The 57671-nt window shown below is 69.0% G+C and carries 48 protein-coding genes and 1 pseudogene (2 of these 49 only partly in view); 17 read left to right on the top strand and 32 right to left on the bottom strand.

The features are described 5' to 3' along the window. From ACIRB4_RS28585 to ACIRB4_RS28520, 14 genes are all read right to left on the bottom strand, one after another. On the bottom strand, window positions 1-507 hold the 5' portion of the coding sequence (locus ACIRB4_RS28585) for a hypothetical protein (RefSeq protein WP_403295123.1). It extends 276 nt beyond the left edge of the window; 507 of the gene's 783 nt are visible here — the first part of the coding sequence; the start codon lies at window positions 505-507; its stop codon lies beyond the left edge, outside the window. 391 nt (window positions 508-898) lie between these two features. After that, window positions 899-2692, bottom strand: a complete 1794-nt coding sequence (locus ACIRB4_RS28580) for a type IV secretory system conjugative DNA transfer family protein (protein WP_403295122.1) — start codon at window positions 2690-2692, stop codon at window positions 899-901. A gap of 46 nt (window positions 2693-2738) precedes the next feature. Next, window positions 2739-3491 carry a DUF317 domain-containing protein gene (locus ACIRB4_RS28575; RefSeq protein WP_403295120.1) on the bottom strand — a complete coding sequence of 251 codons (753 nt, stop codon included), beginning with the start codon at window positions 3489-3491 and terminating at the stop codon, window positions 2739-2741. Continuing rightward, window positions 3488-4018, bottom strand: a complete 531-nt coding sequence (locus tag ACIRB4_RS28570) for a hypothetical protein (protein ID WP_403295119.1) — start codon at window positions 4016-4018, stop codon at window positions 3488-3490. The genes ACIRB4_RS28575 and ACIRB4_RS28570 overlap by 4 nt, the downstream gene beginning before the upstream one ends. Before the next feature lie 90 nt (window positions 4019-4108). After that, complete coding sequence (locus ACIRB4_RS28565) at window positions 4109-4933, bottom strand: DUF317 domain-containing protein (RefSeq protein ID WP_403295118.1); 825 nt, start codon at window positions 4931-4933, stop codon at window positions 4109-4111. A gap of 28 nt (window positions 4934-4961) precedes the next feature. Further along, window positions 4962-5762 carry a DUF317 domain-containing protein gene (locus ACIRB4_RS28560; protein ID WP_403295116.1) on the bottom strand — a complete coding sequence of 267 codons (801 nt, stop codon included), beginning with the start codon at window positions 5760-5762 and terminating at the stop codon, window positions 4962-4964. Then, window positions 5759-6142: a hypothetical protein gene (locus ACIRB4_RS28555; RefSeq protein WP_390388292.1), complete on the bottom strand. Its 384-nt coding sequence runs from the start codon at window positions 6140-6142 to the stop codon at window positions 5759-5761. The genes ACIRB4_RS28560 and ACIRB4_RS28555 overlap by 4 nt, the downstream gene beginning before the upstream one ends. A 201-nt stretch (window positions 6143-6343) precedes the next feature. Then, window positions 6344-6790 carry a hypothetical protein gene (locus ACIRB4_RS28550; protein WP_403295115.1) on the bottom strand — a complete coding sequence of 149 codons (447 nt, stop codon included), beginning with the start codon at window positions 6788-6790 and terminating at the stop codon, window positions 6344-6346. A 23-nt stretch (window positions 6791-6813) separates the two neighbouring features. Continuing rightward, window positions 6814-7428 carry a hypothetical protein gene (locus ACIRB4_RS28545; RefSeq protein WP_403295114.1) on the bottom strand — a complete coding sequence of 205 codons (615 nt, stop codon included), beginning with the start codon at window positions 7426-7428 and terminating at the stop codon, window positions 6814-6816. A 23-nt stretch (window positions 7429-7451) separates the two neighbouring features. Next, window positions 7452-8210 carry a hypothetical protein gene (locus ACIRB4_RS28540; protein WP_403295159.1) on the bottom strand — a complete coding sequence of 253 codons (759 nt, stop codon included), beginning with the start codon at window positions 8208-8210 and terminating at the stop codon, window positions 7452-7454. Between the two features lie 23 nt (window positions 8211-8233). Further along, entirely contained in the window at window positions 8234-8923 is a 690-nt protein-coding gene (locus tag ACIRB4_RS28535) for a hypothetical protein (RefSeq protein WP_403295113.1), read from the bottom strand. A 13-nt stretch (window positions 8924-8936) separates the two neighbouring features. Further along, entirely contained in the window at window positions 8937-9359 is a 423-nt protein-coding gene (locus tag ACIRB4_RS28530; protein WP_403295111.1) for a hypothetical protein, read from the bottom strand. Between the two features lie 417 nt (window positions 9360-9776). After that, window positions 9777-10202: a hypothetical protein gene (locus tag ACIRB4_RS28525; RefSeq protein WP_403295109.1), complete on the bottom strand. Its 426-nt coding sequence runs from the start codon at window positions 10200-10202 to the stop codon at window positions 9777-9779. Between the two features lie 99 nt (window positions 10203-10301). Further along, entirely contained in the window at window positions 10302-10799 is a 498-nt protein-coding gene (locus ACIRB4_RS28520; RefSeq protein ID WP_403295107.1) for a hypothetical protein, read from the bottom strand. A 245-nt stretch (window positions 10800-11044) separates the two neighbouring features. On the opposite strand from ACIRB4_RS28520, the gene ACIRB4_RS28515 reads away from it, so the two are divergent. Both ACIRB4_RS28515 and ACIRB4_RS28510 read left to right on the top strand, forming a co-directional pair. After that, window positions 11045-11224: a hypothetical protein gene (locus tag ACIRB4_RS28515; RefSeq protein WP_403295105.1), complete on the top strand. Its 180-nt coding sequence runs from the start codon at window positions 11045-11047 to the stop codon at window positions 11222-11224. 190 nt (window positions 11225-11414) lie between these two features. Continuing rightward, window positions 11415-12056, top strand: a complete 642-nt coding sequence (locus ACIRB4_RS28510) for a hypothetical protein (RefSeq protein WP_403295103.1) — start codon at window positions 11415-11417, stop codon at window positions 12054-12056. Here ACIRB4_RS28510 and ACIRB4_RS28505 read toward each other — a convergent pair. The 4 genes from ACIRB4_RS28505 to ACIRB4_RS28490 form a co-directional block, all read right to left on the bottom strand. Further along, window positions 12053-12247, bottom strand: a complete 195-nt coding sequence (locus tag ACIRB4_RS28505; RefSeq protein ID WP_403295101.1) for a hypothetical protein — start codon at window positions 12245-12247, stop codon at window positions 12053-12055. The two genes, ACIRB4_RS28510 and ACIRB4_RS28505, sit on opposite strands and share 4 nt — an antisense overlap. 29 nt (window positions 12248-12276) lie before the next feature. Further along, window positions 12277-13431: a hypothetical protein gene (locus ACIRB4_RS28500; RefSeq protein WP_403295099.1), complete on the bottom strand. Its 1155-nt coding sequence runs from the start codon at window positions 13429-13431 to the stop codon at window positions 12277-12279. Beyond that, entirely contained in the window at window positions 13428-13886 is a 459-nt protein-coding gene (locus tag ACIRB4_RS28495) for a hypothetical protein (RefSeq protein ID WP_403295097.1), read from the bottom strand. Before ACIRB4_RS28495 ends, ACIRB4_RS28500 begins: the two co-directional genes overlap by 4 nt. A gap of 334 nt (window positions 13887-14220) precedes the next feature. Then, window positions 14221-15029, bottom strand: a protein-coding gene (locus ACIRB4_RS28490) for an IS5 family transposase (RefSeq protein ID WP_403295095.1) whose coding sequence is annotated in 2 segments (ribosomal slippage) — window positions 14221-14690 and window positions 14690-15029 — 810 coding nt in all. Because the reading frame shifts where the segments join, the coding sequence is not laid out codon by codon here. 871 nt (window positions 15030-15900) lie between these two features. On the opposite strand from ACIRB4_RS28490, the gene ACIRB4_RS28485 reads away from it, so the two are divergent. After that, window positions 15901-16041, top strand: coding sequence for a hypothetical protein (locus ACIRB4_RS28485; RefSeq protein WP_403295094.1), 141 nt, complete (start codon window positions 15901-15903; stop codon window positions 16039-16041). 644 nt (window positions 16042-16685) lie between these two features. On the opposite strand, the gene ACIRB4_RS28480 is transcribed toward ACIRB4_RS28485, so the two are convergent. Then, window positions 16686-17249, bottom strand: coding sequence for a hypothetical protein (locus ACIRB4_RS28480; protein ID WP_403295092.1), 564 nt, complete (start codon window positions 17247-17249; stop codon window positions 16686-16688). Window positions 17250-17269: 20 nt separating this feature from the next. After that, entirely contained in the window at window positions 17270-18178 is a 909-nt protein-coding gene (locus ACIRB4_RS28475; protein WP_403295090.1) for a hypothetical protein, read from the bottom strand. A 292-nt stretch (window positions 18179-18470) separates the two neighbouring features. Here ACIRB4_RS28475 and ACIRB4_RS28470 point away from each other — a divergent pair, with 292 nt between their 5' ends. Beyond that, a complete protein-coding gene (locus ACIRB4_RS28470) occupies window positions 18471-18842 on the top strand; it encodes a hypothetical protein (protein WP_403295088.1) in 372 nt (123 codons plus the stop codon). Beyond that, window positions 18839-19825 (top strand): glycosyltransferase, encoded by a 987-nt coding sequence (locus ACIRB4_RS28465; RefSeq protein WP_403295087.1) that lies wholly within the window; start codon window positions 18839-18841, stop codon window positions 19823-19825. Before ACIRB4_RS28470 ends, ACIRB4_RS28465 begins: the two co-directional genes overlap by 4 nt. A gap of 7 nt (window positions 19826-19832) precedes the next feature. Here ACIRB4_RS28465 and gltX read toward each other — a convergent pair whose 3' ends face one another. Continuing rightward, a complete protein-coding gene (gene gltX / locus ACIRB4_RS28460; RefSeq protein WP_403295157.1) occupies window positions 19833-21209 on the bottom strand; it encodes a glutamate--tRNA ligase in 1377 nt (458 codons plus the stop codon). Window positions 21210-21567: 358 nt separating this feature from the next. On the opposite strand from gltX, the pseudogene ACIRB4_RS28455 reads away from it, so the two are divergent. Then, window positions 21568-21877: pseudogene (locus ACIRB4_RS28455) on the top strand (XRE family transcriptional regulator); the annotation flags it as partial. After that, a complete protein-coding gene (locus tag ACIRB4_RS28450; RefSeq protein WP_403295086.1) occupies window positions 21864-22331 on the top strand; it encodes an NUDIX hydrolase in 468 nt (155 codons plus the stop codon). The pseudogene ACIRB4_RS28455 and the gene ACIRB4_RS28450, both read left to right, overlap by 14 nt. Here the strand turns inward: ACIRB4_RS28450 and ACIRB4_RS28445 are convergent. Beyond that, on the bottom strand, window positions 22319-22879 hold the full coding sequence (locus ACIRB4_RS28445; RefSeq protein WP_403295084.1) for an HD domain-containing protein: 561 nt from the start codon (window positions 22877-22879) through the stop codon (window positions 22319-22321). The genes ACIRB4_RS28450 and ACIRB4_RS28445 overlap by 13 nt on opposite strands. A 299-nt stretch (window positions 22880-23178) precedes the next feature. On the opposite strand from ACIRB4_RS28445, the gene pglW reads away from it, so the two are divergent. From pglW to ACIRB4_RS28415, 6 genes are all read left to right on the top strand, one after another. After that, window positions 23179-27852, top strand: a complete 4674-nt coding sequence (gene pglW / locus ACIRB4_RS28440) for a BREX system serine/threonine kinase PglW (protein WP_403295083.1) — start codon at window positions 23179-23181, stop codon at window positions 27850-27852. Between the two features lie 63 nt (window positions 27853-27915). Then, window positions 27916-31659, top strand: a complete 3744-nt coding sequence (pglX, locus tag ACIRB4_RS28435; RefSeq protein WP_403295082.1) for a BREX-2 system adenine-specific DNA-methyltransferase PglX — start codon at window positions 27916-27918, stop codon at window positions 31657-31659. 23 nt (window positions 31660-31682) lie between these two features. Continuing rightward, window positions 31683-35576, top strand: coding sequence for a phage resistance protein (locus ACIRB4_RS28430; RefSeq protein ID WP_403295081.1), 3894 nt, complete (start codon window positions 31683-31685; stop codon window positions 35574-35576). Next, window positions 35576-38494, top strand: a complete 2919-nt coding sequence (gene pglZ / locus ACIRB4_RS28425) for a BREX-2 system phosphatase PglZ (protein WP_403295080.1) — start codon at window positions 35576-35578, stop codon at window positions 38492-38494. Before ACIRB4_RS28430 ends, pglZ begins: the two co-directional genes overlap by 1 nt. Before the next feature lie 163 nt (window positions 38495-38657). Further along, window positions 38658-39968, top strand: a complete 1311-nt coding sequence (gene brxD / locus ACIRB4_RS28420; RefSeq protein WP_403295156.1) for a BREX system ATP-binding protein BrxD — start codon at window positions 38658-38660, stop codon at window positions 39966-39968. Between the two features lie 53 nt (window positions 39969-40021). Next, entirely contained in the window at window positions 40022-42181 is a 2160-nt protein-coding gene (locus ACIRB4_RS28415) for a DEAD/DEAH box helicase (RefSeq protein ID WP_403295079.1), read from the top strand. 162 nt (window positions 42182-42343) lie between these two features. Here the strand turns inward: ACIRB4_RS28415 and ACIRB4_RS28410 are convergent, their stop codons facing one another. Further along, entirely contained in the window at window positions 42344-42814 is a 471-nt protein-coding gene (locus ACIRB4_RS28410) for an NUDIX domain-containing protein (protein WP_403295078.1), read from the bottom strand. A 235-nt stretch (window positions 42815-43049) separates the two neighbouring features. Between ACIRB4_RS28410 and ACIRB4_RS28405 the strand changes: the two genes are divergently transcribed. Beyond that, window positions 43050-44270 (top strand): damage-control phosphatase ARMT1 family protein, encoded by a 1221-nt coding sequence (locus ACIRB4_RS28405; RefSeq protein ID WP_403295154.1) that lies wholly within the window; start codon window positions 43050-43052, stop codon window positions 44268-44270. Window positions 44271-44590: 320 nt separating this feature from the next. On the opposite strand, the gene ACIRB4_RS28400 is transcribed toward ACIRB4_RS28405, so the two are convergent. After that, a complete protein-coding gene (locus tag ACIRB4_RS28400) occupies window positions 44591-46480 on the bottom strand; it encodes a glycoside hydrolase family 15 protein (protein WP_403295076.1) in 1890 nt (629 codons plus the stop codon). Further along, window positions 46477-46674 carry a DUF5999 family protein gene (locus tag ACIRB4_RS28395; protein ID WP_403295075.1) on the bottom strand — a complete coding sequence of 66 codons (198 nt, stop codon included), beginning with the start codon at window positions 46672-46674 and terminating at the stop codon, window positions 46477-46479. The genes ACIRB4_RS28400 and ACIRB4_RS28395 overlap by 4 nt, the downstream gene beginning before the upstream one ends. 733 nt (window positions 46675-47407) lie before the next feature. Here ACIRB4_RS28395 and ACIRB4_RS28390 point away from each other — a divergent pair. From ACIRB4_RS28390 to ACIRB4_RS28380, 3 genes are all read left to right on the top strand, one after another. Next, window positions 47408-48418: an XRE family transcriptional regulator gene (locus ACIRB4_RS28390; protein ID WP_403295073.1), complete on the top strand. Its 1011-nt coding sequence runs from the start codon at window positions 47408-47410 to the stop codon at window positions 48416-48418. Window positions 48419-49664: 1246 nt separating this feature from the next. Continuing rightward, window positions 49665-49871, top strand: coding sequence for a helix-turn-helix domain-containing protein (locus tag ACIRB4_RS28385; protein WP_403295072.1), 207 nt, complete (start codon window positions 49665-49667; stop codon window positions 49869-49871). Window positions 49872-49963: 92 nt separating this feature from the next. Further along, a complete protein-coding gene (locus ACIRB4_RS28380) occupies window positions 49964-51025 on the top strand; it encodes a tyrosine-type recombinase/integrase (RefSeq protein ID WP_403295070.1) in 1062 nt (353 codons plus the stop codon). A gap of 91 nt (window positions 51026-51116) precedes the next feature. Here ACIRB4_RS28380 and ACIRB4_RS28375 read toward each other — a convergent pair whose 3' ends face one another. The 7 genes in view from ACIRB4_RS28375 to ACIRB4_RS28345 are tightly spaced (at most 43 nt apart) and all read right to left on the bottom strand, a layout consistent with a single transcriptional unit that may run on beyond the window. Continuing rightward, a complete protein-coding gene (locus ACIRB4_RS28375; protein WP_403295068.1) occupies window positions 51117-51911 on the bottom strand; it encodes a phosphotransferase family protein in 795 nt (264 codons plus the stop codon). A 4-nt stretch (window positions 51912-51915) separates the two neighbouring features. Further along, window positions 51916-52395: an NUDIX domain-containing protein gene (locus ACIRB4_RS28370; RefSeq protein WP_391822792.1), complete on the bottom strand. Its 480-nt coding sequence runs from the start codon at window positions 52393-52395 to the stop codon at window positions 51916-51918. Between the two features lie 43 nt (window positions 52396-52438). Beyond that, window positions 52439-54037, bottom strand: coding sequence for a hypothetical protein (locus ACIRB4_RS28365; RefSeq protein WP_403295067.1), 1599 nt, complete (start codon window positions 54035-54037; stop codon window positions 52439-52441). Beyond that, window positions 54034-55050 carry a glycosyltransferase family 4 protein gene (locus ACIRB4_RS28360; RefSeq protein ID WP_403295065.1) on the bottom strand — a complete coding sequence of 339 codons (1017 nt, stop codon included), beginning with the start codon at window positions 55048-55050 and terminating at the stop codon, window positions 54034-54036. The genes ACIRB4_RS28365 and ACIRB4_RS28360 overlap by 4 nt, the downstream gene beginning before the upstream one ends. A 6-nt stretch (window positions 55051-55056) precedes the next feature. Next, window positions 55057-55608: a hypothetical protein gene (locus tag ACIRB4_RS28355; protein WP_403295064.1), complete on the bottom strand. Its 552-nt coding sequence runs from the start codon at window positions 55606-55608 to the stop codon at window positions 55057-55059. Beyond that, window positions 55605-56690, bottom strand: a complete 1086-nt coding sequence (locus ACIRB4_RS28350) for an ATP-binding protein (RefSeq protein ID WP_403295063.1) — start codon at window positions 56688-56690, stop codon at window positions 55605-55607. The genes ACIRB4_RS28355 and ACIRB4_RS28350 overlap by 4 nt, the downstream gene beginning before the upstream one ends. Next, on the bottom strand, window positions 56687-57671 hold the 3' portion of the coding sequence (locus tag ACIRB4_RS28345) for a protoporphyrinogen/coproporphyrinogen oxidase (protein ID WP_403295061.1). 440 nt of this gene lie beyond the right edge of the window; 985 of the gene's 1425 nt are visible here — the last part of the coding sequence; its start codon lies off the right edge, out of view; it ends in the stop codon at window positions 56687-56689. Before ACIRB4_RS28345 ends, ACIRB4_RS28350 begins: the two co-directional genes overlap by 4 nt.

Genomic DNA, 57671 nt, shown 5'->3' with positions numbered 1-57671 from the left:
CAGAAGGCACAGGTACTGGGAGGACGACATCACAGCGGCGGGCTCGGCGCCGTGCTGGGCACGCACCGCGACCGCGAGATTGGTGGCGGCACCGACGAGGTCGGGTGCTCCCAGGGCGGTCAGGGTCCTGGCCGCATCCACGTGCCGCCCCGCCTCGATGAGCGTGTCCTGGACGTGCTTCGTACGGCCACCGGGCCGCTGCGCCATCTCCTCAGCGGAGAGAGTACGCAGGAGGCTCTCGGTGATCCGCAGGTCGTCGGCGGCTGTCGCGGCCTGCGTGGCGAGCAGCGTCATCCGGATGTAGATGTCGTGGGCGACGGGATTGAGGGGCAGGGGGATCCGTGCGGTGGCCTTCTGGACGTCCTGGACGTACCAGGAGATGGCGCCCGCCCGCGTGGCGAGGGCCTCGGCGATCTCCCGCGAGAGATGCTCTCCGACACGCAGGAGTTGCAGGTCGTCGTGGAAGCTGGCGAACTCCTCGGCCAGGGCGAGGAGACGAGCAGGCATCGGGATCTCCGGTGACTGCGGGCTGACGGGGTGTTCGTGCTCGGCCGGCGTCACAGGCACCGCCCCGACTTGGCCGTTCGCGTGACGGTCGAGGAAGCGACCGGGGGCATGCCGAAGAGCGTGGCGGGAATCGCTTGGGCGAACACCGTGATCGGACCGCGGTAGGAGCGGGGGACGTCGCCGGCCGCCGCCTGCCGACGGGCGTCGAGGCGTACGGTCACGTCACGGTGTGCGGCGCAGGGACGGATCCGGCCGGCGAGCGCACAGGCGACGTCATGCGCGGTCAGGGTGTTGGGAGACGTGGGAGAACCTCCGTTCAGGAACGTCCTGTTCGTGGGGCCGGTGTGCGCGGACAGGGCCGGAGCCCGTCAGTGGCAGGGGAAGTGGACCGCTACGCGGCCTGCTCGAAGTCGCCCTTGGACGGTCGCTGTTTGGCGACGGCGCGGGCGGTGATGGCCTGCGAGGCCCGGGCGGAGGCGGCGGCGAGCTCGTCGGCACCGGGCTCGGCGTACCAGGGGCGCAGGTCGAGCATGGCGACGCGCATGCCGGTGGCCAGGCACAACGCGCTGCCCTTGGGCAGGGCGCGGATGGCGTCGGCGGGCAGGATCCGCTCCTGCCGCATGCTGATCGAAGTCGACTTGCCTGACTCGGAGACCGAGGTGGAGGTGGTCTCCACGTCGTGGTCGCCGATCATCCGCGAGAGCTTGTCGGCGAAGTCCGGATCGTCGATGCCCGAGCCGATCACCTTCACCGTGGCCGCCGACCACATCGTGTCCATGCCCGCGTCACCCCACACCTTCTGGCCCTGGCGGTAGGACTGCAGGATCGTGATCGGGATGATCCCGCGCGACCCGAGGTGGGAGTACAGGTCGGGCAAGTCGCTGATCTTGCACACGTTGGCGGCCTCGTCGAGGATCGCGAGCATCGGTGGGTCCAGCCGCCCGCCGGCGCGCTCGGCCTGAGCGGTCGCCGCACGCATCACGGAGTCCGCGCACGCCGCGATCAGCGCTGAGGCGCCGCCGCCGCCGTCCTTCGACAGCAGGAACAGGGTGTCCGTGGAGGTCACGAAGTCGGCCGGCCGGAACTCGGGTACGTCCTTCTGAGGGGTGACCCAGGCGGCGATCTCGCTGTTGAGGAGGGCGGCTGCGTACTGGCGGGCGGTCTCGTAGATGCCGTCCCGCGTCTCCGGCGGTCCCTCCACGGTGCCCTTGAGCTGGGCTGCGACCGCGGCGAAACCGTGATCGCGGAGGATGTCGAGCGGGGTGCGGTCGGCCGGGAAGGCCAGCCACTGCATGATGTCGGTGATCGGCCGCTCGTCCAGGGCTGCGGCCAAGAGCAACTGGGACAGGATGTTGCTGCCGGCCTTCGACCAGAAGTCGCCCTGCTGGGAGGCATCGACGCTCGCGGCGAGGAAGTGCCCAGCGAGCCGTCCGGCACCGTCGAGGGTCTTGGCGTCGGCGAGCGGGTTCCACCACATGGTCCGCTCGGCGTGGGCGATCTGCTGCGGGTCCATCGACCACACCCGCCCCACCAGGCAGCGGGCGTCATAGGTGGCGGTGTAGGCGTCGCCGGCCGCCTTGTTCGAGGTCAGCAGGACCGGTCCGGGCGCGGCGAGGATGGAGGGGATCGCCAGGCTGGTGGTTTTGCCGGAGCGCGGGGCCATGATCGCGACGGCGACATCCTCGAAGCCCATGCGGACCTCGTGACGGGTCCCGGCGAGGTTGCCGAGGAGGACGCCGGCGTCGCGCGGCTCGATGTGCTTGGCGGCCTTCAGGCTCGGCCGCAGCGAGCGCGCCTTGGACTCGATGGCCTTGGCGAGCAGCGGCTCGATGTCGCGGGCCTTGGCCATCCCGTCGACCTTCTTCTTCCGGCCACCACCTCGGTTCTTGTACCGCAGCCACACGGCTCCGCCAGCGGCGGCGAGCAGCAGCGTCACCAGCACGGGGATGACGCGGGTGGCCAGGAGCAGAGACGTTTCTCCGGCCTGCGGCCACAGCTGTTCGGGGCGCAGGAGAGCATCGGTCGGCCGGTAGGGCGCCCACGTGCCGGTGCCGGTGGCCCAGGCGGTGAGGTTGCCGCCGAGCCAGGCAATGGAGGCGAGGGGAAGGCCGACGGCGAAGGCTCCGAGGAGGACCTTCAGGGCTATGTCGTAGCCGTCGGAACTGGAGGAGGGAGCGGAGCGCAAGCGGTGGTTCCTTGAACGGTGCGGCCCCTGGTGGGGCGGGGGAGCGTCAGCGGGCGCGGCGGGGCGCCGGCGGCGGGGTGGGAGGCGCGGGTGGTGGCGGACTGGCGCGGCGGGCGGCGAGACGCTCGATCCGCTCCGGCAGCGTGCGGGCGACGCTCTCGGCCGGCCACTCCTGCCAGTGCAGGGTGATCCTTCGGCGGGAGAGGCCGACGGTCTGCTCGTGGGAGCGGCGTACCGGCTCCGGATCGGCGAGCGCCTGCAGGAACGCGGCCACGAGAACTCGGGGTGTGCCGCCACTGAACCGGGCTTTCCACACGGGGTCGTCCTCGTCGAGGCTGGCCGTGATACGCCAGTTGCGGCTGCCGGAGAGATTGAAGTGCTCGCCCCTCACACGGCCGTCCGGCGAGCGGAACTCCCCGTTGCGAATGGAGTCCCATCCGGCATCCCACAGCGGCTGGTAGGGGGCGGATATCGCCCGCGCGTTGTAGCCGAGGTCGGTGAGCGCGTCGGTGACCGAGGCGATCAGCTCGACGGGTGTCCCGCCGTCGAAGGAGGCGTTCCAGACCGATCCGGTGCGGCCGTCGCGATGCGAGAGGTGCCACCACGGCTCGTTCGGATGGGGCTCGAGGCGGAGCATCGACTTCTGGTCGGGGCTGGTCAGGATGACCCGGGGCATGAGCGGGTCGTGGCCGTGGCTCCACCCGGCGCCGGCGTGCAGCGCGGCGGTGACCCAGGCCGGGTCGCCGGGGCCGGCGAGGTAGCGGGGCGAGATGAGCGCCTGCTCGACCTTGACGCTCACCCGCGCCTCCCCGCCGGGCGTCGTACCGGCGACGCCGCCGGGGCCGGTACGGCACCCAGGATCCGTGTCGGTGCCTTGAGGGCGACGGCGTGGATGTCGAGGAGGGCCCGGCCCTGGGTGGCCCAGGTGTCCAGGGAGTCCCACGCCTCCTCGTTGCGCTCGGCAAGAGAGTCGACGAACTCCTCCTGCGACACCGGCGGCAAGGCCCGCCGGGCTTCGCGGACTTCGGCATGCCCGCGCTGGAGCGTCTCCAGCTTCTCCAGGGCGCGGGCGAGCTCGGCGAGCTGCCACGCCCATCGGGGCTCGATGTCACCGGCGTTGATGTGCTGGAGCTGGACGGCGGCCGTGGCGAGCAGCTCCCGGGCCGAGGGGCGGACTTCCTGGAGCGCTCTCCAGGTCTCGGAGTCCCGCTGGACCATGCGCCAGCCGTACGACACCTCGTCGTACGGCCAGCCGTCGGCGTCGGCGTGCTCGTCGGAGTAGGCGTCCCAGGCGGCGAGGATCGCCTCGCTCTCGGCCAGGAACACCTCCAGCCCCCTCAGCAGGAGGGCGTGCCGGTCGGACGGGAAGGTGGTGGACGGTGTGGGCAGGGTGTTTCCTTGTGTCGAAGGCGGTGGTCAGCGGCTGCGGGCGGGCGACGCGACGACGGGTGGGTTCGGCGCCGGCTTGGCCGCGACCGGCGGCGTGGAGGGACGGTGTCGGCGGGCCTCGGCGAGACGCTGTTGGTGCGCGGTCACGATCTGTTCGCCGATCACGATTTCCCGGCCCACGGTCAGGTGCGGGCTTTCGTCGATGGCGAAGCGCGGGCGCGGCACGGGTGCCGGGTCGGACAGGGCGGTGGCGACGGCGCCGAGCACATGGCCGGGCGTTCGGATGTCCAACGAGGCCCGCCACAACAGCCCCTCGGGCCCGTACGGTCCCCGGTGGCGGGCGACCTCGATCTCCCAGCCGCAACGGCCCATGGAGGGCGAGATCCGCTGCTCGACCATCGCGGTGCGGTCGGGCGACATGATCTGGTGACCGCCGAACTCATCGGTGGTGTGCTCCCAACCGCGTGTGGTGAGGATGGCCGCGAAGTCTTCCCGGGAGGTTTCCTCCGGCTCGGGGAGCAGGAGGGTGTCGGTGAGTCCGGCGACGATCTCCACCGGCGTGGAGCCGCTGAACGCGGCGTACCAGTTGCTGGGGCCGAACCCGCTCACCGTCCACCAGTTGCGCGTGTACTGGGCGGAGGGTTTGAAGACCAGCTCGTGCTGCTGGTCGGGGCTCTGCATGCGGATGTCCGGGTGCAGAGGGTCGCAGGGCGTGCCCCAGCCGGCGGCGCGCAGGGCGTGTGTGACGTGCCGGGGGTCGCCGGGTCCGGCGAGGTAGCGCGGGGAGACCGGCGAGCCGAGCTTGTTCGTGTACTCGTTGGCGAAGGCGTCGAGCTGACGCCAGGTGATCACGGTGGTCCTCCTTCTGGCTAAGGACGGGTCAGCGGCGGGTCCGGGCGCCGTTGGCGGGGGTGTAAGGGCGGGGGGTGGAGCGCGGCCGGGAAGTGCGGGCGCTGTTTCGGGCCCAGGTGGCGGCGCGGGCGGCCGTGATCCGGGCCTGCTGCCACGCGCTGAGCTGGGAGGGCTTGACGGAGACCGACCAGGTGCGGATCTGCGTGCTCAGCGGAACGTGTCCGCGCGGACGCAACACGGGGTCAGGGTTGGCGAGTTCGGCCGAGAAGGCTTGCACCAGGTGCATCGGCGTGCTCGGCGAGAAGTTCGCGGTCCAGCCGTTGCCCTGGCGGTCCTTCGCCCCGGCCCACCACATCGCCTCGCCCCCGGGGCCCTGGTGATACTGCATCCACGCAGTGCCGTCGGGGCTGGTCGCGGTGTAGTGCTCGCCCTCGAAACGCGTGTGCCAGTTCTGCTCCTGCAGCGGCGCCCAGACGTTGGGGGCGTGCGCGGAGCGCGGACGGGTGAGGGCGTCGGTGAGGCCGGCGACGATCTCCACCGGGGTCTGCCGGCCCAGGTGCGCCGACCACTCGTCGCCGTGACCGCTCGCAGCGCCGTGGACGGTCCATCCGCCGGGCAGAACGTAGGGGTCGTACGAGATGCGGATGGTGCGGTCCGGGCTCTCCATGGCCAGGGGACCGCCGGTCTTGGAGTGGTCCCGCCATCCTGAGGCCCGGAGGAACTCGGAGACGTGGCGGACGTCGCCACCGCCGGCGAGGCCGCGGGGATGGACGAGGTAGTGCTGCTCGGCCTGTTCGCCCGGCCCCCAGCCCTGCCACGTCCTCTTCATCGGTGCCGCCGGATGACGAGCGGGGCGGGCACCGGTGGCTTCGCCGCTGTTGCGGCGGGCTGGGCACCGACCCGCCGGAGGGTGGCACGGTGTTCGTCCAGGTCTCCTCCGATGGCGTCGAGGTCGTTGGCGGCCCTGCCGAGGGCGAGCCACACCTCGGCCGGCAGCACGCCCCGCTCGGCCTGAGCCTTCGCGAACGTGCTGCTGACGGACACGAGGCCGGTGACGCCGTCGAGCAGTCCGTCCTCCGGGTCGAGTACATGGGCGATGACCTGTACCGCTTCGTGGGGTGGGAGCTGGGCGAGGTGGTCGGTCAGCAGGCCGAGCTGTCGGGCGATCTCGTCGGCCAGTCGCACGGGGTAGGGGGCGGGGTGGGACATGCTCCTCCGGGTCGGTGGGCGGTCAGTGGTGCTGGTGGCCGGCACGCTGGGTCTCGGCGAGGACCGACTCTGGGCGGGCGCCGGCCAGTGGGGAGACCTGGTCGGGGGCGGTCGGGATGCAGGCGCGCAGGTAGCGGCGGAACAGGGCTGTCGCGAGGCGGGGCTTGAGCAGGGAGGTGATCGGTGTGGGTGTACGGGGTGCTACGGGTTTCTCCGCCGGTCGAGCGGGGCGGGGCAGGCGGCCCCATCCGAGGCCGGGGCCGCACGAACGGTCTTACGGGGTGCGACGGGCTGGTGCGGGGCGTGAGGAGGAGGGGGCCGGTCCGGGTTCCGCGGTGGGGTGTGGGCCGTGCGGGCAAGGGCCTCGTGCGCGGCCTGCTGGAAGGCGGCTTCGTCGAAGGCTTCCGGAGTGCAGTTGACCTTGTATCCGGCCAGGCGCAGGGCCAGGATGGCTCGGGTCGCCAGGCGTTTCTGCTCATCGGTATCGAGGTGATCGGGCACGGTGTGCCAGATGTAGAGGGGCGAGCCGACGGGGTACTCGTGGCGCTCCAGACCGAGCTGTTCCAGCAGTTCGTGGAGCGCTGCGGGAGCACCGGTGGGGGTGTCGGCGTGGATGGTGGTGGTCAACGGCTTGACGTAGAGCTCCACGTGGCCACGATCTCCTTTCTGGGTCAACGGCGGCGGGCAGCCGGGGACTGGGCGGGGCCCGGCGGCAGCGACGGGGCGGCCGGCTCTCGCGGAGTGCCGGCGACGTGGTCGCGGGCGAGGCGGATGAGGTACGCGGCGTGGGACAGCGAGTCCGCGGTGTCCCCGAGTCGGGCGACGGGACCGGCTTCCTCGCCATGGGCGTCTTGGCGGATCGCAGCGTTCCAGGCCCCGACCACGACTTCCCGGACGAGGGGAAGCAGCCCGTGGACCGGGGCGGCGATCTCGGTCAGGACCTCGGCCACCTCACTGCTGGTCTTGGCGGCGAAGGTCCGTTCGGCGAGCTGGGCGATGTAGCGCAGGGCCGCCTCCCGTTCGCCGTCCGGTGTCGCCAGCGTGTTCAGGGCGGGGTCGAGGTGGACGCTGTGGCCCGCGGTGAGCAGGGCGTGCGCGGCGGCGGTCGCCTTCAGGCGCTGTTCCTCGAAGGGCAGTGCGTGGGGGAGCCGGTGGTAGTCGCCGCGGGGCCCGGGGGCGGAGAGGAAGCCGGTTCGTTGAAGGATGTCCGCCGCCCGTTCGGTCCCGCCGATGGCGACGACCAGACCCGTGCGGGGGTCCTGGGTGATGGTCACGTACTCCAGCACCTAGAAATCGGGTTCCTTCTGGCTCATCGAGCCCGGGCGGCCGGGGCTCGGGTGCCGGCCGGAACATGTGGCACGGACGCCGGGACCGCGGTGGGCGCGGTCCGGCTGGCCGGGTGCTGGAGTGCCGTGCCGATGCCGAGGGCTTCGAGCTGGGGGCCGATCGCACGCAGGGCACGGGCCTGCGCCTGGGTGTCATCCGTGCCGAGGCGGTAGATGCCGCTCTGCGGGTCCTGGATGAAGCCGTTCGCTTCCAGGACGGCACCGGCCTGGTCGCCGACGGGGGCGGTGGCGACGCTGCCGTCCGGCTGCCAGGTCAGGACGAGACGGTCCGGCTGGGAGGGCTGGATGCCGCCCAGGGCGTTGTCCCGGACCTGGGAGAGGGCGCTGTCGTAACGGACAAGGAGGTCGCCGGCGACCTGCTCGGCACTCAGGAACGGGTCGTCCGCCAGGGCGATGCCGTTGGGCTCGGGGACGGCGCGGTACGCCTCGTCGGGCAGGGCGCGCGGGGCGACGGCGGCGACGAGGAAGCCGTCGCGCTCGTCACGCCGCTCAAGGAGGACGAGCTGGGCGCCGTCCGGGCGGCTCAGGACGGCTGCCTGCCGCAGCGGGTGCTCGGTGAGGGAGGCGGCGACCAGGTCCAGGTCCCAGATGCGATCAGCGAGTTCGGCGAGATCGTCCTTGGCGTCCGGCGGGACGTAGGAGCTGGTCCAGGTGTCGGGGAGTTCTCCGGCGAGGACGTCGGCGTACGAGGCGAGGCGTTCGGAGGTGTCGTGGTGGTGCATGGTGTCCTTGGGCGAGGTGAGGGTCAACGGCGCAGGCCGGCGGCGACCGAGGGCGGCGGGGCCGGAAGCGTGCGCGGCGGGGGAGGGCAGGCACACACGGCGGAGCGTTCGCGTTCGGTGGCGGGGACCTCTTCGGTGCAGGTGCTGCGGCCGGGGTGAGGGGCGTGCCGGTCGGCGAGCGCGTCGCGGGTGTGGGTGAGGTCGCTGCGGAGGACGCTGAGATGCTCGTCGGCGAGGTAGTGCAGCCGTCGGGCGATGTGCGGGTCGGCCACCTCACCGAGCCCGTCATGGAAGTCGGCGGTGGCAACCAGCACCTCACCCAGAGCGGTGAGAATGCCGTCGTGGGCGGCGGTCAGCTCGGTCAGAGCATCGGCCACTTCGTCGGTCGTGGTGGCTTCGTGGATCCTCTGGGCGAGGTGAGAGACGGAGGCGCCCAGCGGCAGGTAACTGGCCGGACGGGAGCCGAAGTCCTGGTGACAGTCGACGTGGTACCCGGCGACGCGAAGCCGTGCGACGGCGCCGGTGGCGAGGCGGGTCTCGTCTGGCTCGGTCAGCCCGGTGGGGGTGCGGTGGTAGGTCTCGTGGAGACGGACCACGGCGACGAACCCGGCGCGCTGGAGGATGCTGTGCGCCCCGGGGTCCCCGCCGCGCGCGAGGACTTCGTCGGAGTGCGGGTCGCGGCGGATGTCCAGGAAGCGGTCGGCAAGGGGCAAAGAGACGTCTCTCCTACAAGGCTCGATGGACCGGGGGCCGGGCGGCGGACGGCGTGGTGGCGACCCGGGGCCGGACCAGGTCAGCGGCGGTGGTGTCCAGATCCTGCTGGATGCCGTGGAGGCGGTGGGCGATCAGCTCCAGGCGGTGCGCAGCATCGACACCGGCGGCGCCGGGAAGGCAGGCGATGCGATGTGCGGTGTGTTCGACGAGTCCGCGGACCGTGGCCAGCGGTCCGGCCTGCTCGTCGGCGAGCTGCGCGACCACACTCGCGAGCTGGGACGACACCGCCGGTACCGGCCGGGAGACGCCCCGAGCCGCAGATGCGGTGCGCACCGCGATCAGGCCCAGGTCCTCCTCGACGCGACGGGCCTCGCCCGTGAGACGCCGCAGGACGTCGGCGGGCGGAGCATGCCACGCACCGTCGAGGTGGACCACGTTGGCGATCAGGTCGAGACGCCCAGGCTGGGCCTGGACGGCGATCCACCGGCAGCCGTGTCCCTTGCCCGGGATCTCGACGCCCGCGGCGCGTACGAACCGGTGGACGACCTCACCCCACTCCGGGCCGGTCAGCGGCCGGTCGTCGGGGTGGAGCCGGACATCGAGGTGGAGGATCGCCCGCCGGTCGCCGTCCGGGCCGGCGGCGAACGGATGCTCCAGGAGGGCCTCGTCGAGGTGATCGGCCCACCGGGCGAGCGTCCAGGTCCTCCTCGAGTCCAGGGCATAGTCATCCAGGCCCGGCCAATGGGCTACGAGGCTGCGCTCCGGAAGTCGCTCGTTCGGCGAGATGGGTCGCCCCAGGGCTTCGGCGAGCGGATCGTACGGGGGTATCGGTCAGCTCGTGGAGACGCGGGATCACCGGCCGGCCCGGACGTCGGCGACGTGCACCAGCTGGCCCACGGCGGTGGTGGTGTACCAGCCGCAGTCGATCAGGGCGTTGTCGCCGGGGTACTTCGGAAGGAGGGCGTCCTCCATGGCCCGCAGGTGGATCAGGCAGTCCGGGCAGCGGCGCGAGAGGTGCACGAGGTACCGGGGGTGGGCGGTGATGTAGGACTGCTGTTTGCCGGTCGCGTCACGCAGACGCCAGCCGTCCTCGTCGGTCGGCAGATGCCAGGACGGTGCGACCACGCGCATCGCGTCGCCCCACAGCTCGCCACCGGCTACGCCCTTCAGGATGACGACCGTGTCGCCGGCCTGGAAGTGGGCGTGGGTGACGTCCCGGTCGGGAGTGAGCGGGTCGGGAGTGAGCGCGACCACGGGGTCGGACGGGAGCTGGGACATGCGATTCCTTCCACGCGGGGCGGATGTGGTGGGAGGAACAATGGTCCGGAGGATCGCCGGTTTGGCTAACCGGCGATCGTCGGCTATGTTCCGCAGCCGTCAGCGGAAGGGGTTCTCCGTCCCGCGATCGTCCTCGCCGGCGGCGTCGAGGAGTTCGAGCAGGTCAGAGCCCTCCGCATCGCGCTGGTCGATCCACCACCCGGCGCGGGTGATCGAGCGGGCCTTGTCTTCCAGCTCCGCCCAGTCCGCTTCGTCCCACGACCCCTCGACGACCAGGGCGGTATGTGCGGACATCATCAGCTGGTGGCGGGATCGCTCGCCCCAGTCCAGGGCCTTCTCCGGTCCCTCCAGCTGCGGCATGTCGAACTGCTTCGCCCACGCGGCGGCAGCCTCCTGCTCCGCGGCACGCTTGGCCGCGAGCCACTCCTCCTTGGACTCCGTGTCAGCGTCGCGGGCTGCCTTCCAGCAGTCGGTGCAGTCCCGGTCGGCGAGCCAGCGGGCGAAGCCGGCCCGCCGGTCGGCGGGGCGGTCGGACAGGTCATGAATGACCTGGTGGGAGCACGCGTGCTCGACAGTCCACTTCGTACGGACGGCCATAGATAGTTCTCCTCAAAACGGTGGGAAGGTGGAGGCGACCTGGATCAGGGCGTCTTGTGCTGGCCTCGGGGCGGGCGGCGGTGCCGGCCGCGGAGGATCAGGTGTCCGGCGTGCCCGAGGCGTCGGTGCGCGGCGAGCTGGACGGCTCGACATCGGCCTGCGCCCTCCAGGTCAGTTCTGTAAAGTTCCGTCAACTAGTGTTCACGCGTGTCTTACGGGTGCCAGGGTGATCTCAGGATTAGTTCATGAGCACCTCTCAGGAGAACGTCCCGGAGTCGAAACCCAAACAAGAGCCGGCCTCCGCGAACTCGCACAGTGAAAAAACGGAAAGAACCGGTTTTCGAGTCGGCCTGGCGTTGCTATCTGCCATGGTCGGGGGAGCAGTCAAAGCAGTCGTCGAGCACTTTCTGAAAGACAACAAGTGAGCGCCGTCAGGGGGGAGTTGTGACAGAAGTGAGGCTGAGTCTGATCGCGCTGCCTTCTGAATCAGAGGTCCCGCTGGGCTCGCATCGCGATCTCTTAACTGCCCTGCATACCCTCTATCGGCTAGCTGGGTTCCCGAGCACCCGCGCGATCAGCAAGGCGATCACGCGGTCAGATTTCGCTAGGGACTCCATGTCTCATCAGACCGTTGCCAATATTTTGGCGGGGCGTCGCGTGCCGCGATGGCTCAAAGTGGAAGCACTGGTGGATGCGCTGCTCACCCTTGGGAGACGGGAGACATCGCTGTCCGAGATTGACCGCTTCCGAAGTCTCTGGGAGGCGATCAACGTTCCTGCAGTTGAACAGCCTGAGTCGCCCCCTGAGCCTCTGCCGCTACCCGCACCCGAAGCGACCCAAGCCGTTGAGGTTGGAGTACTGGCGAGACCTGCACTCGGGCAGGCCGGTCCGTCGACTGCCGATGATGAGCCGAGGGAGTGGCAGGTGTTGATGGATGCGCCAGCTGGCGAAGGAAGTTCACTTCGCACAACTATTGTTGCAGCAGGCTGGAATGGGCCCGAGATGTTCAACGTCTCCTTTCTTCCCGGAATTTTTCGAGTGGAGTTGAACCTTCGGCACCCTATGGGTAATGAGATCTGGAAGGTGATGGACGGCGAAGATGAGCAGGCGGCAACAACACTTGCGCTCCTTCTCATTTCCTGGGCCCGAATGGAGGACGAAATGCCTTCGGGCAGGGCGATGGAAAGGATTCGCACCGCCAGAATGGACTGGAGTCGCTATGCGCGCCTGTTCATCGAAGATCTCAGCGACACTTAATCATTGAGCAGCCTGCCGAAGGCGATGCTGCCGCCGCTGGTGGTGGCCCACAGGACGATGGCGACGGGCGCCATGCCGTTGGGGAGGCGGCCGACGAGGGTGCCGCTGAGCAGGCGGGCGACGTACGGGCTGCCCAGCACCGCGCCGTAGGTGATGCGCGGGGCCGGGGCCGGGGGTGCGGTCAGGGACAAGAAGGGCTTTCTCTCGGGGAGGCGACGCCTCAGCGGTGGCGGGCGGCCGTGCTGGTGCGAGGTGGCGGCGTGGGCGGTGCGGTGTCCACGGCAGGGCCGGGGCGGAAGCGCGGCACGGGAGTGCGGTGCGGCGGCAGGACGGCGACGGTCGCGCCGAGGTCCTCGGCCGCCTCTTCGACTTCGCGGGTGAGGAACGCGACCTGGCGGCCGAGCGCGGCGAGCCGGGCGGCGATCTGCCGGCCCTGCACGGTCTCCAGCGCACCGGCGAACTGGGCGCCGGTTTCCAGGAGTTCCTGGAGGCGGACCATCGGGCCCGCGTCGTGGCCCCGCTGGGTGACGCCGAGGAGCGCGTTGGACGCGTCACCGGCGTGCTGGGACTCGACGATGTCCCGGATGAGTTCTTGCAGCGACACCTCGGGCGCGGGCGCGGCCCGGTTGAGCTCGGAGACATCGGCCCGCAGTACACCGGGCGGAACTGCGGCGGGCAGGATCTGTCCGGCTTCGTATTCGTGGGCGTAGTGGCCGATCACCTGCCAGCCCGGTGCGTCCGGGTCGCCTCTCAGCGCGACCACCGTCGAGTCGTCGTCCTCGACCAGGTAGGCGAGGGTGATCGGCTGGCCGTCCGCGGCGTACCAGGACTCGGTGAGCTCCAGCTCGCCCCGCCTCTGCGCGGCCCGGGCCCGCGCGGTCCACATCTGCTGCTCTTCCCCGGTCAGCGGGGCCTTGTGATGCTGGCGCTGGTCGAGGTCGGCGAGGTGGCTGGCGATGAAGCCGTGGTCCGCCCACGCGGTGAGATGTGGCCACAGGGCCTTGTACTGGGCACGTTCGCCCGCGGTGCCGGGGGCAGTCGGCCGTTCGAGACCCCGGCGGATCGCGGCAGTGGAGGCGGCCAGGCTGTCCAGCACGGTCCGCCACCCGTCCAGGTGCCGGGCGGGCGGCAGTTCGTCGAGCGCACGGCGGGCGGTGTCGAGCAGGGCATCGGCGCCCGGCGCGAGATACGTGGTGTACGCCTCGACGGCCGCCCTGTCGCGGCGAGCCCGTACATCTGCGACGGCGTCTGGGCGGACAGTGCGGCCGTAGCGGTCGCGGGTCATGTCCAGCGCGGTCTCGGTCTCGCGGTCGATGACCGCCATCCGCAGCCGGAAGTTGCGGGCCCCGTCGGTGAGGTTGCTTCCGGGTGTCATCGGGATCGCCCGCCGCCTGCGGCCGTCAGGTGGACGGTGGGCGCGTAGGTGGGCCTTGGCGGGATCGGCCGGGCGGTCGGCGGGGAGGTGGTGGGTGGCGCGGCGCGCTGTGTGGTTCGGCTGGCGGCGGCCTGCGCGAGCCGGCTGCGCCGCTCCTGCAGTCCGTTGGGGCGGGCCGGGCGCGGCGGGCCAGCCGATGCGGCGGGGTCGAGAGTGATGTCGGCGTGCACCGTGTAGCCCTGTCGCCGCAGGTCGTGGACGGCCAGGCGGGTGCGTCGCGGGCCGTCGTTCTCGGGGTCGACGAGCCGGTACAGCCGGGGCTGCCCGGGGACGGGCTCGAACTGCTCTCGCTCCAGGAACCAGTGGGCGAGGTGCGCGGGCATGGAGGGGGTAAAGGAGGCGACGAAGCCGTGGTCCTTGTGGGTGCCGAAGGCGAAGTGGGTGCTGGGTTGCAAGAGGCTGGGATTCTCCTCATGGGTCGATGGTGGAACTGGGATAGCGGCTGTCATGTGGAGGACGGAGCGTGGCCACGTGGCGCACTGACGTGGAGACGGTGAGGGGCGGTGGGGCGCGCTCAGGCTGGCATGGCGTAGGAGGTCTCGTTGCCGGTGGGCCGTGCGGCGGACCACGGCTACCCGATGGCCTCGTTGGCAATGGCTGTTAGGTGGTAGACGCTGTCGTCGTCCTTAGGAACTCCGTCCCCGCAGGGCGGCGCGCCCAGGTGCTGCTCGCCCGTGGAGATGCCGACGACGCCCATTTGCAGGAACCGTTCGGTCCTAACTGATCATTTCAGAATGAGGTTCGGAGTCGTCGCAAGCAGATGATGCTGCATGCGAGTTGGAGCAGACCGAGGTGGAGGTCGGCACGTATCTCGTAGCGGATCCGGAGTCGTTTGAACTGGTGGAGCCAGGCGAAGGTGCGCTCGACGACCCACCTGCTCTTGCCCAGGCCGGATCCGTGGGCGGTGCCCTTGCGGGCGATCTTCGGCGTGATGCCGCGGGCACGGAGAAGCCTTCGGTACTTGTCGTAGTCGTAGCCGCGGTCGGCGAACAGCCGCCGCGGCCGGTGGCGGGGCCGGCCGACCAGACCGCGGATGCGGGGGATCGCGTCCAGCAGGGGCATGAGCTGGGTGACGTCGTGCCGGTTTCCGCTGGTCAGCGACACGGCGAGGGGTGTTCCGTGCCGGTCGGTGATCAGGTGGTGCTTGCTGCTGGGCCTCGCGCGGTCGACCGGCGAAGGTCCGGTGTGAGCCCCCCTTTCAGGGCCGGGACGTGCGAGCCGTCGATCGCGGCGTCGTCCATGTCCAGCAGGCCGACTCTGCGGAGTTCCGCGAGGAGAGTCTCGTGTAGGCGGGGCCAGACGCCGGCCTCGGTCCAGTCGCGCAGACGTCGCCGGCACGTCACCCCGCTGCGGCCGATCGTCTCGGTCGGCACGTCCGCCCAGGTCACACCGGTGCGCAGGACGTAGACGATCCCGTGCAAAGCCGCACGGTCGTCCGTCGGCAGCCGGCCCGGATACCGCCGACGCCGCGGCGGGCGAGGCGGAAGCAGTGGGGCGACGCGACCCCACAGGTCATCAGACACAAGATCATCCGACACCCGCAGAACTCTGCCGCCCACCAGCCCAACTGCCAAGCCTCCGAGCCAAACTCATTCTGAAATGATCAGTAAGGACCGTCCCGTAACTCAGGACCAAGACCGGTGGACCTCTACAGACAGGTCAACTTGTCCGATTATGCAAGGACTCGCGGCTTCGACTGGAGTCGGGCCAAGCGGGTCAACCGGACACTGACAGGCGGGATCTGGAGTTACGGGACAGCCTTTAGCCCGTAGGCGGCGGCGATGCCGGGCGGGATCTCGCCCTATAGACCGGAGTCGGCCATAGCCAGGTGTAGGGCTCTGGCGCGGATGCGGTCGGTGGGTCCAGCAGCGACCTCGGTTCCGGGTGATGGACGATCCTGTCGTACGCGGTGAGGAACCGCTCCGTAATCGCCCTTGTCGAGCGAGGCACGCCGGGGCGTGCAGCCGGGATCGCGGCTGCACTCAGGATGATTCGCACGTCAGCGAGTCGGCACCTCCCGGGGCCGACTTGGATAGGCGGTGCGACCTTCTTGCCGCTCTGCGGGAGGCGTCGACCAGTAAAATGAAATCCTGAGCTGCAGTTGTGAAATTACTCTGGGGCCTGAGAGATGCCGAGTTGATTGAGCCAGCCGATACTCGAAACCCAACTTCCCTTCGTAGTGGGCCAGATAACCGCTGACTGCTGGGAGTGGGCTAGAGCAATCACGTCGGGCTTCGGCCGTCCAGACAAAAGAACTGCTCTCTTTGGCTGGTCCAAAAAGCGTGTGTAGTCAGCCAACTGGCTCAGTGCCATGCGCACGCTCTCCCGATCGGTCTTAACTTTCGCCTCGATCAGAAGGTAAGCCGAGTCCACCCAAATGTCTGTGAACATGGGAGCATGATCAGCTGTATGCCTGATCTGCAGACTGAGGGTCGAATGGCCGACGCGGTTCAGGTGTTGGCAGAATTTGAGGACGAGTTTGTTCTCCGGGCGGATTTTCACGGTATCCAGGGCGTTCTGGTCGCAGAGCAAGTCGCTACGCTCGACTGACCTGAATCTCACAACTTGTGAGTCGCAGACAGCGGCGAGCTGACCAGGAACGTGGGCCACGGTCTCTGTGGGGCGCAACTTGAACACAGGCGGATAGACGAAACCATCTCCAACCCGCATGGGTTGAGGCGGCCCCACGTCTTCTAGGACGAATTCGTCGATATACCGCGCGGTGCGCCTTCCCGTCTCGAAGGCATGGATGGGGCGTCCCTCTTCGGCTGCTGCGAGGAGCAGAGCATTCGAGGGGTGGCTCAGAGCATTAAAGTGTGGCACAGGACGGTCGAAGACGGGCGAAGCGCCCAGGTAGTGCAGGAATCCATCCGCACGCCAACCAGCGACGTCCTGCGGGATGTTTGGTGTCCGCATTAGTAGGCCAGCATGAGAACCCCGCCGATCGGCTCGGATGCCGGACTGTGCAGCCAGGATCCCTGAATCCCTGAGCACGGCGATGTCCCAGAAGTCTCCAGGTCTACCTCTGAGATGTCCGGTGCGTGATAGCGCGCTCCGTACCACAGACTGGCCCTCGCTCTCGGATTGAAGTAGGTGTGCCTGAAGTGAACTCGTCCTGAACGTACACGGCAGCACTGACACCATCAGCGGCGTTGGTGGCCAGCACCCAGTCAGACGTCCTCGCGGCGGGGCGGTCAGCGACGGGCGGCTGTACGGGACGTGCGCGGCGTTGCGGGAAGGGGGGAGGCTGTGGACGGCGCTGCGGAGCGGGCCGGCGTGACGGTGGGCCAGGAGGCGGGGTTGCCGAAGTCGGTGAGAGGGTCGGCGTCCCTGTCGACGACGGGGCCGGAAGCGGCGTACATCGTGGGGAACACCTCGACGCCGGACGGACGCAGGACGTATCCCCACTCCACGTCCATGTTGGCGACGGTCGTCTCTGTGACCGTGATGCGGGTCGGGGGCGGGCCGTCCGGGGTGATCAGGTTGTCCAGGGTTCGGCTGGGCCAGGGCTGTCCGCCGGTAAGGGCGGTGACGATCCCGGGCGGTGCTCCGTCGAGGAGATCGCTGCCCAGCTCCTCCCAGCCGATGGCGACGTTGTCCACGAGGTGCCGGGTCATCGCCTCCAGATCACGGCCGAAGCGGTACTGAAAGGCGGTGACCAGCAGCGGGAGCTTCGAAGCGGGCGTGCCGTCGAAGCTCACATACACCCCGGTGTACCCGGTGGCGGTGGGACGGGCGATGAAGGATCCGGTGGTCAAGGAGAACGCTCCAGGAGCGGTTAGCGGCTGGGGGAGGTGCCGGACCTCGGTGAGCTGGGCGGAGCCGGTGGGAGGGGCGGCGTGGGTTTCCGGGCTGCGGACGGTGGCGCGGGGACGGGGGCATACTCGGCGCGGAGGTTCTCCAGGTCGGCCTCGGCCACCTTGGCCATGGCTGTGCGGATGCTCTGGGCCGCTTCCCGTAGAAGGCGCTGGGCCTGGGGCGTGTGCCGGTGGTCCTGGCCGCGCCAGAGAGCTACACCGACGATGTGCCGGGCGATGTGGTCGAGCACCGGCGCGGTGATTCCGGCCAGGTGGTGCGTGATCGTGCTGACCTCGGCGGGCGTCTCGGCCGCCCCCAGGGCGGAGAGGAACGGTGTCAGGACTGGGAGCGGCAGGGGCTCCTGCGGGAGCGGATGCTCGGCGAGAAAGGCTGCCGCGTCCCGGCGGGCGTACCCGCGAAGCACCCTCGGGGGCGTAGCGGTCCTCGTGTCGGGGGCATTGAGCAGTCCGAGTTGGGCCAGCCGCAGGTCGATCGCATGGATGAGGGGCGGGACGCTGCCGCCATGCACGGCTTCGGGCCGATCAGGAGTGCCGGAGTCGTAGATCACCTCGAACAGCGCTTGGTCGTCAGGGTGCTCGCGGGTCACGATCCACCCCTCGGGGTCCCCCGGCGGGCGGTCGGACGAGGGCTCCTGAGGTGGGCCGATGATCAGGTGGCTGTCGTCGGGGAGCGAGACGCGCACGATGTAGGCGCTGAGGCCGTACTCGATGTCGCATTCCAGCCCGCGCTGGCGCAGGGGCGTGGTGATGTGTGAGTGGCGGGACCACAGCTCCTGCCACCAAGGGGCGCCGACGTGGCGGTGATCGGGAAGCGGAGCGAGCCGGCCAGTGTGACGGGCTTCTGCGAGGTTGTCGCCGTCAGCGTCCACGGCTCCTCCGGCGGAGAGTAGACGCGCTGCGCGGTGAAGGAGTGTGGCATGCGGGACCCCGCTGTGGCTCCTCGGGCCGGCAGGCGGTCCAGGCGGCGTCGGTGGGGTTGAAGGGGCGGTTCAGAGGTCTCCTTGACGAGGTGACGTCGGCGCAGGTGCTCCGGCGCGGGTCAACGGTGACGTGCGCTCGGTGGGGGCGACGGCGGTGCCGCTACCGCCCGTTGGGCGGGCGCGGGCAGGAAGCGGTGGAGGTCGAGGTGAGCGTGGAGTTCCTTGGCCGCTTCGCCGATCGATGGCCCCTGAATCGGAGGCGCTGCTCGTCCAGCACCTCGGCGCCCCGTTCGCCGACCGCCTGCGTGCAATGACGGCCGACCACCGCCTCGAACAGCGCCCCAAGGCCGCTGGCGACGAAACCCGCTGGCGCTTCAAGCAGGCTGCGCTCCCACCCGAGGACCTCCTTGTTCGGCTCGCCGACCGCCTCCACAACCTGCGCGATCTCGCCGCCTCGCCCAACCTCGACAGGCGCCGACGGTTCCTCCGAAGCCTGCAGGACTTCTACCTGCCGCTCGCCGGCGCCGCCCGCGGCCTCAGCCCCCACCTGGAGGCCATGTACACGCTGCTCCACGCCGAGTACGTCCGACACCACCAGGAGGTACGTCCGTGAAGCGGGTCGTCTACTCAATGGAGCCGGTCGGCCGGACCGGCGGCCGGGTCTACCTGCGGATGCTCCACGAGGCGACGGCCGACGACGTGGAGTGGCGCACGGTCCCGGACCACAAGCGCACCTACCGTGTCCGCCGCTGGCGCAAGCTCCGCCACCTCGCCCGCCTGGCCCCGGCCATCCGGGCGCTCGACAGCACCACCGGCACCTTCATGTGGGACGACCTGAGCCTGTTGCTCTTCACGCCAGAGATGCGGGCCCGCACGGTATTTCTCCTGCACCACTACGAGCCGCTGCAGCACGACTCCGCCCCGGTCGAGGCCATGCTCTGGGAGCACCTGTTCCGCGTACTGCCCCAGTGCGCCGCCGTGGTCTGCGTCGCCCCCTACTGGGCCGACTTCCTCCAGGCCCGAGGCGTCCGCAACGTCCGGGTGATCTACAACGCCTTCGACATGACGGAAGTCGAGCGGGCCCGCGGCTTCGACCGGACCGAGTGCCGCGCAGAGTTCGGTCTGTCGCCGGACGTGATCGGCGTGTACGCGGGCAAGGCCGTGCACTGGAAGGGCACCGAAGAGGTCTCGGCGACCCTGGCCGGCGCGCCCGGGCTGCGGGTGATCACCAGCGGCAGCAACACCATCGGCTTCGACGGCGCCCACTACGACGTCGACCGCGAGCGGTACCTCCGGCTGCTGTGCGCGTGCGACGTCGGCGTCTTCCTCCCCCAGATGCGGGAGGGCTGGAGCCGCTGCGCGGCCGAGGCCCTACTGCTCGGCCTGCCCTGCCTGATCCGCCCGGCGGCCGGCCTGGGCGACCTCGCCACGCTGACCGGCCAGCCGGCCCCGGACCTCGGCCGACTGCCTGCGCAGGTCCGGGAACGCGCGGCCGCGCGTCAGACGGAGACCAAGGCAGCGTACGAGGCCCTGGCCCGGTTCGATCTGAACTACTTCGGCAACGCCTGGGGCGACCTTCTCGCGAAGGTCGCCTGAACGGCGACTACGCCTGCGCGGCGGCTAGCTTCTTGGCCGCCGCGTCCAGACGGGCCAGTACGCGGTCCCGGCCGAGCAGCTCCATGGACTCGAACAGCGGGAGTCCGATCGTGCGGCCGGTGACCGCGACCCGGATGGGCGCCTGGGCCTTGCCCAGCTTGAGTCCGTGCTTCTCGCCCACGGCGAGAAGCACGGACTTCAGGTCGTCCGCCTTCCAGTCCGGGACGGTGGCCAGCTCGGCACGGGCGTCGGACAGGATGTCGCCGGCGCCGGCCTTCATCGCCTTGTTCCACGACGCCTCGTCCTCGACCGGCTCGTCGAGGAACAGGAAGTCCACGTAGCTGGTGATCTCCGACAGCAGGGCCAGTCGGGTCTGGGCCAGCGGGGCCGCCACCTCGAAGAGGTCCTTGTCGAACGCCTCCGGCGCCCACGGTGCGTACGGGGCGACGAGCCACGGCGCGCAGGCGTTGGCGAACTGCTCCGGCGAGAGCGCGCGGATGTAGTCGCCGTTGAACGCCGTCAGCTTCTTCACGTCGAAGAACGCCGGCGCGGTGTTGACGTCCTCGATCCGGAAGAGCTGCTCCAGCTCCTCGTACGGCATGATCTCCCGGTCGTCGCCAGGACCCCAGCCCAGGAGCATGAGGTAGTTCACCATCGCCTCGGGCAGGAAGCCCTCGGCCAGGTAGTCCTCCAGCGCGACCTTGTCACGGCGCTTGGACAGCTTCTGCCGCTTCTCGTTCACGATCACCGGCAGGTGCGCCCACACCGGCGGCTTCGCGCCGAGCGCCTCCCACAGCAGCTGCTGCTTCGGCGTGTTCGACAGGTGCTCCTCGCCACGGATGACCTGCGTGATGCCCTCGTCCAGGTCGTCGACGACGTTGGCGATCAGGAAGACCGGGGACCCGTCACCACGGGCGATCACGAAGTCCTCGATGGCGCTGTTCGGGAACGCCGGCTCCCCGCGGATCAGGTCGACCACGACGGTCTCGCCCTCGTCCGGCGTTCGGAACCGCAGCGCCCGGCCCTCCTCGAAGGCCAGCCCCCGCTCCCGGCAGAACCCGTCGTACCCGAGTTGGTCCGACCCGGTGCGTTCCTTCAGCTGCTCCCGGGTGCAGTCGCAGTAGTACGCCCGGCCGGCCGTGAAGAGCTGCAGGGCCGCCTCGCGGTGCCGGTCGGCGTTGTGCGACTGGAAGTACGGTCCTTCGAAGGCCGCGTCCTCGCCGTGGATGCCGATCGCCGCGAGCGCGTTGATGATCCCGTCGATCCACTCCGGCTTGTTCCGGGCCGCGTCGGTGTCCTCGATCCGCAGGACGAACGTGCCGCCGGACTGTCGCGCCACGGCCCAGTTGTAGAGAGCGGACCGTGCACCACCGACATGGAACATGCCGGTCGGGGACGGGGCGAAACGAACGCGAACCGGAGCAGTAGACATGCGCTCCAGGGTACCGACGCAGGACACCCCCTCTGGACCACCCCGCCCACCCCCCGCACCGTCGTTTTCTGGCCGTCTTCGCCCTCTACTCACGTCTCCTTCCATCTCTCCCGATGCCGCCGGTCCCCTTGTCCCAGGCCGTTCACCGTTCCGAGCGACAGCAGCGAGGCCCCGCTGTTCCACAGGCCCGAGGTGATCGCGATGGACGGCGAGGATGTCGTTCGTCGTGGCGAACTTCTCAGCTGGCCCGCTGAAGTGCGTGGCCACAAAGATCGCAGCGCCGACCTTGAAGCGCGCTTTCGCACCGAGAGGAATCGGCGACACGCTCGCGGCGAAGATCGCCTCCCCGACCTACTACCGTTCCCTTCTGGGCAAGCCGGGGTGCGAGGTACGACTGCACGACACCACCCTGTACACCTCGCTCTTCCTCTACGACGAGAACCTGCTGGTCTTCCTCACGTGTGGGGGCGCCCGGCCAGCGCCAACCCGCTGCTCCACCTCAGACAGGGCACCGAAGGCGGCTGGTTCGACAACTACGCTCAAAGCTTCGACGCCGTCTGGGCCGCGCACGGCCGGGGACACCCGACCAGGAGGGGACCGCCGCACATGGGCAGGACTGAGTACTACAACGACCCCGACGCCCCCAAGGCCAACACCCTCATCCCCGCCAGCAACCTGCTGGTCGTCGACGACAACGGCGCCATCCTGCTCCAGCGCCGCCGTGACACCGGCCAGTGGGCGCTGCCCGGCGGCGCCCAGGACATCGGCGAGACCGCCGCCGAGTGCGCGGTACGCGAGTGCCTGGAGGAGACGGGCATCGTCGCCGAGATGACCGGCTTCCTCGGCGTCTACACCAACCCGAACCACATCGTGGCGTACACCGACGGCGAGATCCGCCAGCAGTACGAGAACACCTACATCGGCCGCCCCGTCGGCGGTGAGCCCACGATCAACGACGAGGCCGACAGCGTGCGCTTCGTCCAGCCGGCCGACCTCGACCAGTACGACATCCACGCCAACATGCGCCAGCAGATCGGCGACTACCTCGCCGGCACCTACCCCTACCTAGGCTGAGCCGCCAGCGCGGCCTCTACCCGTTCCACGGCTGCGAAGATCTCCGGCGCAGCCCGGCAGATGAACCGCCCGACCACGCTGTCGTCCCCGTAGCGGCCAAGGATCTCCGCGACCCGCTCCTCGGCGGTGGCCCGGCCGCCGTCGGGCGCGGTCGTCATGTCGCAGTAGACGAGCGCGTCCACTAGCAGCGGCTCCTCCAGCAAGGGGAACTCGCTCACGAGCCCCCCGCAGCCCCGCTTCTCGGCCTCCAGGAGCGCGAACGAGTGGTTGGCCACCAGCCGTACGAGCCGCTCGTCGGCACCGTGCTCATCGCGGAGGAACCGGGCCCCGTCCAGTGGATAGAACCCAGTCGTGGCCAGGCGCGGCGCGTACCCGACGTCGTGCAGTGTGGCGGCAGCGATGAGGAGGCCGGCGTCCTGGCCGAAAACCTGACTTACTTCGACTGCGCCCTTGGCCACTCCCTTTGTATGCACCCACCTCCGTGGAAGCGTGCTGCTGAGCTCGGCCTCCGCGACCTGCGTCGCCCATTCCTTGGTGAGACCACCCATTAGAGCTCTCTGCTCGGCGCTTGGCCCGCACAAGCCCCACCATCGATGGCTTCCTACGCCTTCGCGTAACCGGCAGCGCGGGGCCATCACTGACATGCCGTGGCTGAATCTCTACCTGACCTGCGGGAACCCGGTGATCAGGCTCGAAGGGCAAAGCCCTCCAGGAAGCCAGCTCTCCCTCTTGCTGTCAGTCCTGCCGTCTAAGATTCATCCAGCGGGGGCAGCCCGACGTTCCTGCGAACGGCGGCAGGGTCGCGGTACGTGTAAATGTGCACAAATGGACACAGGCGGGGAGTCGCATGCTGGAAGATCGGTGGACGACGGTCACCGAGTCCGAGCACGAGCACGAGCGCCGCGGCCTGGAAGCGATCCGCAGGCGTATGCCGGACGAGGAGCCGTGGCGCGCCTGGTCGAACTTCACGTTCACCGCGAACAGTGGCCATGTCCGCGAGATCGATCTTCTGGTGACAGCACCGGCCGGGGTGTTCCTCCTCGAGCTGAAGGACTGGCACGGTTCGGTACGCGGCGGCGGTAACGACTGGGTGCAGACCACGCCCGGCGGGACTCAGCGGCGACACGGCAACCCTCTGCACCTGGCGAATCGGAAGGCCAAGGAACTGGCCGGCCTGATCAACGACGTCTCCGGTCGGCCCGGGGACCGGCCGAAGATCTGGGTGGGCGAGGCGGTCTGCTTCACCGATGACAAGCTCCGTGTGAACCTGCCTGCCGCCGATCTGAACGGCGTTTTCACAGTCAAGCAGCTCGTGGAAATGCTGGCCGAGCCGCCGGGTGACGCCCGGCGCCGGATAACGGCCGAGACGTCCCGCCGCGTCGACGTGGCCCTGAAGAAGCTCGGCATCGCACCAATCCGCCGCCAGCATGAGGTGGGCTCCTATCTCCTGGACGCGAAGGCGTTCGACTCCGGACCCACCTGGGCCGACTACCTGGGCCGTCACTCCCAGCTGCACGATCTGGCGCGAGTGCGGGTCTTCCTCAGTGAGCGCGGTGCTTCGGACGCCGAGCGGCGTTCGGTGGAGCAGGCTGCTGCTCGCGAGGCGCTGGTGCTCAGCCGGTTCCGGCACCCTGGTGCGGTACAGCTGAAGAGTTATCTGCCGTCGGGGCATCCGGCCGGGCCGACGATTCTGTTCGACTACCACCCGGAGACTCTGCGGCTGGACGACTTTCTGGTGCAGCACGGGAAGCAGCTGGACCTGCGGGGTCGCCTCGCGCTCGTACGGCAGCTCGCGGAGACGGTGCGCTCCGCGCACTCCCGCCGTGTCCATCACCGCACACTGTCGGCGCACGCAGTACACATCATTCCGCGTGATCGCGGCCCGCGCGGGCGGGAGCTCAGCGAGGAGCAGCGCTGGCTGAGCCCTTGGCCGCAGATCGCGGACTGGCAGATCGCTACAGGCCAGAGTGCCAGCCGTGGCCGGCCCCTAACCCTGGCTCCTACAAATGTGTCCGGGTTCCACGTCTCGGAGCAGGCCGATCCGTATCTGGCGCCGGAGCTGAGAATTCCGAAGGCCGATCCGGTGCGCCTCGATGTGTACGGGCTCGGTGTCCTCACGTATCTGCTGGTCACCGGGCAGGCGCCAGGCGCAAGCCAGAGCGAGGTCATGGCTCGCCTGGAAGCCGGTGAGAGCCTGCGCCCGAGTGCCTTGGTCGACGGACTCAACCCGGACATCGACGACCTGGTGGAGGCATCCACCGCGTACGAACCGGGTCGGCGCCTGTCCACGGTCGACGACTTCCTGGAGATGCTGGAGTACGTCGAGCAGGCATTCACCGAGAAGGACTCCGTCGGCTCGGCCGCAGCCGCAGCCGCAGGCACGGGCGGGGACGGCGGGTCAGGATCGGGAACGGACGAGGATCGCGGCGAGCCGGAGAAGGACCCGCTAGAGGCCGTGGCCGGAGATGTACTGGCCGGGCGCTGGGAGGTTGTTCGTCGGCTCGGCACCGGCTCGACCTCTCGGGCGTTCCTGGTGAGGGATCTCGCGGGTGAGCCGCGGCGTAGCGGCACCCTGCCGGTGGCTGTGCTGAAGGTCGCGCTGAGCGAGGCCAAGCACGCGGTCCTCGACCGGGAGGCCCAGATCTTGGGCCGCATCCACCGGGATTCCAGCATCATCGCGCTCTACGAGCGGGAGCCGATCACTCTCGCCGGACGTCGCGTGCTCGCTCTCGAATACGTCGGCGACAGCCGAGAGCTGAAGGACCAGGATCGTAGCGACGGGAAGGGACCGAGGCGGCGTGAGGACACCGTCGCCCGCCAGCTTCGGGACAACGGCCGCCTGGGCATGGACCAGCTGGAGGCGTACGGGAAGTACCTCTTCGGCGCGGTGGAGCACTTGGAGGCGGAAGGAATCTGGCATCGGGACCTGAAGCCGGACAACATCGCAATCCGGATCCGTCCCAACGGCACTCGACAGTTGGTGCTGATCGACTTCTCGCTCGCCGGATACCCGGCGAAGGAGATCGATGCGGGCACCGAGGGCTACCTCGACCCGTTCTTGGGCATCATCACGCGCGGCTCGTACGACGGTCATGCCGAGCGGTACGCGCTCGCGGCGACATTGCACGAGATGGCGTCGAACGAGCCGCCCCGATGGAGTGACGGTGCCGTCACAGCCCGGCAGACCGATCCGAAGGAGTGGCCGTACCCGCAGCTCGCCGCCGACGCCTTCGAGCCGGCGGTTCGCGACGGCCTGGTCGCCTTTTTCCGCAAGGCTCTGGCGCGGGACGTGAAGGACCGGTTCTCGGACCTGAAGCCGATGGAGCGTGCCTGGCAGGCAATCTTCCTGGATGCACAGCGGACAACAGCTCCGAGCTCAGGGCACGGTACGGCGGAAAGCGCAGGGACCACGCAGGAAGCCCGGCCACAGATCGGACGCGAGGACGACGATGCCTCCGCCGAGCAGGTCCGTGACCAGCAGGCGGCGAGGGCTGACCGCACGACGCCTCTGTCCGTGGCAGGTCTGACGCTCTCCGCGCAGTCCCAGCTGTTCGCCATGGGACTGAACACCGTTGGGGACGTACTGGAGTACTCGGCGAGGAAGTTCCTCACCGCGCCCGGCATGGGCTCGCGCACCCGGGAGGAGATCCAGCGCCGGCAGAAGGAGTGGAACCTCCGACTCGGCAAAGCGGCCCCCGCACCACTCAGCGCGGAAGCCCGCAAGGCAGCCGGTCAGGAAATCACCGAGCTGGAACAGGCGGTCGCCGAATCAGTCGCCGGCGGCGGCGGAAATGTCACTGACCCGCAGCTGCTGGGCGCGCTGAGCCTGGACGCGCTGGCCGCTCGGCTGGTCCCGAAGCCATCCAGCGGCAGTGCCCGCTCCAACGCCAAGGAGCGCGAAGCGGTCCGGCTGCTACTGCGGCTGCCCAACGAGACCGGCAAGCTGCCCGAGGGCCTGGCATGGGTTCGGCAGCGGGACGTCGCCGACGCGGTGGGCCTGACCGCGGGCCGTATCCCGCAGATCGTGAAGAAGGCGCGCGAGCGCTGGCACCACGACACCGCCCTCGGGCTGCTGCGCGAGGAGGTGGTGGAACTCCTTGCCGAGCGCGGACGGGTGGCCCCGGTGATCGAGCTTGCCGACGCACTGATCGCCCGGCGCGGCACCCAGCACGTGGAACGGCGCGACCGGCGCGCGCTCGCCCTATCGCTGCTGCGTGCACTGGTCGAGCGAGAGAGCTACAACAACGAGGCCCCGCCGCTCTTCCGCTACTTCCATGCCCGGATGCCCAAGGGCGCCGATCCGGTGCTGGGCCTGCTCGCCCTGGACGTCCGGGAGGGCGTGGACGGCCCGGACACCCCGACGCTGCCCGCTCTGCAGGAATACGCGCTCAACCTGGGCGCGCGGGCCGACCGACTTGCGGACCTGGAATCCCTGCCGACGGCCAGCACCGTCCTTAACGAGCTGGACGCGGTGCGACGGCCGCCGGGAAACCTCGGCTGGGACGAGCGGCGCACCGCCGAGATCGCGGTGGCAGCCTCCACCCGAGCCGCTCTCACCCCCCGACTGGAGATCTACCCGCGCGACCTGGACCTGGTGCGCGCGCTGAGGATCACCCAGGCCGGTGTGGTCGCCGTGCAGCCGAGCGTCGAGGAGGAGCGACTGCCTGGCCTCACGGTTGACGCCGTGCACAAGCGAGTCATGACCCGCTTCCCAGACCTGGGCACAGACCCGCTGGTGCCACGCGAGTTGCCCACGAGCAGCGCACTGGTCCGCTACCTGAAGCAGGCCGGCTTCGAGCTGAAGCTGGCGACGCGCTACGACAAGGTGCTCCGCCTCATCCCAGACCGTCCGGCCGGGGACGCCACCGCCGGCCTGACCTCGGCGAGTTGGGGAGCCTCGGCGGCCCGTCGACTCGCCCCCACCCAGTACGACGCGGACGCGGCCGTCGCCGCCGCAGTCAAGGCCGAACAGCGGCTCACGCACTCGGCGCGACAGGACGGCTTCCGGGTCCTGACGGTGCCCCACCGGGGTGCTGAGAACGCAGTGCGGCACCTGGCGGACGAGCCGTACGGCGTGCGGCCGGTGTCATTGACCGGGCTCTTCGTGAACGAACTGCGCAGTGTGATCGGCGAGGCGGCCAGACCGACCTGGGAGACTGTCCTCAAGGCCGACGCTGCCGAACCCGGAAGCCGGGCTCACCAGCAGCTGCGCATCCGTACAGACAAGGCGTGGGGGCGCATCGAGCCGCAGCTGCGAGAGCGACTGAGGCAGGGGCGGGGACCGCTGCTCCTTACCGACACTGCGGTGCTCGCCCGGTACGACGCGCTGGATCTGCTCGTAAGGCTCGCGGAGGAAGCGCGGCAAGGTGGCAGCCCGCTGTGGCTGCTCGTCGCCCAGTCCGACCCGGCGAAAGCACCGCGGCTGGCAGGGCAGAGCGTGCCGTACCAGGCAGGGTTCGACGAGTGGATCGTCGTGCCCGATGCCTGGGTCGCGCGCAAACACCTCGCACCGGACGCGTGACCCTCTTCCCCTCCTGAACCGGCCTTCTTCCGCCCACTCCGATTTCTCCCCAGGAGACGTTCCGTGATCGACCGCAAGAGCCTCCTCGCCGACCTGCAGAAGCAGGTCCAGGCGGCAGAGACCGACCTTGAACAGCAGGTCAAAGCTGTCCCCGAGGTAGGGACGCGGCTGCGCGGTGAGTATGAGCAGGCCCGGAAGCTGGGCCGTACGGCGGCGACGTGGAACGCCTGGCTCGGGGAGCGGATCACCCAGGTTGCGGTGGCCTGGGTGCTCGGCACCGTCTTCGTCCGCTTCAGCGAGGACAACCGGCTGATCGCTGAGCCGTACATCACCGCGCCGGATGTGGCGGGGCGCGAAACCGCGCAGGCGCGGTACGAGGAGTACCTGGAGAAGGACGCCGACCCGACGTACCGAGGGTGGCTGGAGAGGGCGTTCGCAGAGCTGGGCGCCGGGCAGGCCGGCCGACTGCTCTTTGACCGCGACCACAACCCGCTCTACCAGATCCCGCTTTCGCACGACGGGGCCGGCGCGCTGCTCGCGTTCTGGCGGGAGCAGCGCGCCGGAGAGGGTGCACTCGACGGGGGCGGTGGCGAGGCCGGCAGCCCGGTGCTCGTGCACGACTTCAGCGACCCGCTGAGCGAGGACGGCACCGAGGGCTGGGACACTCGGTTCCTGGGCGACCTGTACCAGGACCTCAGCGAGGCCGCGCGCAAGACGTACGCGTTGCTGCAGACACCGGATTTCGTAGAAGAGTTCATCCTCGACCGCACGATGACCCCCGCCGTACGGGAGTTCGGCTTCGAGGGTCTGAAGATGATTGATCCGACCTGCGGATCCGGACACTTCGTACTGGGTGCGTTCCGACGCCTGGTGCGGATGTGGGCCGAGCAGCGGCCCGAGGCGGGCGCGTACGAGCGGGTACGGGCGGCCCTCGACTCAGTGCACGGGGTGGACCTCAATCCATTCGCGGTCGCGGTGGCCCGCTTCCGGCTCCTGGTCGCCGCGATGGCGGCCAGCGGCATGCGGACCTTCGAACAGGCGCGGCGGTACGAGTGGCCCGTCCAGCTTGCGGTCGGCGACTCGCTCATCAAGGACCGGCAGTTGGAACTGCAGCTCGGCTTCGGGGCAGAGGAGGACGGCGGCACCAATGACCCGCTCGCTGAGTTCTCGTATGCCACGGAGGACGTCCACGACTACCCCGGAATTCTACAAGAGGGCCGGTACCACGTAGTGGTGGGTAATCCGCCATACATCACGGTGAAGGACAAAAAGCTCAACGGGTTGTATAAGAAGCTGTATGACGCCTGCAGACTGCAGTACGCACTGTCTGTGCCGTTTGCCCAGCGGTTCTTCGAACTGGCCAAGCGGGGCGGGGGTGACGGCAACGGTTACGGCATGGTCGGTCAGATCACGGCGAACTCATTCATGAAGCGTGAGTTCGGCACAAGGCTCATCGAGGACTACTTCGCGCACCGAGTCGAACTTACAGAGGTCATTGACACGTCGGGTGCCTATATTCCCGGGCATGGGACTCCAACCGTGATCCTCGTGGGTAAGCCTCGCGAGGGATCGAAGCGACAAACAACGATCCGAACGGTGCGAAGTGTTCAAGGTGAACCCTCTGCTCCGGCAAATCCGGAAGAAGGACTGGTGTGGGCGGCGATCGTCCAGCAGATCGATGAACCGGGATCTGCCAGCCAATGGGTTTCCGTCGAGGACCTTGACCGAAGCCAATATTTTGCTAAGCAGCCATGGGTCCTCGCGGACGGCGGCCAAGAGATGCTCGGAAGCCTGGAGGAAGTAAAAGTAAAGCGCCTGGGCGAATTGAACCGTGCGATTGGGCGATACACGCACACGGGGAATGATTCTGCATATTTCCGACCGGTTGGGACGTGGCGGCGCTTCGGTGTGCAACCTGAGCGTGTCGTGCCGCTAATCGAGGGCGACACTGTTCGAGACTGGGAAATCTCGGTTACAACCGAATCGGTATTCCCGTACCGTAGAAGCGACCTCAAGCCCGAGCTTGCAGCCGACATCTCCCGACCCCTCTGGGTTCACCGAGCAATGCTGCGCGAGCGGCGGGAGCCAGGAGGTACGCATGAGGAAATTGGGCTTACGTGGTACGAGTGGAGTCGCTGGCATCCGGAGCGATACTCGGCCCCGTTGGGGATCGCTTTCGCTTTCGTGGCGACGCATAATCATTTTGTGTTGGATCGCGGTGGGAAGGTGTTCAAGCAAACCGCGCCAGTGATTAAGTTGCGAGAAGGGGCGACGGAGGAGGATTACGTTCGGCTGCTTGGGCTACTCAATAGCTCCACGGCCGGCTTCTGGCTCAAGATGGTGAGTCACGACCGGGGCAGCCAGGGGGTGAACGAAGGGTATAAGTCGCAGATCTGGGAACGCTTCTATGAGTTCACAGGAACAAAGCTCCAGGAGTTTCCTCTCCCCGCCGAGTACCCGACCGTTCTCGCCAGCGAGCTGGACGCTCTTGCTCAGCAGCTCTCTGCATCGACACCCGCCGCCCTCGCTGCCGAGACCGTTCCCACGGCCGGTGCCCTCCGCGCAGCCGAAGCCCGCTATGACTCGATTCGCGCCCGCATGATCGCCCTCCAGGAGGAGCTGGACTGGCAGGTTTACTCCCTTTACGGCCTGCATGCAGAGGATCTGCGTCTGCCTGACGTCTCTTCCGTGCCCGAACTGGCTCTTGGTGAGCGTGCTTTCGAGATTGTGCTGGCGCGGAGGGTCGTTGCTGGCGAGGCCAGTGGCGAGTGGTTCAAGCGGCATGGGTCGACGCCGATCACGGAGATCCGAGCAGATTGGCCGGTCGACTATCGCGAGCTTGTCCAGAGGCGGATTGAGGTCATCGAGTCGAACCGCGCCATTGGCATGTTGGAGCGTCCCGAGTACAAGCGGCGTTGGTCCACCGAGGGCTGGGATGCGATGCGGCAGAAGGCGTTGAAGTCCTGGCTGCTCGACCGTATCGAGGATCGTGCGCACTGGTTCGACGCCAGCGGCAATCCCACTATCACCACCCTCGCCCGCCTTGCGGAAGACCTTTCTGGCGATGAGGACTTCGTGTCTGTCGCCGAGCTGTACGCGCCCCGGCAGGACCTCGCAAAGACCGTTCGGGAGCTCATGTCAGAGGAGCACGTACCGTTTGTGTCAGCGCTGCGGTACAAGCCGACCGGACTGAAGAAGCGCGCCGACTGGGAACATGTGTGGGAGTTGCAGCGTGAGGAAGACGCTGCGCCGGACGAGCCCGCAAAGCGCGAGATCCGCCAGCGAACTCCTGTGCCGCCGAAGTACACCTCCTCTCCTCCCGACTTCCTGAGGCCCAGCTATTGGCGTAACCGAGGCACGCTTGACGTGTCCAGGGAGCGGTTCGTGTCGTACGGCACGGTCAACGTTCAGTCTCCGGAGCTTTACGGGTGGGCCGGCTGGGACCACCTGGAGCAGGCCCTCGCACTCGCCTCGTACGTCCAGCAGGCGGGGCTCGGCGACGACGAGATCGTGCCATACCTGGCTGGGCTGCTTGAGCTGCAGCCGTGGCTGGAGCAGTGGCATGGCGAGTACGACCCGGAGTTCGGTGCATCGCCGGCCGCCGAGATTTTGGCATTCCGGCAGCAGAAGCAGGGCGAGCTCGGGCTGACCGACGACGCTCTGCGGGCCTGGCGCCCGGCCGCGGCCACCCGCGGAGGCGCGAAGAAGGCAGCCGCGCCCAAGAGGCGAACGGGCGCGAAGGCCGCCGTCCAGATGTCCGTCACGGACAACGTCACCGATGCCGTCGCCGGCGCAGAGTCCGACTGATCAGGGCGAGGAGCTTAAACACCATGGCGTTCATGAGTAGGAACAACTCTCGCCCCGAGGACCGGCCGCTTCTGCGGGAGCTGATCGACATCCCGGAGTCGGTGTCCACCTCCGACTTCGTGCTGAAGCTGAACGAGGCGGTCACCGCCGAGGGGGCTGAGGCGGCCCTGAAGGACTACGTCGTCACCGACCGGCTGCTGGGGAACTTCGACGAGGCCCTGGACCTGATCAAGTCGGCGCTCGACAGCCACTCGTCGAAGGCGGCATATCTGCACGGTTCGTTCGGTTCCGGTAAGTCACACTTCATGGCGGTGCTTTACGCGCTGCTCTCGCGCAACCAGGCCGCTCGGAACCGTAGCGAGCTCGATCCGGTGCGGGCCCGGCACTCTTGGCTCGACGCGGATGACCGTAAGTTCCTGCTGGTGCCGTACCACATGCTCGGCGCCAAGTCTTTGGAGCAGCGGGTGCTCGGCAAGTACGTGGAGCACGTGCGCAAGCTGCATGAGGATTGCCCGCTGCCGCAGGTCTACCGGACCGACGGGATCTTCGAGGACTTCGCCGAGCAGCGCCGCCGTAACGGCGACGACTGGGTGATCGCGCAGCTCGCCGATGCCGGTGGCCAGGAGGACGAATGGGGTGATTCTTTCACCTGGACCAGCAGCCTTCTCGACGAGGCCATGGACGCGGTGGAGGAACACGAGAACACCAAGAGCCTCGATCTGGACAATCCCTCCACGTCGAGGGAACTGCGTGCCCGCCTCGTCCAGGACCTCACAAAAACGCTGTTCCCCGCCTTCGCGCGCAATGCTTCCGAGGACGCCAGCGGCTTCATCTCCCTCGACAGGGGGCTCAGCGTCATCGCGGCGCACGCCAAGGCGCTGGGCTACGACGGGCTCATCCTGTTCATGGACGAGCTGATCCTGTGGCTGGCCACTCTCATCCACGACCAGAAGGTGCTGGGCAGGGAATCCAGCAAGGTGACGAACTTCGTGGAGGGCGGTGACGAGCGGCGTGCCATTCCCGTGGTGTCGTTCATCGCCCGTCAGCGTGATCTGCGTGAGCTGGTCGGTGAGGAGATGTCGGGTGCCGCCGAGGCGGCAGTGCAGGACACCTTGAAGCTCAACGGCGGGCGTTACGACGAGATCGTCCTGGAGGACCGCAACCTTCCTCAGATCGCGCAGGCTCGTCTGCTCAAGCCCGTGCCGGGGGCCGAGGCGAAGGTGGACGCGGCGTTCGCCGAGGCCAAGAAGCTCGGCCCGGATGTGTGGGACACCCTGCTGGGTCACGACAAGTCCACCACCGGCGCGGACGAGGATGCTTTTAGGCGGACGTACCCGTTCCCGCCGGCGTTCATGGACACCCTGGTACACATCTCTGCCGCGCTGCAGCGCTCCCGCACCGGCCTGAAGCTGATGAGTCAGCTGCTCGTCGACCACCGTGATGACTGGCGGCTCGGACAGCTCGTGCCGCTCGGTGATCTGTATCCGGCGATCGCGGGCGGCGGCGACAAGGCGTTCAGCGGGGAGACCAACGTCCACTTCGAGGCTGCCGACAAGCTGTACCGGGACAAGCTGCGCCCGTACCTGTTGAAGACCAACCAGGTCACCGAGGACCAGGTCGAGGCGTACCGACGCTCTCCCGAGAGCCTGGGCGACCCGCAGCTCGCGGCCCGTTGCCGCGACTTCACCGGCGACAGCCGGCTCCTGCAGACCCTCTTGCTGTCGGCGCTCGCGCCCAGCGTGCCGGCGCTCGCCGACCTCACTCTCGCTCGGCTGCACGCCCTCAACCACGGTTCCATCACCACCCGCATCGCGGGCACCGAGGTCGGCCGGCTCGAGCAGAAGGTGAAGGAGTGGGCGGCGACCTTCCCCGAGATCAAGGTCGCCGGTACCGGGCCGGGCGCGGTGATCCGTCTGGAACTCACCGGCGTCGATTTGGACGCCGTCCTTGCCAACGCACAGGTCCACAACAACCTGGGCAACCGGCGCGCCAAGATGCGCAGCCTGCTCAAGGACGCGCTCGGGGTTGGCGACGGGCCCGGCGGCTTCGACGCATACGACGTGCTCGACTTTGTGTGGAAGGGCACGGAACGACAGATCGAGGTTGTCTTCGGCCACGTCGCCGACGTCGACTCGTTGTCCGAGGCGGCCTTGCGGCCCAGCCAGGACGACGCCTGGCGGCTCGTCGTTGATTTCCCGTATGACGAGGGCGAGTTCGGCCCGATGGACGACCTGCAGCGGCTGCGTGCCCTGCGGGAGAAGCCGGGCGGCGACTCGCGGACCCTGGCGTGGCTGCCCACACACCTGACCGACGCCTCCCGCAGTGACTTCGAGCGTCTCGTCGTCATCGACAAGGCCCTCGCCGACGAGGCCCGCTTCGACTCCGAATTCGCACGCAGCCTCAACGCTGACGACAAGGCGCGCGCCAAGAGCATGCTGCAGTCGCAGCGCGACATCCTCACCGAGCGCGTCATTCAGGCGCTGCGGCAGGCGTACGGGCTCGCACAAAAGCAGGAAGGGGTCGTCGACCTCGGCTTCGACACCCACTTGGTCGCCCAGCAGGATGTGCCCGAGCTTCGGCTCCCGCTCGGTGCACCGCTGGACGCTGCCGCCCGCGATCTGGCCGGCAAGCTGCTTGCCCACCAGTACCCCGCCCACCCCGACCTGGACCCCGACGGCACCGGCAAGCCTGTGAAACCTGCCGAGATCAGGACCGTCTTCGAGTACGTGCGCAAGGCCGCCGAGGACCGCGACGGACAGGTCGAGGTCGATGGCAAGGACCGCAAGACCATGGCGCGGATCGCGGGCGGCCTCGGCCTCGGCACGATGCGGGAGGCGTATTACCGGCAGTCCACCACCTGGCCTGACCACTTCACCAGCCAGGCCCGCCGGGACGGAACCGCCGAGCCGACTCTGGTCAAGCTCACCGACTGGAGCGACCTTCCCGAGCCGCGCGGACTGCCCGAGCCGCTTCGCCGGCTGCTCGCCGCCGCCTATGCGGAGATGACCGACCGGGTGTGGGTACGCGGGGGTGTCCCCGTCGAACCGGCGCCCGCACCGCATGAGCTGAAGCGGGACTACGCCCTGCGCGAGCAGGCTCTGCCCAGTGAGGAAGACTGGACCGAGGCGCGCAAGCGGTACGAGACCGTGCTCGGGGACCGCGCGCCGCAACTGCGTCGCGGGCGGATCGTCAACCAGTTCGCCGGACAGATCAAGCAGGCCGCCTTCGCGCTCGCCCAGGACGCAGGACGGGTCGTCGGGGAACTGGAGAAGCACCGTTCCTTCCTGCGCCTCGACGACGACTCGCCCCGCCTCGTCCTCGCCCGGCGGGTGCAGGAGCTGGTGAAGTCGGTGACGGAGGCCGGCACAGACGCCAAGACCGTCGTTGACCGGCTCGCACGCTTCGACCTCGGCGACTTCACCGCACACCGCTACGCCATGTCCCTCAAGGGCGCGGCAAAGGTCGCTGCCGCGCTGCAGAACACCAGCTGGGACCAGCTGGGCCTGGCTGACACCCTCGGTGTGGACGGCGCGACCGTCCTGGAGCGGGTACGAGATGCCGCCGCCGGCGATCCGGGGGACTACCCCGACCTGCCGGGCGTGTTGCAGGCCAGTGGCAGGGAGGTGCTGTCCCTGTTGAGGTCCCGACAGACCACGGCCGAGCAGCCCCAAACCCCCGCCACCCCGTCGCCGAGCTCGGACGACGTGGACCTGATCGGCGGCTCCGCCCACCCACAGGTGCTGCCGGAGCCGGTGGCGCAGCCGGGGCCCCGCACGCCGTCTCGGTCCGTTGTCCGCTCCGGCGGCGGGCGGACCACCGCCGCGCGGGCTGCCGCCGAGCTGCAGGCGGAGATCGCGGCGCTCGCGGCCGAGAACCCCAACGCCACCGTTGAGGTCGTCTGGAAGGTTGTCGACTGATGTCCGACACCGTCACCACAGGGCCCGCGTCCGCCGGTCTCGCCCGGCTGCCGGCGGGGACCGTCCGCCAGTACCTCGCCGCCCGCAGCCGGCTCGGCGACGGCACGGTCCGCGTCCTGCTGTTGCGGGCCGATCCGGCCTGGGACGGGCCCGAAGTGCAACAGACAGCGGGCGGGCTGCGGGCGCGCGTGGCCGTCGGGCCCTCGGTATTGGCCGTACATGAGCAGATCCTGGGCCACCTCGACGCGGCAACTCCCCCCGACCCCAAGGTCCTGGTCGTCCTCACCGACCGCGAGGACACAGACCTTGACCCCGGGCTGCTCGCCCGCGTCTACGGCGGCGGGATCCGGTCCGTCGACAACTGGGAAGTCGTGCAGGAGGCGTTCGACGCACGCGGGCTCGACGGGCGACTGCGCAGCGAGACCTGGGCGGCCGAAGCGCTCCTGGACGCGGCGGCCACCCGCGGCTGGCCATCGTTGGGTAAGGGAGTGCTTTCCCGAGACGAGGCGCTCACCCGGCTGGCCAGGCGCCGTCTCAGGATCGGCCGTTACGACACGGATGCGTTGGGCGGGCCGGCCGCACACGACGACGGAGACCGCATCGACCCCGTCGCACTGTTCCGATGGACCCTCACCCCTGGCGGCCCCGACCTCCTGCGCGACCTGCGCGGACCGGAACGGGCCGGCTTGGCCCGCTTCCTCGCCGAACCCGAACAGGGCGGCTCGACCGGAAAGATCATCACCGCCCTGGTGGACGCCGAACATGGGGCAGACGCAGCCGCCTACGCGGTCGTCTGCGCCGCCTTGTGGGGGCACGCGGAGGCCGACCACGACTTGTACCGGGCACGAGGGCGCGCCGAGCGGTGGCTCGGCGAACAGCCTCCCGCCCAGGGCGACGACCTCGACAGACTCCTGGCCTCCTTTGGATCCAGCGGCGAGGCGTTCGTCCGCGGGCTTGTCGACCGAGGCGAGCACCGGCTCGCCGACCCGGTCCTGACTCGGGCCGCACAGCTCGTGGCACAGTTCGGGGCACAGGCTGCCGCGACTGCCAGCCCACTGCTCTCGGCCGGACTCGACGTCCGCTTCACTGCGGCTGGTCGTGCCCTCGCCGACGGCGGCACCGACACGATCACCGCTGCCGTCACCGTGTTGGCCGACCATGCTCTGGCCGCCGACGGCGCCACCCGCGCGCGAATCGAGCGGGTGAGGATGGCGGCGCGCTTGCGGCAGTGGCTCGCCGGCTCGCCTGAGGCCGATATCGCCTCGGTCGCTGACGGCACCGCCCGCCAGATCTGCGAACTCGGCTGGGTAGACCGGGCCTTGGAACACCTCGAAGCGGGCGGCGACCCGGACGACGTACTCGCCGACGCGTACAGCCGGATCGGCGCGCAGGTGCGGGACAAGCGCCGCGAGCTGGACCGTGCATTCTCCGAGCGGCTCGCGGTGTGGACCGCGGGTGGCACCGCCCCCGGCGCCATGCTCACCGTGGAGAGCTTGCTGGACCGTGTTGTCGCACCCGTCGTGGCCAGCCCCGGCCGACGGGTCCTGCTCCTGCTCGTGGATGGGATGAGCGCGGCGATAGCTGCGGAGCTTGGCGAAGAACTCCGGGGACAGTGGGCGGAGTTCGACCCGTTGCCCACCGTGGCCGGACCGCCCGTCCGGCGCGCCGTGGCTGCCGCGCTGCCCACCCTCACGACCGTATCGCGGACCTCGTTGTTCGCGGGCACCCTGATGAAGGGTGACCAGAACGACGAGAAGCGGCTCTTCCCCCAGCACCCCTGCTGGAACGGGACACCGGCGGTCGTCTTCCACAAGGACGACCTGCGCGGCCCCGACACCGGCTCTCCGTTCTCCACCGCCCTCACCGAAGCACTCGCCGACGAGCGCACCCATGTCGCGGTCGTACTCAACACGGTCGACGACCGCCTCGGCAAGGAGCAGAAACTCGGCGACGGCGCGTGGCGGGCCAGGGAGATTGGCGGTCTGGAACCGTTGCTGCGGGCTGCCCGTGCGCATGGCATGACGGTGCTGCTTACCTCCGACCACGGCCATGTAGTCGAGCGGCGCGGCACCAAGCTCGATGCGGCCGGCGGCACGATCGGTTCGGCCCGCCACCGCACTCCTGGCGGACCCGTGGCCCCGGCCGAGATCGAGCTGTCCGGACCTCGGGTGGTCTGGCCGGAGCCCGGATCGCGGATCGTCGCGTTGCGGGACCACGACACCCGGTACACCGCGCTCAAGGCGGGCTATCACGGCGGGGTGACCCTCGCCGAGTTCACCATCCCGCTCCTCGCCCTCCTTCCCTTCGGCGCTGAGCCGCCGATCGGGTGGCGGGAGCTGGGCGACCCGACACCCTCCTGGTGGACGGAGGACGCCGAGGACGGTGTCGTCGTCGAGGCAGGCACCAAGAAGGAAGCGGGCACAGGTGGCGTGTCCGATGCCGCCGTGGCGAGCCCGCGCCGCAAGCAGAACAGGAAGGCTGCCCCGCCCGCCCCCGAGGGCGTCATCAGCCTGTTCGGCGAAGAGGAGGTGGCTCCCCCCGTACCGCAGGAACCCGCCGAGCTGGCGGCCGAGCCCGAGCCCGCACCCACCTCCAACCAGTCCGAAGGCCCTGCTGTTGCCCTGGTCGAGCGGCTCATGGCGACCGAGCTGTACCAGGCACAGCTGGACCTGCTCGCCCGTAAGCCACGCGACAAGACCGTCCTCCCGAAGGCACTGGTCGCGCTTGTCGAGGCCGGCACCCTGCCGATGACCGCTCTTGCCGAGCGAGCGGGCCAGCCCGCCACGCGTGCACCCGGCTTCGCAGCGACCCTCGCCCAGCTCCTCAATTACGACGGGGCCCAGCTCCTGGAGATCCTCCCTGACAACCGCACCCTTCGCCTGCACCGCGCCCAGCTGATCGAGCAGTTCGGGCTGTGAACCGGCGCAGTGCGCCTGCATCGGGCGGGCCGGTCTCCCGGCCCGCCCGGTCCGCGTGCTGGATGCCAGGCTTTGGCGTCGGAATCCGGCCAGGTGGGCGGCCGGATGGGAGACTATTCGGGTGAACGCGTTTGGATCTTCAGCATCAGGGGCCGCCACCCCGATCGGCGTCGTGCGACGGCGCGCCGTGGTGGATGCGCTGCGGCGCGGCGCTGTCCCCGAAAGCGGCCTCGACCTGCTCGCGACCGGCCTGGGCCGCTTCGAAGGGGCAATCGACGAGGAACTGGACGCCGTCGCCGGCGGCGGCTCGGTGTTCAAGGCCGTGCGTGGCGAGTACGGATCCGGCAAGACCTTCTTCACCCGCTGGCTCGGCGAACGCGCCAAACGACGCACCTTCGCCGTGGCCGAAGTGCAGGTGTCGGAGACCGAGACCCCGCTGCACAAGCTGGAGACCGTCTACCGGCGACTCACCGAACGCCTGACCACCGTGAGCTTCCCGCCGAGCGCCCTGCGGCCGGTCGTCGACGCGTGGTTCTACGCGCTGGAGGAGGATGCACTCGCCGACGGCGCGAGCGAGAACGAACTGCCGCAGGCCGTGGAGAGGCTGCTCACCGCCCGCCTCGCCGAGGTCTCCCGGCACGCACCCGCGTTCGCCACCGCCCTGCGTGGATACAAGCAGTCTCTGGACGCCGGAGACGAGGCCACCGCCGCCGCGGTCATGGCCTGGCTCGGTGGCCAACCGCACGTCGCCGCAGCCGCCAGGCGCAGCGCAGGCGTCCGCGGCGACCTTGACCACTTCGGTGCCTTCGGCTTCTTGCAGGGCCTGCTCACCGTGCTCCGGGACGCTGGGCACGCCGGACTCGTTCTCGTGCTGGACGAGGTGGAGACCCTCCAGCGGGTTCGTTCCGACGCACGCGACAAGGCACTCAACGCACTGCGGCAGCTCATCGACGAGGTTCACTCCGGCCGTTTCCCTGGCCTCTACCTCGTCATCACAGGAACGCCCGCCTTCTACGACGGACAACAGGGCGTACAGCGACTCGCACCACTCGCCCAGCGCCTCGCCACCGACTTCACCACCGACCCCCGCTTCGACAACCCACGGGCCGTCCAGATCCGGCTGCCCGGATTCACCGAGCAGTCACTGACCGGCCTGGGCGCCACCATCCGCGACCTGTACGCGGACGGCTCCCAGTCCCCGGACCGGATCAAGCAGCTTGCCGACGACGCGTACCTCACCGACCTGGCACGGGCCGTGGGAGGTGCTCTTGGCGGAAGGGTCGGAGTAGCACCCCGGCTGTACCTGAAGAAACTGGTCGGGGACGTGTTGGACCGGATCGACCAGTTCCCCGACTTCGACCCGCGCACGCACTACAAGCTCACGGTCTCCAGCGGCGACCTCACCGCCACCGAACGGAATTTCGCCGCGCCCACGCCAGCCGCCTCCGCGGACGATCTCGACCTCGAGCTCTGAAGAGCCATTCCTCGAAGCCCCGACCTCTGACGACCAGCGTAGGAGCCATAGACGTGCAGGATCAGCCGCGCGCCACCGACCCGGTGGAACGCCTCGACCCGGTAGTCCTGCACCACATCGTCAACACACTCGGGTGGCCGGATCTGCGCCCCCTGCAGAAGGAGGCCGTACACCCTCTGATGGACGGCGAGGACGCGATCCTGCTCGCGCCGACCGCCGGAGGGAAGACGGAGGCAGCCACCTTCCCGATGCTGTCCGCAATGCGGGAGAAGCACTGGACCGGCACCTCCGTCCTCTACCTTGCACCGCTCAAGGCACTCCTGAACAACCTGGTGCACCGGGTCGACAGCTACGCCCAGTGGCTGGGCCGCCGAGCCGCGCTCTGGCATGGCGACACCCCGGAGTCCGTGCGCCGCCGCATCCGCACAGAGTCCCCCGACTTCCTGCTGACGACGCCCGAGTCCCTCGAAGCGATGCTCATCAGCGTCAAGACCGACCACACGCACATGCTGGGCCGCGTACGCGCCGTCGTCGTCGACGAGGTGCACGCCTTCGCGGGGGACGACCGCGGCTGGCACCTGCTCGCCGTACTCGAACGCCTGGAGCGACTGACCGGCCAACGGATCCAACGCATCGGCCTCTCCGCCACCGTCGGCAACCCCGACACCCTGCTCACCTGGCTCCAGGGCGCCAGTCCCGCCGACCGCCCCGGCCGAGTCGTCGCCCCCGGAGTGACCCTGCCCGCCAGCGGGACCGCATCGGCCGGCGCCGAAAATCTCCCGCGCTCCGCTGGAGAGGTGGAACTCGACTACGTCGGATCTCTCGCCAACGCTGCCAAAGTGATCTCCGCCCTGCACAAGGGCGAAAAACGGCTCGTCTTCTGTGACTCGCGCAAGCAGGTGGAAGAGCTCGGCGCGGCACTACGGGCGCGCGACGTCACCGTGTTCCTCTCCCATGCCTCCCTCTCCGCTGACGAACGTGCTCGCTCCGAGCAGGCATTCGCCGAAGCACGCGACTGTGTCATCGTCTCCACCTCAACCCTCGAACTCGGCATCGACGTGGGCGACCTCGACCGCGTGATCCAGATCGACTCACCCAGCACGGTGGCCTCTTTCCTGCAACGCATCGGCCGTACCGGACGCCGTGCCGGAACCTCCCGTAACTGCCTGTTTCTCGCCACCCGGCCCGACGCCCTCCTCCAAGCCGCTGGCCTCCTCACCCTGTGGACCCGAGGTTGGGTTGAACCCGTCACCCCGCCCCCCTCGCCGCGCCATCTCGTCGCGCAACAACTCCTCGCTGTCACCCTGCAGGAACACCGCCTCGGCGACCGCCTATGGCCCGAACAATGGAACGGTTTGGCTCCCTTCGACCGCTCCGCTGGCCCTCTCTTGTCCCACCTCGTCGAAGGCGGCTTCCTCGACAGCGACGGCGGCATGCTGTTCATTGGCACCGAAGCCGAGAAACACTTCGGCCGACGCCACTTCATGGAGCTGACCGCTTCCTTCACGGCACCGCCTGAGTTCACTGTGCTTGCCGGACGCAAGGAGATCGGGACCACCGACCCCACCGTCCTCACCGAGGAACGCCCAGGCCCGCGACGCCTGCTCCTGGCCGGCCGCAGCTGGCAGGTCACCTTTATTGACTGGGCTCGACGTCGCGCCTTCGTCGAACCCGTCGAAAACGGGGGCATCGCCAAATGGCAGGGAAGCGAAGCCCGCGGTCTCTCCTACGCCCTCACCCGCGCCATGCGCGACGTCCTCCTCGGCACCGACCCCGACGTGCGCCTCACGCGCCGCGCCACCGCTACCCTCGCCGAACTCCGCATGGACCGCGCACCCCACGAAGTGCACCCTGCAGGCACCCTCCTCGTCCGCGACGCAGACGCCACCCGCTGGTGGACTTGGGCCGGCTACCGCGCCAACGCCACTCTCACAGCTTCCCTCGGAAACCTTGCTGACCCCGTTCAGCGCCCCACAGACACCCACGTTCGCCTGCGCCAGGACCTCAGTTCGAAGGACTGGAAGGTCGCCCGCTCCGAATTGGCCGAGTCCCTCACCCTGCCCACCGTTGATCCGCGTGCCGTCCGCGGCCTCAAGTTCTCCGCTGCACTTCCACCCCGACTCGCCTCCGCCACGCTCGCTGAACGTCTAGCCGACTTTGACGGCGCGCTTGGCATCGCCCGTGAGCCTGTACGAGTGGAATGGGGCAGCTGAACACCCCGGCGTTTGCGTCGCTGCGGTTAGCAACTGACCGAAGGAGCAGTCCGCACGCCACCCCCTCCGCGATCGAGCAGTCTGCGACAGCTCTGCGTGGGGTGTCTTGCTCTCGCTGCCAGGGCCGTTGAAGCTGGCGAAGGTCAAGGTCTCCGCCATCCCTCACGCCTCCTCATGGATCGGGGAGTCGACGACGGAGACGATGGCCTCCGTGTTCGTGGCGATGAACTCGGCCAGCTCGGGCGGCATCAGGTTCAGCTCGCGCACGGCCTCGGCGGTGAACGGTACCCGGACCACCTCGTACGTGCCCCGCTCTGGCTTGGCGAACTCCGTCCCCGTACGTGCGGCCAGGACCATCGACGTCAGGCGCGCGGCGAAGATGTGCTGGACGGCAATGCCGTCATCCAACTGGTCGGTGATCAGGTGGACGAGCTCGGCGCGCTCCAGCTTGCCGCCCAGCTCCTCGAACACCTCCCGATGCAGGGCTGCCTCGATGGTCGCGTCGTCCTGTTCCACCCCGCCGCCGACCGACACCCAGTACGGCTCTCTGTCCGGCTTGGTGCGCTTGATCAGGACCAGCTCGTCGCCGTCAAGGAGGATGACGCGGGCGTTGCGCTTGACGATGTTGATCATGCCTTTGGGTCCTTCTGATCGTGGCTAGGAGAGAACGGACGAAGGCTCGTCTGGTGGCGGTGAGCATCTCCCAGGGTAGGGGGACCCAGCACGGTGCAGGCCGAAGGCGGGGGCCGTCCACCGAGTGCTGCACCAGTGCCACACCACTGCCGAACGTGGCCGACTAGGCTGGACCTTTCGGCATGCCGTTCTCGGAGGAACCTCCATGGCGAGCGAGACCAAGCGGGAGTGGACCATGACAGAAAGGAGCTCTCGCAACTCGGGCGAGAAGGCCGTTCCCGGCCCAGCCCCGGCCAGCGCGCCGGTCATCCTGAGCAACGAGCCCGGCTCGTTCGCTTGGGGAGTGTTGGCCAATCGCCACCCCGCCCTGATCCAGCAGGTACGAGATACGTTCCCGTACGGCAGCCGACAGCATGAAGGGCTCGACGCACTGCTGGACGAGATCACCGACGGTGTCGTCCGACCGCTCGCTCCCGCGGACCACGACCACGAGCGCTGGGCGGCCTGGGGACGGGAGCACTTCGGGCGCTCGTGGTACGACGCCCCGTTCCTGTGGGCGGAGAGCTACTTCTACCGCAGGCTCCTCGGCGCGGTCGGGTACTTCGGTACCGGCCCTTGGCAAGGAGTCGATCCCTTCGCACCGTTCAAACAGGCCGAACTGCGAGGCGACGCGGTGGACGAGGAGCTGCGCGCCCTCGACGCGCTCGCCGGCGCACCGGCAGAGGAGCGGGCCACGGCCCTCCTGCACGCCTCGCTCTGGGGCAACCGCGCAGACCTCGGCTTCCGCATCACGGCGGGGAAGCCGACAGTGACCGACACCGCGGTCGCGGCCCTGGTCGCCGACCACAGCGCCGCCCTGTGGCAGCTCCTGCCCGCCGGCACCTCGGCCACCGTCGCCGTGGTGGCCGACAACGCGGGACGCGAGCTGATTCCCGACCTCGTCCTCATCGACCACCTTCTCGCACACGGGCACGCCGAGCGAGTCGTGCTGCACGTCAAGCCCTCCCCGTACTACGTCTCCGACGCGATGACCGCGGACGTGGTCGACTGCCTCCGCCGTCTCATCGAGGCGTCCGGCGAAGCGGGCCGGATCGGCGGCCGACTCTGGAAGGCCATGGCCACGGGAAGCCTGGAGGTCCGCACCCACCCGTTCTTCTGCGCTCCGCTGCCGTACGAGGAGATGCCCGAGGACCTGCGGAAGGAGTTCGGGGAGGCCGCGCTCACGATCCTGAAGGGCGATCTCAACTACCGGCGCCTGGTGGGGGACAGGCTGTGGTACCCGACCGTGCCGTTCGCCGGGCGCACGGCCCACTTCCCGGGGGCCGTCGCGGCGCTCCGGACTCTGAAGTCCGACGTCATTGTCGGCTTGGAGCAGGGAACCCTGGACACCCTCCAACGGTCTGGGGCCGCCTGGCGTACGAGCGGCAGTCACGCGCTGATCCAAGTGCGGTCTTAGATGAGATGTCGATGGAATCGGTGCTCATGCCGCCGCCCCGGGGCCTACGGGGCCGACCCAGCGGGCCGTGAAGTCGGATGCTGTCGTGGCGTTGGCCGTCGTCGTCAACGACTGCTCTTCGGCAGAAGCCATGTCCGGTACCGTCGCCGCTGCTTCAAAATCACGGGAGTCGTTGGACTCCTCAGCGATCACACAGCCGACCAGCGTCAGACCGATCAAGTTCGCCCCGATCAGGACGAGGCCGGAGGTTCGGCCCTGCGGGGCCCGGTGTCGACCCCGGGTCTGGCTCAGCCCACCCGCCGGTAACGAAGAAGAAGCACTCACCGCCCGATCACCCCCGCAGCGATCCGGCGCCCCTGAGAGGCGCGGGCGGTTGCGACGGCCCGAATCGCCTGAATGACAGCGATGTGGGAGAACCCCTGCGGGAAGTTGCCCAGCTGGCGCTGGTGCTGGACGTCCCACTCCTCGGCGAGCAGGCCGAGGTCGCTACGGATTCGGAGCAGACTCTCCAGGTGGATCTCGGCTTCGTCGAGGCGACCGATGGCGCAAAGCGCCACGATCAACCACCCCGAGCCGATGAGGAAGGCGCCCTCATCGCCGGCCAGGCCGTCGACGCCCGGCATTTCGCCCCCGGTGCGGTAGCGCAGCAGGAACCCGCCCGTCGTGGACAGCTCCTGCTGGATCGCCTCCACCGTGCCGATGACCCGCTTGTCGTCCGGCGGCAGGAACCCGGTCGTCACGACCTGCAATAGGGACACGTCCAGCTCCGTCGAGCCGTACGACTGCGTGAAGGTGTTGCGTTCCTCGTCGTATCCGCGCTCGCACACCTGCTGGTGGATCGCATCGCGCAGCTCACGCCACCTCTGCAGTGGCCCGTCGGCACGGTCGTCCTCGATGAGTCTGACCGCACGGTCGACCGCGTACCAGGCCATTACCTTGGAGTGCACGAAGTGCCGACGCGGACCACGAACCTCCCAGATTCCCTCGTCCGGCTGCTCCCAGAGGTTCTCCAGGCACGCGACGAGGTCCGTGATGATCGGGGCTACGACAGGAGCCAGCTCCGGATCGTGCTCCTGGGCCGCGTACAGGGCGCCGATGATCTCGCCGTACACGTCGAGCTGCAGCTGCTTCGCGGCTCCGTTCCCGATACGGACCGGGGTGGAGTCCTCGAAGCCAGGCAGCCAGCCGAGTTCGGCCTCGGTCAGCTCTCGGCTGCCATCGACCCGGTAGATGGCCTGCAGGTTCTCGGGCCGGCAGCCGATGGCTGTTCGCAGCCAGCCGATCCAGGCCCGGGCCTCCTCCGAGTAGCCGCATCGGAGAAGGGCTTCGACCGTCATGGCGGAGTCACGAGGCCAGCAGTAGCGGTAGTCCCAGTTGCGCTCGCCGCCGATTTCCTCGGGCAGCGAGGTGGTCGGAGCAGCCACGAATCCGCCGGTCGGTCCGTACTGGAGCGCCTTCAACGTGATGAGAGAGCGCTCGACCGCCTCCCAGTGGGGGCCGGAGTACGTGGACTTGGCCGTCCAGTCCGCCCAGAAGTCCTCGGTCTGCTTCAGCAGCCCTTCCGGTGCGGGAAGCGGTGGCGGCTCGTCGCCTCCCGGCTGCCATGCGAGCGCGAAGGACAGTTGCTCGTCCTTTGCGACGCTGAACTCCGAGATCAGGTCGCCGCCAGACGCGCGGGTGGGGGCGTCGGTGTCGAGCCATAGGCGGCCGTCGCCCAGGCCGACGTTCGCCCGGCGGCCGGCGATGTCGAGCCGCGGAACAGCCCGGCCGTAACCGGGACGGGCCCGAAGTACGGACCGCATCGGGACCCGGCCGCTGACGCCCTTGACGATCCGGACCAGCTGCGTCACGTCGTCATTTTCGGTGAAGGTCATGAAGTCGAGAAGCTGGACGGTGCCGGAGGGAGTGATCCAGGTGGACTCCAGGATCAGCGTGCCGTCGAGATAGCGCCGCCCGTCGGCGGCGGGCGCGGTGCCGTGCGGCCCGGCGGGCCCGATGCGCCACATGCCGTGGTTCTCGCTGCCCACCAGCGCGGTGAACGCGGCTGCGGAGTCGAAGCGCGGCAGACACATCCAGTCGATGCTGCCGTCGCGGTCGACCAGCGCACCGGTGCGCCCGTTGCCCACGAGGCCGTGGTCCTCGATCCGGCCCGCCCGCCGCGGACGGTGGGTGCTCTCCGCAGGGGTACGCGGGGAAGGGAGGAGCTTCACGCTGCCACCGCCGTCGGCAGGGCACGGTGCGGGGCGACGATCTGGCCGTCCGGGAGCAGTTCGCCGGTGTCGTCGAAGAGTAGGACGCCGTTGCACAGGAGGCTCCACCCCTGCTCGGGGTGATGAGCCGAAAGACGGGCCGCTTCGCGATCTGCGGAGTTGGCGCTTGGGCACGGGGGTTGGTGCTGACACATGCTGGGTCCTTGTGGTTACGGCAGGAGACGGGAGCGGTAGACGAGGAAGTCAGCGGCTTCGGCCGTGGCCAGCTCCCAGGGGCGAGCGCAAGCAGAGGCTGCGGAGCGCTCGGAGGCCGGGAGGAGTAGGAGAGCCAGCCGCGACTGGGGCACGGCGTGTTCTGAGTTCGAGCTGGATCGTCGCCCGCGCTGCCTCGACATCGAGTGCCAGGTCCGTGAGAAATCGCCCGGTCTTCCGAGTCGTCACTGAGTGCACCCCCAATCCTGGATGGCGGTGCCGCCGGCCCCTGTATGGAGCGGGGCAGCGGCACCCGCGGGCTCACGGGCCGGACCGTCAGGTGTCGTGGCCAGCGAGCGGCTTGTGTTCTCTCGGAGCTCCGCGGAGGGCAAGAGTTGTCCCCTTGGACCAGGAGCGGCAACCGTGACGGTTGACGTAAACCTGACGTGGTCGCCAGACAGTTCGCGCATTTCTGGGATCCGGCCCGAGGGAGTCACGTTTTCTTGACGCGGATCGGACAACGTGTCACTACGCTTGTGGCCGAGTTCGAAGGGAATCGACTTCATGCGACGTGGTCCTGAGTCTCACGGTCCGTCTTGCGCAAAGCGGTTACGTGTTGACGGCGTTGAGCGCGGCCGCTCACACAGCGAGATCGCCCGCGCGATTCATTCGCACTGCTCCGTCTCTCACTTGCGAGCTCAGCGCCTGGCCAGGGGGCTCACCCTCGCCGAGGCAGTGGGTCAGATCCAGGAGTTCGTCGCTGGCGTGGACAAGGCTCCTCGGATCACCGTGGAACAGTTGCGACTCTGGGAGACGGGAGGACATCACCCAGTTCGCCACACCGTGCTTGTCCTCGCCTCCTTCTACGGCTGCTCGCCTGATGAGCTGGGGTTGGACGAGACGGCAGTGGTCGCCGGAGTCGTCCTTCGGACACACGGGCGCCCTACCGAGGCCGTATCGCTATCTGCCGTTGGTGAGCGGATCCCGACGGCTGCCGACCCCCTCTCACACAGGGTCGACGCAGTTCGTCGTGCGCTGGACCGCACCCTTGCATCCTCCACCGTTAACTCCAGCCAGCTTGACCACATCGACGAGATGGTCCTTTGGGCCAGCCAGGAGTACATCTCCACCCCACCGGCGGTGATGCTCAGTCGTCTCTTGGACCTGCTTGCCGAGGTCGAGGAACTGGCCGCATGCAGACAGCCGGCTGCCGTCCAAGTCCGGCTCTCTGAGCTGACAGCGATGCTCTCCACCCTGATGGCCGATGCGCTCATGAAGCTCGGTGACCTTCCGCGCTCGCGATCCTGGTACGCCACAGCGCGTACAGCCGCCGACGACAGCGGCAACTCCGAGCTTCGAGCGAGAGTCAGGGCCCAGGCCGCGATGCTGCCCTTCTACTACGGCCCGGGAGCCAACGCGGTGAACCTCTGCCGGGAGGCCAGGGTCATCAGCAGAGCGCGGACCAGCGTAAGCGCCACACACGCCTTTGCGGCAGCAGCAGAAGCCCGAGCCCTGGCCAAGCTGGGTGCCGTTGAGGAAGCCGAAGCCGCACTGCGTTACGCGGCGAAGGCGTTCGAGCAGTTCGGAGGGGATACGGCGGATGATGCCTTCGCGTTCCCGGAGCGTCGATTCCTGCTCTACAGGAGCGGGACACTGACTGCTCTCGGTTCACGGCCGCCTACGGGTGGGACATCACGAAATGCCCTAGCTATCCAGTCTTGCGGGATATTCGGGAGCTGCGCATGATCACCACTAATGCACGCAAGGTTAAGTACGCTCCCGCATCCTTGAGCGAGATCCATCGGCGGGTCGACGGGCTCAGAAGGCGGGATGGTCAGCTCCTCTGGAACATCCTTTAGCGTATCGAATGCACCCCTTTTCGCCGCGGTCTCCCTGAACGAGATCGTCATCCAGCGTTGGCTGTCCGATTCCGCGATGTGCGCGAAGATCAGCGAGATCGAGCGGGTAGCCAGCCATTCCCGCTGGCGTGCCCGAACGCGAGGTCGTCGGTGCGCATCTCGGCTGGGGGCCTCGGCAGTCAGCGCGGTGACGGGCATCGAGCGGGACGTCTGCTGTGACGCCTACGGCCGCGTCGTGACCGCCTGGGCCCATCCATGGCACCCCAGCGGACGTGCTGGCGAGTTCCCCAAACTGATCTGCCGTCCAGTCTTACGGGATTCGGCATTCGCCGACGGCAGACGAGAAAGTACATCGAAAGACTGGATCCCTCTCCGGGGATATGTCAACGTACAACACCCCGGAAGCACACGGCCAGCACATGGCCCACCGGGTGAAAGGTGAGGAGCCCCTCCTGTCGACGCGCTCACTCAGATCTGTGCGGCATACCGCTTCCGCCCTTTTCTCCCTAGGGGCGCTCAACGCTTGGACTGCGCACACCCAATCGGACTATGGGGCGGTCTCGTCAGGTATCTGCTTATGCGTATGCGCAGCTGGTCTATTTGGAGAAGGCTTGGTGCAGCGTGGCTATCGCCTTGATTGCTTGATTCTCGCCTATGTCGGTAGGAATCCAGGATCGGCGAGTCGAGACATCGCAGCTCAGGTCGGCGACGCGGATCGTGTTGTATCGGCGCGGCTCCAGTACCTCTGCGACGCGAAGCTGTTGGTCGAGGACCTCGAGACCACGGGGCGCGCGAGGGTGTACCGGTTGGCGTCATGAGGGGCAGCAGTCAGTGGTCAGCTCCTTGATTGCTGCGGGCGCAACATAGACCAGGATCGCCGGTTAGCCAAACCGGCGATCCTGGCCACCATTGAGGGTGTTCGCTTCTGGCTGCACTTGGCGGTGGAGCCGTCGCGAACAGAGGCCGGCCGCGCATCTGAGAGGAGAACAGGAGCGGCACTGGCCTGCGGCCTTCTGTAATGAAGAGCGCCAAGCGCCCTCCGTCGAGAGGCGGCAATTTCATTGCCCTCCTCGCAGGACGGCTGAACCGGCATTCCTGCCGCTCTTCCCGTTCCCGTTCTCAAGGACTCACCCATGCCTGCCCGTTTGCTGTCCGTACCCGCTGTCGCTGCGGCCTTGGACGTTGACCGACGAACCGTCTACCGCTTCATTGCGGCCGGGGAACTACCGATCGTCGACCTGCGCACCGGAGCCGGCCGCTCCCGCGTCCGTGTCCCCGCTGCGGGACTGGAGGAGTTCATTGCGAGCAGGTCGGTCGCTTCCCTGCGCACTCGTCGCTGACCACTTGCTGTCAGCCCGGCCATAACCGTCATCGATGAAGGAGTAGTACCGCGTACCTGCGCAAGCTGAAGTCCGGTAAATGGCAGGCCACCGTGCGGAACCGGGCAGGAGACCGGTTCAGCGAGTCATTCCCCCTCAAGGCCCAGGCGCGTGCCTGGGGTGTCGAATTGGAGACCCAGTTCGCTCGCGGAAGTGTTCGTGACCCGCGAGCCGGAGAAATAGCATTCCGAGAGTGGCACGACCGATGGTGGGGCGCCCGTGTGGTCGAGCCGCACACCCTGCGGGGCGACGCATCCAGCATCAACAACCACGTCATGCCCTATTGGGCGGACTGGGAGATGCGGGCCATCACCCGCATGGACATCCAGAGCTGGATCCGTGCCCTGATCGAGAAGGGCGCCGGCGCCGCAGCGATCAAGCGGGCCTACAACCTGACGTCCTCCATCATGCGTGCGGCTGTCGACGACGACGTGATTGCGGTGACCCCGTGCCGCAGTATCGACTTGCCTCGAGTCGCCGTAAAGCCGCCGCAGTGGTTCACGCTCGATCAGGCACAGAGCGTCCTGGACGAACTGCCCGCCGCGTGGCGGACGATGTGCCTGCTCGGGTTCTACACCGGGTTGCGTTGGGGCGAGCTGTCGGGCCTTCACCGGCATCGTATCGATCAGCGTCGCTCGCGACTTTTCGTGGTGGAGGTCAACACCAAGAGCGGTATCAAGGAGTACCCGAAGAGCTCCAAAAGCCGCCGGGAGGTTCCGCTGCCGCCCCACGTCCTGGAGGCGCTTGAACGGCACATCCATGGGCTCGACCGTGATGCCGTGGTGTTCACCACCATCACCAAGGGCCGGGCCGGACGGCTCCTCGACGACGGCAATTGGCGTCGGCAGATCTGGTGGCCAGCCGTCGAAGGAGCCTACTACTTCGACGGCGACGGCGAGCAGCAGCTCGTCCCGCACTACCCGCCGCACTCCATGCGTCATACCTGTGCCTCGTGGCTGGTCCAGAAGGGCGTCTCTCTCTACGAGGTCCAGCACCTCCTTGGCCACGAGAGCTTCCAGACCACACAGCGCTACGCACACCTGCAACCGGACGCGCACAAGGCGGTCCTCGGTGCCTGGGAGCGCCTGGACACTCCCTTGATCGTTGCCGCATGAACGACTTCCGGCCTGTTCCACGTGGACAGGGCGGAGGCGTTTGCCCGCTCATAGCGGCGATGACAGCGCGGGGCCTGCGACAGACCGTGGTTCACGAGGGAAAGAGTGGGTGCAGCTCTCGCCCCAGGCGAGCCCGACCGCGTTGCCGTACGACCGGATCGGTGCTGAGGGCTGCGTCGGCGAGCTGATGAATGCGCCAGTACACCTGGACTCTGCGGACGGCGTCCGGAGCGGGCTGGCGGGCGACCTGAAGCACATCGGTGGGGTTGGTCAGGTCGAGACGGACGGCGAGGCGGGCGAGGTCGGACAGCGGGTCGCCGAAGGCGGCGAGTTCCCAGTCCAGTAGCAGTGACCCGCCAGCCGCGGGCCTGACGAGGTGACCCGGCTGCAGGTCGTGGTGCAGCAGTCTGGGCTCGATGTCCAGGTTCGTCGTGTCGAGTTGGCGGCGGAGGGCCGCCGCGGCGGGCGCGAGGTCGGGTGCGGCAGTCGTGTACATATCGAGACGGCCGTGTAGGTAGCGGCGCCAGGTGCGGTACTGCCGGGCTCCGGCGAGCCGACCGGTATGGGGGCCCGTGATGCGATGGACGGCGGCGAGGGGGCCGACCAGCTCGTGAAGGAGCTGGCTGGCGGGGACGGGCTCAGCGTGGACCGCGGTCTGCGCGGTCCACGCCGGACTGCCCCCGGGACCGGACCCGAGGAGCTCGGGAGCCGGGGCACCGTGCATGGCGAGGAGGGCCAGAGCGGCAGCCTCGTTGGCGGCGCGGTTCGGGTCGCCGTAGTGCTTGAGTACATACGGCACTGGGCCGTCGACGTACCAGACGCGGTTGGCCTGTCCGGTCGTGATCTCTCGGGCACCGTCAGGGACCCTGCCGTCTATCGCCGCCACGGGTTCAGGCAACGTCGCCGAGATAGCCGGATGAGGGCTGGCCCGTGGCGAGGGCGGCGATCGGCTGCCGGAGGGCATGGGGCAGCAGGTTCAGACCGGGAACCTTCTCCAGTTCCACCCATTCCAGACCGGTCTGCACGTCATCTTCGGCGTGTCCGCCGAGGCGGCCGGGGTCGCCTTCGGGGGTGCAGTGGAAGATCGCTTCGATGCGGTGGGTGCCGGCCTCGGTGTCGGCGTGGTCATGGTTGGCGCCGATGTACTCGCGCAGCCACAGAAGCTTGTCCACGGTGACGGTCAGGCCGGTTTCCTCGTGGACCTCGCGGCGGGCGGTCTGGTTGAGGGGTTCGCCGGGGTTCTGGCCGCCGCCGGGCAGGAAGTAGCAGTCCTGGCCCTCCCAGTTGGCTCGTTGGAGCAGGACCTGACCATCGTGGACGACGACGGCTTTGGCGGAGGTGCGGATGGTGGGCGTGACAGGCTCGGCCACGAGTGGGCTCCAACTCTGCTTCGGTGGTGGGTAGGGAGGGTTGTCAGCGTTCAGTCTTGCCGAAACCGCGGTGGCGTCCGGCCGCCTTCGCGAAGATCAGCTGCCAGGGTCCGGCCAGTCGTACGAATGGCTGGAACGGGCTGGCTGCCACCAGCGATGCAAGGTGTGCCGGGGACGTCCGGGGCAGGGCGGCGAGACCGGGCGGTGGGATGACGGCCGCGTGCAGGGCCGGGGCGAGGGCCAGTAGCCGGGCGGTGGCCACGGGGCCGTGCAGCAGCACGCCGGCCGCCGCGACTGCCGTCCAGACGGGCCCGGCCCACCAGGCGGACAGGACGGCCGCCGCCGTCAGCGGGGCACCGAGCAGCCAGGCGGCCTCGTCCGCCCACTCCCGGACCACCAGGACCACCCTGGCTGGGCGGGAGAGGGCGGAGGGAAGGTGCGCGACGGCGGCAGCGTGGCGGTCCGGGCGGGCGGAGGCGGTGAAGGCCAGCGCGTGGAGGTTGGCCAGTCCGGAGGGTTCGGTGTAGGGCTCGTCGAGGACGGCGACGGTGGAAGCGGTGAGGTGGGCGCCGAGCAGGGACAGCCGGTGCCCGGTACCGAGGTCTTCCATCGGTTCGGGGAAGCCGCCGAGCGCTTGGACAGCAGGGAGATGGACGGCCATGCCGCAGCCCACCGCGTACACCATGGGCCGCAGCCACATCCGTACCGCCTCCGGCAGACGTGAGGCGGCCAGGAAGCGGTGGAGGCGGACGCGGGCGAGTTCGATGCCGAGGGAGCGCCGCAGCTGGTAGGCCCATTCCCCCTCCAGCAGCAGACCTACCGGGCCGACCGGAAAGGGGCGGCGGGCCAGCAGCGGCAGCCGCTGCTGCTGGATGAGGGCCGGGGCGTGCCGGGTGCGGGTCCGGTGCGCGGTGGCCTCGGTGGCGAACGCCTGAAGGGTGCGGCGGTCGGGGGCCGCGTCGGCGTCGTAGACCACTGCATACGTGTCGTCAGCGTGCTCGTCCTCCCTCCACCCGAGCGGGCCGATAACCCGCTCCAGGCGGTCGAGGGCGAAGTTGAGCTGTCCGGCCTTGCGTCCGCCGACATCGGGCTGGTGGAGGTGCACCAGCGGCAGCCCTCTGTCCGGCAGGCGGGCGGCGAGGGCCGTCACGATGTCGGCGGTGGTCGGCTCGGTGTCGAACAGTTCGGTCAGCACCTGTAGCCGGTCGGCTGGTCGCTCGGCGTTGACCGTCTCGGCAACCTTGCGACAGCGGTCGACCGGGAATAGGCCCCGCAATTGCCCTTCCTCCAGAGGGGCGTGAGCTGCCAGGGCCGCCAGCCGGTCGCGATGTCCGGCGCGTGCGGAGACTTCGCGTTCGGTGGTGATGACCACGACGGCGGCGCGGTCGCGCGGGTAGTCCAGTGCCCTGAACGCGGTCACCGTCTCCTCCGCGATGGTTTGCTCGCGCAGCATCGGCAGTAGCACCACCAGCCACGGCACCGTGTCCTTCCCCACCTGCGTCCCAGTGGGTGTGCTGCCGGCGGAGGCGAGGAGCCACTTCGCGCATACCTCGACCGCGATCAAGGCCCAAAGCGCGCGGGCCAGTAGCAGTGTCAGCAGGACGGGCACGGTGGCCTGCAGCCACATCTCGGCCGCGGTCACCGTGCTTCCTCCATCAGTTGGTAGACGCTGCGCATTTGGTCGGCGACGAGGGGCCAGGCGAACCGTTCCGCCCGTTCCCGGGCGGAGGCCCGCCTGGCGGCGTGCGCGGCGGTGCCAGTCTCGGTGAGGACTTTCTCCACCGCCTCCGTCGCAGCGACGATGTCGCCCGGCGGGGGGAGCTGGGCTGCCTCTCCCGTGTAGTGGCTGATGCCGCCGACGTCGGTGGCGACGACCGGCGCGCCGCAAGCCATCGCCTCCAGGAGCGCGTTGTTGGCGGTCGCGTCGAGTAGCGGCAGCAGCATCACGGCTGCCTGCCGGTACAGCGTGACCAGGGTCTGCTCGGCGACGCCTTCGAGCACGCGAGCGGCCGGGTGCCAGGCCCGGGTATGGGCCTGGCGGGTGACGACGACCAGCTCGACGCCGTCGCCATAGCGGCGGTGCAGCCGCTCGTGGACCGCGTCCAGGACGGTCCAGTCCCGCAGCCACCAGCCGACGGTCAGCACCAGCGGTCGGTCCGACGAGGGCGGTGCGGGCGCCGGAGTGAAGGCAGTGGTGTCGATCCCGTGGGGTATCAGGTGTACGCGGTCGGCGGGCACCAGGTCGGCGAAGAACGTCTGCTGGTGCGGGTCGAGGACGACGATGCGTTCGGCAGTCGGCGCGAGCTTTCGCCACGTGCGGGCCGGCAGGTGCTGCTGGAGGTGTGCGGGCGGCTGGTGATAGGTGACGGCGGTTGGGCCGAGGCGGCGGCGGGAGAACCAGTATTGCTCGTCCCCGTACAGCACGTGAGCGGCCGAGCGAGAGGCCAGCAGGTACAGGTCGGTGGCGCAGTGCTCGACCGGGTAGAAGGGCAGCGGGCAGCTTCGGGCGAGCAGGCGGTGTGCCTGACCGGCCGCCCTGGTGGCGAGCGGGCCGGCGGGTGGGGTGATGCGGCGGACTTCGGGGAGATGGTCGAGAAGGCGGTCGTAGCCGCCGTGGGCGGTGTGCCAGGGGACGCGTACGACGGAGGCGATCACGGTGGCTCACACCTCCTTCGGGGCGAGAAGACCGAGAGACCGCAGTCGGCCGGTGATGGCGCGGGGACGGTTGAGGTGGACGACGGGCTGGCCGTCGGCCTGGTCCGGGTGGAGACGTTCGGCCCAGCGACGGCGGTGCCGGCCGTGGTGGGCCGGGCCCCACCATAGGATCGAGTCGCGGGCCAACAGATGGCTGAAGGTCTCCCTATTCCCGGCAAACAGCTCCTGCCGGGTGCCGGCCCGCCGGAGCGAGCGACGGATCAGCCGGGGCAGACAGACCCTCAGCGGCAGGTCGAGCCAGATCACGAGTTCGGCGCGGGCCAGCAACCTCTCGCCGACTTCGCCGCCGTAGTTGCCGTCGGCGATCCAAAGGTCCGAGGCCAGGGCTTCGCGGACGCGGGAGTGGAAGAGCTCCGGGCCGACAGGGGTCCACCTCGGTCCCCAGAACAGCTCGTCCAGGTCGAGGTGGGGCAGGCCGGTGTGGGCCGCGATGGCGGCGGCGAGGGTGGACTTCCCGGAGGCCACCGGGCCGACCAGCGCGATGCGCTTGGGTATCACGGAAGCCTCCTCGCGACGGCGTCAGCGAGCCGTTCCAGCAGGTGAGAGGTGTGCACTCCGACGGTCACCTGCATCACCGGCACCCGGGCGACCAGGTCGTCCATGACGTCGGCGGCCTGCCGGGCCAGTTCGCCCTCGGGACGGGTGCGGTCGGCAAACCACGGGTGCAACCAGTCCTCGTCGTACGGGGTGCAGCACACGGCGGCCAGCGCAGCGCGAGCCGCCGCCGCGCCAGGGAAAGCGACGCTGATGTCCCGGTCGTCGTCATAGAGCCGCGGGAGCACGACGAGCCGCAGCGGGGCGCTTTCCCTCACACGGACGGCGAAGGCGCCAGCGAAGTCGTGCGGGGTGCACGAGGCTTTGCGGGACGTGCCGAAGTCGGTCGGCAGCACGCTGTGCGGCTGCAGGTTGCTGTTCGGGGCCAGCGCGGACAGGGTGCCGCCGGCGATGCGGACCGAGATCGGTACCCCGACCAATTTCGCGGCCGACTCGGTGACCAATACGCGGTCAGACCCGACGAGGTCGGCGCGGTGATGGGCGGCCAGGGCTGTGAGCAGGGTGGTCTTGCCGGCCCCGGATGGGCCGACGATCAGGACCCCGTGGTTGTCGACCGTGGCAGCTGCGGCGTGGAAGGCGGTCCAGCCGCGGTGTTCGGCGCAGCGCAGAACGACCTCGCGGATCACCCGCAGGGCATACCGCTCGCCGCGGTCGGTCCCTGGGTGCAGCACGATGTGCAGCCGGCCCGTCGCGTCGCGGGCGTACAGGTGGTCTGCCGGCAGGTGCGAGGCGGGGGCGGGCCTCCACCAGCGGACCTGCCCGAGCCGTGAGTCGAGGTACGGCTCGTCGCGGAACGGCAATACCTCCAGCGACTGTGCATCGGCCAGGCGGGCCTCGTGGTCGCGAAAGAGGTCTTCGCTGTGGTGGATGCGTATCTGCGTGAGCTGCCCGCACATTGGTGCCGGCGAGGTCTCGGGGGAGAAGCTCTGCAGGTGGATGCTTTGGTCAGCGTGGAAGGTCTCGTCGGTGCGAACGTCGAAGCGGTGCCCGGCGAAGGCGACCGTCCCGTTGCTGCGGCCGCTCACCTCCGTCCCCCTGTTGCCGCCATGGCGTCGGGTGCCTGAATGAGGAGTTCTTCAGCGGTGCCGTGCACCAGGCGTCGGGCGATGTCGATGCCCATCTTCACCGCGTGGTCCATGTTGCCGATCTCGTACCGCCACGTCCCGAACCGGCCTCGTGGGTAGATCCCTTGGGACTCCATCCACGGCACCACTGTGTCCAGGACCTCATCACGGTCGAGGGTGGGTATCGGGTAGGCGTAGTCGATCAGTTCCAGGTGGGTACTGGCCAGCGGCGCGTCCTCGGGCACGAGGCCGTGTCGCCGCAGGGCCTGGTCGCAGTCGCGTATGAGCCGGTGATGGTCCAGCCGGGTCCCCGGCAGCAGGGAGGTCTCGGTCATCCACGCGCTGAATGCCATTGTGTCGGCGCCGGGGACGTTGGCGGGCGCGTACTTGCTGAAGTTCGTGGCCCGGTAGAACGGCACCTCAGGCTGGGGGAAGTACAACCAGGACCGTTCGTCGGTGGTCGGGGCCTCGTAGCCGAGGCCGACCATGGCCACCGTGGTGTGCCGCAGCCGTCCGGCTGCCGCTCGCACCGCGTCCGGGGCGCCGGCCGTGATGGCGGAGAGCTGGTCAAGGGGACCGGTGGCCACCAGGTGGTCGAAGCCGATGAGCTCGCCGTCGGAGAGCGTGACAGTGCGGGCGGCCGGGTCGACGGCGGCCGCGCGGACTGACGTCCGCAGGCCCGCGTCGAGCCGTGCGGCCAGGCGGCGCCAGATCTCTCCGGTGCCGCCGCGGGCGGGGAAGGCGAAGGTGGCGTTGGGTCCCCACCGGCGGGCCGGCGGGGCGGTCCCCGAGAAGGCAGCCAGGATTTCACCGGGATCGACCGGGGCGACACGTTCGGCGACCCAGGACGAGGCCATCTGCTCAGGTGGCATCGCCCAGACCTTGGAGTTGTACGGGCCGAAGAACCGCTCCACCAGGCCCGATCCGTACATCGCCTGCAGC

The organism is Streptomyces sp. NPDC093600 (assembly GCF_044764755.1).
Taxonomy (GTDB): domain Bacteria; phylum Actinomycetota; class Actinomycetes; order Streptomycetales; family Streptomycetaceae; genus Streptomyces.
Note: the sequence above shows the minus strand (reverse complement) of the source record. Positions and strands in the feature narration are given on the sequence as shown.

Excerpts from the sequence above, each read along its gene's own strand:
- ACIRB4_RS28560 (WP_403295116.1), bottom strand. The coding sequence starts at position 5,762 with ATGAAGAGGACGTGGCAGGGCTGGGGGCCGGGCGAACAGGCCGAGCAG.
- ACIRB4_RS28555 (WP_390388292.1), bottom strand. The coding sequence starts at position 6,142 with ATGTCCCACCCCGCCCCCTACCCCGTGCGACTGGCCGACGAGATCGCC.
- ACIRB4_RS28540 (WP_403295159.1), bottom strand. The coding sequence starts at position 8,210 with ATGCACCACCACGACACCTCCGAACGCCTCGCCTCGTACGCCGACGTC.
- ACIRB4_RS28525 (WP_403295109.1), bottom strand. The coding sequence starts at position 10,202 with ATGTCCCAGCTCCCGTCCGACCCCGTGGTCGCGCTCACTCCCGACCCG.
- ACIRB4_RS28520 (WP_403295107.1), bottom strand. The coding sequence starts at position 10,799 with ATGGCCGTCCGTACGAAGTGGACTGTCGAGCACGCGTGCTCCCACCAG.
- ACIRB4_RS28515 (WP_403295105.1), top strand. The coding sequence starts at position 11,045 with ATGAGCACCTCTCAGGAGAACGTCCCGGAGTCGAAACCCAAACAAGAG.
- ACIRB4_RS28510 (WP_403295103.1), top strand. The coding sequence starts at position 11,415 with ATGTCTCATCAGACCGTTGCCAATATTTTGGCGGGGCGTCGCGTGCCG.
- ACIRB4_RS28500 (WP_403295099.1), bottom strand. The coding sequence starts at position 13,431 with ATGACACCCGGAAGCAACCTCACCGACGGGGCCCGCAACTTCCGGCTG.
- ACIRB4_RS28485 (WP_403295094.1), top strand. The coding sequence starts at position 15,901 with ATGCCTGATCTGCAGACTGAGGGTCGAATGGCCGACGCGGTTCAGGTG.
- ACIRB4_RS28470 (WP_403295088.1), top strand. The coding sequence starts at position 18,471 with ATGGCCCCTGAATCGGAGGCGCTGCTCGTCCAGCACCTCGGCGCCCCG.
- gltX (WP_403295157.1), bottom strand. The coding sequence starts at position 21,209 with ATGTTCCATGTCGGTGGTGCACGGTCCGCTCTCTACAACTGGGCCGTG.
- ACIRB4_RS28450 (WP_403295086.1), top strand. The coding sequence starts at position 21,864 with ATGGGCAGGACTGAGTACTACAACGACCCCGACGCCCCCAAGGCCAAC.
- ACIRB4_RS28445 (WP_403295084.1), bottom strand. The coding sequence starts at position 22,879 with ATGGGTGGTCTCACCAAGGAATGGGCGACGCAGGTCGCGGAGGCCGAG.
- pglW (WP_403295083.1), top strand. The coding sequence starts at position 23,179 with ATGCTGGAAGATCGGTGGACGACGGTCACCGAGTCCGAGCACGAGCAC.
- ACIRB4_RS28430 (WP_403295081.1), top strand. The coding sequence starts at position 31,683 with ATGGCGTTCATGAGTAGGAACAACTCTCGCCCCGAGGACCGGCCGCTT.
- pglZ (WP_403295080.1), top strand. The coding sequence starts at position 35,576 with ATGTCCGACACCGTCACCACAGGGCCCGCGTCCGCCGGTCTCGCCCGG.
- ACIRB4_RS28410 (WP_403295078.1), bottom strand. The coding sequence starts at position 42,814 with ATGATCAACATCGTCAAGCGCAACGCCCGCGTCATCCTCCTTGACGGC.
- ACIRB4_RS28405 (WP_403295154.1), top strand. The coding sequence starts at position 43,050 with ATGACAGAAAGGAGCTCTCGCAACTCGGGCGAGAAGGCCGTTCCCGGC.
- ACIRB4_RS28395 (WP_403295075.1), bottom strand. The coding sequence starts at position 46,674 with ATGTGTCAGCACCAACCCCCGTGCCCAAGCGCCAACTCCGCAGATCGC.
- ACIRB4_RS28385 (WP_403295072.1), top strand. The coding sequence starts at position 49,665 with ATGCCTGCCCGTTTGCTGTCCGTACCCGCTGTCGCTGCGGCCTTGGAC.